This window comes from Beijerinckia indica subsp. indica ATCC 9039, assembly GCF_000019845.1.
Classification (GTDB): Bacteria; Pseudomonadota; Alphaproteobacteria; order Rhizobiales; family Beijerinckiaceae; genus Beijerinckia; species Beijerinckia indica.
Genome location: NC_010581.1, coordinates 1 through 57,501, shown reverse-complemented (window position 1 = coordinate 57,501; position 57,501 = coordinate 1). Strand labels below are relative to the sequence as shown.

Here is a 57,501-nt window from a genome sequence, read left to right as displayed (position 1 = left end):
CCGCTGAAATTGTTAACAAGCGGTGAGGCTGACAACACATTGGGGGAGGACGCTTGATGTCCGATAAAACCTATCCCGTGAGTGCCTATTGGAACGAACGCGCCTACATCAATGCCGCTAAATACAAGGATATGTATAAACGCTCGATCGAGGAGCCTGATCTTTTCTGGGGAGAAGAAGGTAAGCGGATCGATTGGATCAAACCTTACACCAAGGTCAAGAATACTTCCTTCGACCCGGCCAATGTCGATATCCGCTGGTTCGAGGATGGTATCACCAATGTCGCATATAATTGCATCGACCGGCATCTAGCGACGCGCGGCGACCAGACGGCCATTCTGTTCGAGGGGGACGACCCGGCCGATTCCCGCGCCATCACCTATAAAGAATTGCACGATTCCGTTTGCCGCCTGGCCAATGTCCTCAAGGCCCATGGCGTCGGCAAGGGTGATACGGTCTCGCTCTATCTGCCCATGATTCCGGAAGCCGCTTTCGCCATGCTGGCCTGCGCCCGGATCGGTGCCATTCATTCGGTGATTTTTGGCGGTTTCTCACCCGATTCTCTCGCCGGCCGCATCGAGGGCTGCCGCTCCAAAGTGCTCATCACTGCCGATGAAGGCCTGCGCGGCGGCCGCAAGGTTCCACTGAAAGCCAATGCGGATCTGGCCATCGCAAAAACCGGCGATATCGTTCAGACCATGATCGTCGTCACACGGACCGGTGGTGCGGTGGATTGGGTCGAGGGTCGCGATGTCCGCTACGAGGAAGCCATTGCCGCCGCCTCGCCCGAATGCCCCCTCACCGAGGTCGAGGCCGAACATCCGTTGTTCATCCTCTATACGTCTGGATCAACCGGCGCGCCCAAGGGCGTCGTGCATTGCACCGGCGGTTATCTCGTCTATGCGTCGATGACGCATCAATATGTTTTCGACTATCACGATGGCGACGTCTATTGGTGCACCGCCGATGTCGGCTGGGTGACCGGGCACAGCTATATCGTCTATGGCCCGCTTGCCAATGGCGCGACAACCCTGATGTTCGAGGGTGTGCCGAATTATCCGAGCGTCTCGCGTTTCTGGGAAGTCATCGACAAACACAAGGTCACGATCTTCTATACCGCGCCAACGGCGATCCGCGCCCTGATGGGTTCGGGCGAGGCTCCGGTCAAGAAGACCAGCCGCGCCTCGCTCCGTCTGCTCGGCTCGGTCGGCGAACCGATCAATCCGGAAGCCTGGGAGTGGTACCATCGCGTCGTGGGTGAGGAGCGCTGCCCCATCGTCGATACCTGGTGGCAGACCGAGACCGGCGGTATTCTCATCACGCCCCTGCCGGGCGCGACGCCCGAAAAGCCGGGTTCGGCAACCCTACCCTTTTTCGGCGTCAAGCCACAGGTCGTCGATGCCACCGGCGCTGTCCTCGAAGGCGTCTGCGAGGGCAATCTGGTCATCGCCGATTCCTGGCCCGGCCAGATGCGCACCATTTTTGGCGATCATGATCGCTTCGTGCAGAGCTATTTCTCGACCTATCCGGGCAAGTATTTCACCGGTGACGGCTGTCGCCGCGATGCCGATGGTTATTATTGGATCACTGGCCGTGTCGATGATGTCATCAATGTTTCGGGCCATAGGCTCGGCACCGCCGAGGTCGAAAGCTCGCTCGTCGCGCATGAACTCGTCTCGGAAGCCGCGGTCGTCGGCTATCCGCATGATATCAAGGGCCAGGGCATTTATGCCTATGTCACCTTGATGAATGGCATCGAGCCCAGCGACAGGCTCCGCACCGAACTGGTGACCTGGGTCCGCAAGGATATCGGCCCGATCGCCACCCCCGATGTGGTGCATTTCGCGACCGGCCTGCCAAAAACACGTTCCGGCAAGATCATGCGCCGCATTCTGCGCAAAATTGCCGAAAAGGAGTTTTCGGCGCTGGGCGATGTTTCGACATTGGCCGACCCAACCATTGTCGACGATCTGATCCGTAACCGCCTGGGATAATCGGGCCCTACGAAGTCAAAACCCACGGCATCACACCTTGAAGGAAAGCCCCCTTTCGGGCTGATGCTGTGGACATCGCGAACCCATTAAGAAAAAATTTATTTCTGACGGAACTGAGGCATGCTTGCCACAGTTTAACAACAATTGCAGCAAGGCCGCAGCTTTCTATGCTTGCGGCCTGCGGCCCCTGTTAGTCTGGCGCAGCCGCGAATCGCGCAGTTGCACATTCGTCCAGGTTTCGAGGGCGTCATGAATCAAAAACAAAAACATTGTCTGCGACTATTTTCGATCGCTTTGTCACTGTGTGGTCTCGTCCCGACCGGGTCCGCATCTCCAAGCGCACGGGAAATCGTCAAATTTTCGCCTGATTATCCAGCAGGCATGATCGTCATCAAACAGAGTGAACGCAAACTCTATTTGATCACGGGAGACGGCACCGCAATCCGCTATCCAATCGCGATCGGCAAGACCGGCAAGGCTTGGAAGGGAGAGGCCTTCGTGGCGGGCAAATTCGTGCAGCCCGCATGGTCCCCGCCAGAAGTCGTGCGGCACGATCATCCGAATTTCCCGGATGTGATCCCCGGTGGCGCACCGAACAATCCGATGGGGGCGGCCGCCATTACGTTGAACCTGTCCGAGGTCGCCATTCACGGCACAACGGATACGATGCGCAAGTCGGTCGGCACCGCAGCCTCCTATGGCTGTATCCGCATGTATAATGAAGATGTGCTCGACCTGTTCGAACGCGTGGATGTCGGCACGCGGGTCGTCGCGGTTCCCTGACCCCTTTTCGAGCACGATCCTTCCCCGCCTTTTTTACAGCATCAAACCAAAAGTGATGCTGTAACCGCCTCGATCTCAAGACCGTTTAAAACGGACGCAGCAAACGTTCGAGATAATCGGTTTCCTCACGCGGACGATGTGGATCACTCAGGCGGCGGCGTAATTCCTCCAGAACTTGCTGCGCCCGTTGCGCCGCCGGAACGCCGAGCGGATCGAATTTCGCGCCCGGATTGAAAACAGGATTACCCGCCGTGGGCCGTCCAAGCGGATCGGATGAGCCCCTTCGGCCCTGATTGCTGGGCCCCTCTTCTTCGCCCTCGGCCTGGCCTTCCGCTTCACCCTCTCCCGAGCCTTGTTCGCCTTGTCGCCGCTGCAGGCTTTCGGCGAGTTTTTCGGCGCCCTGCCGCATGGATTGGAGCGCGCGCCCCTGCGCATCGGCCGCATCCTCGCGCCCGTCCGGTCCTTGCCCCAGGGCGTCTTCCGCCTCCTTCATGGCCTGTTCGGCATCGTCGAGGCTCTTTTCGCCCTGGCCGGTCTGTTTCAACCGCTTCTGAACCTCATCCAGACGCTGGCGCAATTGCTGCTGGCGTCGTTGCAGTTCCTCTTCCCCGGCATTGCGCCCCTTTTTATTTTTTTCATCGAAATTTTCAAAATCTTGCAAGGACATCTCATCGTTGCCGCGATAAGTGTCATCGCGCAGATCCTGCTGCTCGCGGCTCATCTTATTGAGGGCATCGATCGACCGGTTGGCCTCGGCCGCATGGGGATCAGGCTTGGCTCGGCGTCCCATGCGTAAATTGTCGAGAATATTGCGTAAGCGATCGAGCATCTTTTGCGCCTCGGCCTGATCGCCGGAACGTGCCGCCTCGCGCATATGATCGAGCATGGCCTGCAAATCCTTCGGCGCGATCTTTTGCGCCCGTGGATCGACCTTGGCTTGCTGGCCCCCCTCCTCGCTTTGTTGGAGACGCGCGAGTTCACCAAGAAAGGTCTCCATCGCCCGCCGCAGAGCCTCCGTGCGTTTCTCGATCTCCTCAGGCGGGGCATGGCGCTCGAGCGCCTCGCGCAATTGCTGTTCAGCGGCACGCAGATCACGTTCCGCATCGTTGAGATCGCCATTCTCGATGCGCAAAGCCATTTCCCAGAGATAATCGGCGACCTCGAGAAGATCGGCATCGGTCCGCGCCCCTTGCAGCCAATCGATGGCCACCCGCAGCCCGAGATAGGGCGCGGGAGGCATGCCGAAGGCGTCCGGAGCGATCATCAGGGATTCGAGCGCCGTCATGACCTTGGCGCGCTCGGACGGCATGAGCACAAGGTCCCGACGCTGCTCGACAAGAGCAGCAGCCAGAGGATTGAGAAAAGGTTTTTGCGGCAGGATGAGTTCGAGCGGCGGGCTCTGGCCCTCGTTACCGCCTTCATCATGGGCTTTCAAAACCATTTTGACGCGCGCACCGGCCCAGGGATGATCGGAGAGATCACCTGTCGTCTCCGCATCGCCCAGGCCGCCAGGGGCCGTCGGCAGGAGCAGAGGCATTTTCGGCGGATCGACCAGGGAACGGATCGGGCCATGTTCGCCATCAAGGCGTGGCTCGGTAAATTCGGCTTCGGCGCTGGCAACGCCATAATCATCCGAGATCCTGTAGCCAAGCGTCAGAGAACCCCGTGCATTGACGCGCGGGACTTCGGCCAAAGTGATGCGCGGTGGCTTGTCCGGAAGGGCAATCAGCTGAAACGTGCCGCGCGACAGACCGCCATGCTGGAGCGAGAGCGTCGCATCCCCGTTCAGGGTAAAACGTTTCTCGCGCTCGTCGCCGGCTGAGGCCTCATGCGGCGCAAGTCTTTCTGTCTCACCGAGATTGGCCTTATCGGGTTCGCTCACCTCGACGGCAGCCCCCTTGAGTTCGAAGGCCGCCCCCCAACCGGCAGAACGGATGATGAGCGTGGAGCCGACCGGCACTTCGAGTTTTGGGCCTGGGCGCGGATCGCCCGCCGTCAACAGGATCGGCGCCCGGCCGGTATAGGGCGGAGGGTCGATCCAGGCATCGAGCCGGGAGGGAATAGCGCTCGGCGCGGCGAGGCCCCAATCGAAAGCCGCCGCGACACGGGCATATTTTTGCGGCCCTGCGATGAAGCCGGTCGCCACGAGACCGACCAGAACTAAAGCGCGCAAGGCATAGGGATCGCGCTCGACGAGCCGGGGCGCGGGCCAACCGGTTCGCATGGCCGCGATGGCCGTCGCGGCGCGGCGCCGGTGCAAGGCCCAGAGGACTTCTGTCGCCGGATCCTGGCCCGGATTGGCAAGCCGGTCCTCAAGAACGAGGGCTGGATGATGGTCGAGCCCAGAGACTTGTTCGATGCGCTCCAGCGCCTGCCGCCGCGTCGGCCAGCGCCATTTCAGCATGGGCAGGCAGGCGGAGAGAAAGATCAGCGCGAAGGCAATGCACCCGAGGAGACGGCCGCGCGGCGGGAGAACAAGCCAGACTCCCGCGAAGGAAACGAGGACAAAGGCGCCCAGGACCAGAAGCGGAGGCATGAAGCCCCGCCACACCAATTCCCAAACCAGATTGGCGCGGGCCCGCCGGACAAGCTCATCAAGGCGGGTTGTCGCCGCCGCCGTTTCGGCGGGTCGAGGATCTGTCCCAGGCGCTTGTGTTATTGCCATGCCGGTCCCCGAAAGAAGGACGAAAAGGAAGAATTTACTCCAACCACGCCGGAATTTTGTCGAGCCCGATCAATTCCTCGTAAGTTCCGCGCGGCCGCACAACCGCATAGGCCGCTCCCTTGACGAGCACTTCCGGGACCAGGAGCCGCGTATTATAGGTACAAGCCTGCACCGCACCATAGGCACCGGCGGAAAGAATGGCGAGATAATCGCCCGGGCGTGGCTCCGGCATGCGGCGCGCGAGGGCTAGATAATCGCCCGTCTCGCAGACGGGTCCGACAATATCGGCGACCACACCCGGCGCGTCCTGCAGCGGCGGCCGCAACGGTGCGATCTCGTGATGCGCTTCATAAAGCGTCGGCCGCACCAGATCATTCATCGCCGCATCGACGATGACGAATGTCTTGTTCTCGCCCTGTTTGACATAAAGGACACGGGTGACGAGAACCCCGGCATTGCCGACGATGAGCCGGCCGGGCTCCAGGACGAGTTTCAGCCCCAGGCCACCAAGCCGCTTTTTGATGATCCCGGCATAGAGATCAGGGTGATAGGTTTCCGGATCATCACCTGAATGGTAGGGAATGCCAAGGCCACCGCCAAGATCGACATGATCGATGGCATGGCCATCGGCACGCAACAGGGCCACGAATTCGGCCGCCCGCGCAAAAGCATGATCGAAAGGCGTGAGATCGGTGATCTGCGAGCCGATATGCAGATCGACGCCGGTGATCGCGATGCCGGGCAGGTTTTTCGCCATGCGATAGACTTCGCGCGCCCGCGAAATCGGAATGCCGAATTTATTCTCCGATTTGCCGGTCGCTATTTTCGCATGGGTTTTGGCATCGACATCCGGATTGACCCGCAAGGCGATATGCGCCGTTTTGTTTCTTGCGACGGCAAGCGCCGAAATGGCCGCAAGTTCCGGCTCCGATTCGACATTGAAGCAGAAAATGCCTTCATCGAGCGCGAGAGCGATCTCCCGCTCCGTCTTGCCGACGCCGGAAAACGTGACGCGATCGGCCGGCACGCCTGCCGCGCGGGCACGGCGCAATTCCCCTTCCGAGACGACATCCATGCCGGCCCCCAGACGGGCCAGGGTCTGCAGCACCGCCTGGTTGGAATTGGCCTTCATCGCATAGCAGACGAGGCTATCCTGGCCCGCGAAGGCCGCCTTGAACACCTCGTAATGGCGCGTGATCGTCGCCGTGGAATAGCAATAAAAAGGCGTGCCAATCGTTTCGGCGAGGCGTTCGAGATCGACGTCCTCGGCGTGCATGACGCCGTTCCGCAGTGCGAAATGATGCATTCTAGAATTCCGGAATTAACGCATCGGGCCCCAAAGGGGATAGAGACCCTCGTATCGAGAATCACGGATTCTCGATACGTCACTTTTTAAACCGTATCCACTTGCCCTCATTGAACCGCGACGAGGCGCGCTTCAATGAGGGTGGATACTAGGGAATCGATCCGATGATCTTCAATGGACCTATCGGACCCAATGCAGGTCGAGCGTCCAATCGATCAAAGCAAGGGATCGAGGAAGAAAGATTTTTTCGGCTTCCCTTGCGACTTGCTCTGGACGGGTTGATTCGGCTGATCCAAAGCCTGGCCAATGGCGGGACCGCCGACGCCACCGATCGTGGCCGAGCCGCCATCGGATTGTTCGACACCGCCATAGCGGGAGCCGGAATAGGGATTGGCTTCCTGCACTGCCTGTTCGCTCGGCGCGCTCAGCGCCCCCGGCGGCGGCTCGGGCGGCCCGCGCCGGCCGCAGCCCGCGACACCAAGGCCGAGGAGGCAAAGGCCGGCGAGCACCATCGCACGCCTCCCAGGCGCACGCCCGCCAAGCAAGGATGGCCATGCGCCCCTTGCCACCTCGCCAACACGTCGTTCGATCATCTTCATGAAGGCGCTGTTCCTCGACACTGTCACGCTTCCACCGTCGCCTTCAACGCCTATCCTTCAAAGCCCGCGAGGAAAAGCCGGTTTTTTGGAAAAACGCCGGACGGCACGAAACGTCCGAGCGGGCCTTACAATTCGTTGAAGGTGATCGGTGAGACATTGCGCATATTCTCATCGACACGCAGATGCCGCAAGGCTGGCGGTGCCGACCGTTGCGGACACGCTTGACGGTCGCACAGGCGGCAATTGACGCCAACCGGAGTCGCATCGACCGTTTCAAGATCATGACCCTTGGCATAGATTAGACGGCGCGCATATTTGATCTCACAGCCGAGCCCGATGGCGAAACGCGGCTCGATCGCGCCCCAGGGCGTCACGGAGCGGCGCACGGTCCGGGCAATCGAAAACCATTGCGAGCCGTCGGTCAGTTCGATGATCTGCGTCAGGATGCGGCCTGGATCGCTGAAGGCCGCGTGCACATTCCACAAGGGGCAAGTCCCACCGGAATGGGCGAAGGGAAAACGGCCCGAGGAAAAGCGCTTCGAGACATTGCCAGCCATATCGACGCGCACCATGAAAAAGGGAATGCCGCGCAGGGTCGGCCGCGACAAAGTGGTCAGGCGGTGAGCGACCTGCTCGATGCTGGCGCCGAAACGCGCCGCCAGAACGTCGATATCATAGCCAAGCAGTTCAGCCGCGTCATGAAAACGGCCATAGGGCATCATCAAGGCGCCCGCGAAATAATTGGCGAGCGTGACACGGAGCAGACGCCGGCTCGTCTCGTCGCTGGTTTCGAGCCGTCCGGCGATCTCGTCGAGCAGGCCGCCGAATTTGACAAGGCCGAGTTGATAGGCCGCCTGAAAGGTGCGGCCCGGCTGATCCATCACCTCGGAAATCATCAATTGACGGCGATGATGATCATACCAGCGCAACCGATCGCCCATGACTTCGAGCGGCAGCGGCCTGACCCTAATATTGTGATGGGCGCGCAAATATTCCGACAGACCGTAAAACAATTCATGACCGGTCAAGGCGAGATCGGCGGCAAAGGTTTCGGCGGCTGCCTCGATTTCGGGAAAATGATTGCGCGCCTCGTTCAGGATCGCCCGCACGCGGTCGATCGGATTATCCGTCAGCACGGGCTCGGCGCGGTCGGGATCGAGGCCCGTAAAGGCCCCCGCCTCGCCGGCCTCGCGCGCCGCCGAATAGGCGCGATACAGACGCACCAGGGCTGACAGCATGGCGGGCGCATGTTCGGCGGCGTCCTGCATTTCGGCGCGCGGGATCGGAACCTCGCGAAAGAGTGGATCGGCAAGAATCTGATCCATCTCCCCCAAGGATTGTTCAGCCTCGACAGAGAGAAAATCGCGCGGGTCAACACCATAGACATCGGTGAGACGGATCAGGACCTGGACGGTGATCGGGCGCTGATTGCGCTCCATAAGGTTCAGGTAGCTCGGCGAAACATTGAGCTCCTCGGCCATGCGGGCCTGGGTGATCTGGCGCTCACGGCGCAGCCGTTTCAGGCGAGGGCCCGCGAAAATCTTGCGTGACGCATCGGCTTGACCGGCTGAATGGGCAAGAGTCTGGCTCATAAGGACCTGCTAGTTAGTAACTTTCTTTACACACTGACAAATTAACAATGTACGAAAATTACACCACAACCTCATTCCTTTACAAGCCACTTGTCTATTGCGGCCAGCAAGGGCATCTATTGGTCATCACGAATGACCTGAACCAAACAATTTGTCAATTCATGTGAATTCTGTCTGTCAATAACCGGGCGTTCCCGAACGCCCGGGCGCCGCAAAAAAATCTCCGATTGATCGAGGACTATGCTGATGTCTTATCAAGACCAAATTACCGAGGTGAGCCAGCTCATCAAGAGCAAGAACGGCACATGGGACGGCATCAATGCCGAGGCCGTCGTCCGGATGCGCTTGCAGAACCGCTTCAAAACCGGTCTCGATATTGCCAAATATACGGCAGCCATCATGCGCCGGGACATGGCGGCCTATGACGCAGACACCACCAAATATACTCAGTCGCTCGGCTGCTGGCACGGTTTCATCGGCCAGCAGAAGGTGATTTCGATCAAAAAGCATTTCGGCACGACCGAACGCCGCTACCTTTACCTCTCCGGCTGGATGGTCGCCGCGCTGCGTTCCGAGTTCGGCCCGCTGCCCGACCAGTCGATGCATGAAAAGACCTCCGTCCCGGCGCTTATCGAGGAGCTTTACACCTTCCTCCGCCAGGCCGATGCACGTGAGCTCAACGATATTTTCCGCGCCATCGACGCCGCCCGCAAGGCGGGAGACAGCGCCAAGGCGAAAGAGCTTCTGACCCAGGCCGAAAATCACCAGACCCATGTCATTCCGATCATCGCCGATATTGACGCGGGCTTCGGCAACGCCGAAGCGACCTATCTTCTCGCCAAGAAGATGATCGAGGCGGGCGCCGGCGCCCTGCAAATCGAAAACCAGGTCTCGGATGAAAAGCAATGCGGCCACCAAGACGGCAAGGTCACCGTGCCGCACGAGGATTTCTTGGCCAAGGTGCGCGCCTGCCGCTATGCCTTCCTCGAACTCGGCGTTGATGATGGCATCGTTGTCACCCGCACCGACTCTCTTGGCGCCGGTCTCACCAAGCAGATCGCGGTCAGCCACAAGCCGGGCGATCTCGGTGACCAGTACAATTCCTTCCTCGACGTGGAGGAAGTTCCGGCTGGCGGCGGCGCCAATGGCGACGTCATCATCAACCGCGATGGCAAGCTGTTCCGGCCGAAGCGGCTCCCGAGCAACCTCTTCCAGTTCCGCAAGGGCACGGGTGAGGACCGCTGCGTGCTCGATTCGATCACCTCGCTGCAGAATGGCGCCGACCTTCTGTGGATCGAGACCGAAAAGCCGCATGTCGAGCAGATCGCCGGCATGATGGACCGCATCCGCGCCGTCATCCCGAACGCCAAGCTCGTCTACAATAATTCGCCCTCGTTCAACTGGACGATCAACTTCCGTCAGCAAGTCTATGATGCCTGGAAGGAAGCCGGCAAGGATGTTTCCGCCTATGACCGCGCTGGCCTGATGGATGTGAAATATGACGGCAGCGATCTTGCCGCCGAGGCTGACGAAAAAATCCGCACCTTCCAGGCCGACGCCTCGAAGCGGGCAGGCATTTTCCACCACCTCATCACCCTGCCGACCTATCACACGGCGGCGCTGTCGACCGATAACCTTGCCAAGGAATATTTCGGCGAACAGGGGATGCTCGGCTACGTGCTGAATGTCCAGCGGCAAGAAATCCGCCAGAAAATCGCCTGCGCGAAGCACCAGAACATGGCGGGTTCCGACATTGGCGACGATCACAAGGAATATTTCGCTGGCGAAGCCGCGTTGAAGGCGGGCGGCGCCGACAACACGATGAACCAGTTCGGCTGAGAACTTTTTTGGACGGCGGGGCTGGGCTTGGCTCTGCCTCGCCGGGGTCAGCGTTCTGTCTAAAGACTGTTTCAGGTTTTCTGACATTTGGAACTGTTTTAGGCTTTTGTTCTGTGCCTTAAAGGTGGCGGCGGGCCGGTCAAAGGCCGGTTTTGCCGTCTGTTTCTCTTGAATGTGGAAGATGAGGCCATGAGCATGGGTGAGTTCCGGCCGGTGCAGGAAACGACGGAGACAGAACAGCAAAAGGCGATTCGCCGCGTCGCCGACGCCGTGACCGTCGCCGTCACCGGCTCGACCTCGACGCTCGCCGAATCGACGGAAACCGCGCAGTTCAAGGCCGCCGAATAAGAGAGCCTTCGCGCTCTGGGCCTTTGCTCCTTGAGCGTGATTTCTGGAGCATGACTTTTGGCCCACTGGCGATCTATCGCCGAAGAGGCCACAAGGAACGCTCAATAAACACAATGGTGAAACGGCCCGGCCGTTTCACCACATTCTTTTTATTCCTTTAAATAAAAAGGAATCTCCTCGAAGAGGAATCTGCCGCAACGGATGTTCCGGAACGGCTCAGGAAAGGGCATGGTCATGACTCAAATTGCCAATACGGGTGAATTTCTTCCCCTGCACCATGATCAGTCGGAAACGGATCAGGAAAAGGCGCTGCGCCGCGTCGCCGATGCTGTCCACCGCGTCAATGAAGCGATTATCCGCGCGGTCAGCGCCGGCGTTTCGGTGGAACTGGTGCGCACCTCCCGCTTTCACGACGGCAGCGGCAATTGGGGTGACCAGATGATCCCGATGATCCGGGCGACCGCGACGGCGGAAGACAAACACTGAAGCATCTCCTTCGACGAAAGCCCTCGAGCGGATCATGTCGTTGAAGAGAGTCTATTCTTAATGCGTGAAGCAGGAGTCGGAGACATCCGGCTCCTCGGATATTGAAACTGCCTTGCGGAGAATCTTCCCAGGCGCAATGCATGAAGCCCGGCGACCTCTCGCCTTACAAAGCAAGCGAACCGGGATATCGACCTCGGGGAGCCGGCAACCGAAGCCGCGTGGATCACCCTCTCACAAGGCCGCACAGTCGAAGCCCCGCCGATCCACAAGCGAGATCCTCAAGGGATCGCTTGTTTACGCCAAAACATCATGCTATTGCGCTGCACGGCCACGCAAGGACCAAGGCATCCTATGGAGAGGTGGCTGAGTGGTTGAAAGCACCGCACTCGAAATGCGGCATAGGTGCAAGCCTATCGGGGGTTCGAATCCCCCCCTCTCCGCCACCTTGCTAATAGCGACCGGTGATGCGAACCGATTGCCGCCAAAAGCCCGATTTTTCCGCCGATTATGCTCCTTGATTGAATAGACTTCCACTATGGGTATTTAGGGCCGACTGTGGTCAGCAGACGTCATCCTCGTTTGATGGCAGGAGCTGATCTGAGAGATGGCGGCCGTTCCATCGACAGCGGACCGAACAATTTTTTAGCGCGCGGGGGCCGCGAGGCGGCGCAGGTTATTGTTCTCATGAACGTTGCAGCCGGGTGCTGCCTGTCCGATGAGCGTGACGATCGCATCGGCCACCGTATCTGCGGGGACAGCGCCGTAACGCGACAATGGGCCAACCAGTATTGGCGTGAGCACTGCGAAAATCCTTTGGCCGATTACTTCCCACACCGCCGCTCGCCGCGCGTGCCGAGCAGGAAGCCCGGGCGGATAATATCGACGCGCTTGAAGCCGAGAGCCGTGACTGCCTGTTCGATCTTGCCCTTGGTCTGAAGGTAGAATCCCGGTCCACCGGCCCCTGCCGCGGTCACGAGGATGAACTGGCGCGCGCCTAGCGCTCTCGCACCTTGAGCGACGGCGAGGACATAGTCATGATCAACGCGGAACATCGCCGCCTGCGAGCCGGCCGTGGCGATAGGTCGTCCCCAGGCAGGAGATAGCGATATCGACGCCGTCGGGTGCGATCGACTCCAATGGCCTGCAGGTTCCTGGCAAAGCCGCTCGAAATTGATGGCATGGCCGTACCCCGACGCCCCGTTTCGAACGAGGCGGATAAGATCAACCTCGGGTGTGCCAGCCAGTCGGGTGCCGACGAGGCCACCCACCAATCCGGTGCTGCCGGCAAGAAGAATGCGACGGGTCATCTGGCTGCACCTTTTCGAGGCGGATCGTAATCCTGACCTTCTTGCACTGCTTGGCCGCTTCAATGGAGACCGGCGGTTTCAAGTGCGCGGGGCCTGTTCATATTCGTCTCGCGCCAGCGGTTCGGCGGCATGCCTTCCCATTCCCGGAAAGCGCGGTAGAAGGACGTGGTGTCCTGATAGCCGAGCAGGCAGGCCACTTCATCGATGTCCGTGGCGGGGTCGGTCAGGAGATGGCGACCAAGATCCCGGCGAGCTTCCGACAGCAGATCACGAAAGGTCGATCCTTCCTCGGTGATACGCCGCTGGAGGGTTCGATCGCTCATGCCGAGTTGCTTTGCCACGTCGGAGAGGCCGGGCTGGCCGCTCGCCAAACTGCGTTTCACCACGATCTTCACCTGTTCGGCGATCGAACTCTGCGCCTCCAACTCACCGAGCGCCGCCCCGAGGGCCGGCGTCAGCATCTCCAGCATCTCGGGATTGTGTCCCGGGAACGGACGATCGAGATCGGCGGCGTCGAGCACCAAAAGGTTCCGCGGGGCCTTGGTACGGATCGGGCAGCCGAAATATTCCGCATGAATTGCGTCTATCGGTCCCGGCCGGGTCAGCTCCAACCGACGTGGCACGATGGTACGCCCGGTAGCGCGCCGTCCCAGTTCTACCAACGTGGCGAAAGTAATATCGACGGATATGCTGGGTTCGGCTGCCGCGGCGAAGGGCCATTCGGTGGAGATGGTGCAGTCGCCACCCGCCTCGACGACCTGCAACTGCTCTGGGGTGCACAGGCGCTTGAACCGTGCGAGCCGGGTCAGCCCGTCGCGATAGTCGCGGGCATAGAAGGCGGCGAGGCTCGACGGCGGATGGACCGCCGTATCGACGGATTGCACCATTCGGATGCCAAGCGCGGAGTCGCCGGACAGGTCCGCCATCGCCTGCATCAGCGAGAAATACTGCGCCGTGGTGACGAAGACTTGTGTGCCCAGATGAAGCGTTGCCGGCAGCCGCGCCTGCCGCAACAGCGCGGCCGACGGGATGTCGAACTGCTCAGCTGCCCGCCAGAACGCCTGCGGGATCTTGCACTTGTCGACCTGTGCCATCATCAGACTCCCACGATCGCCTTGGTCTCAAGATATTCTTCAAGACCCGCCAGCCCCCAGATGCGGCCGTTGCCTGACTGTTTGTAGCCACCGAACGGCGCCTGGAGGTCGGGCTGCGCGCCATTGAGAATCACCTGTCCCGCCCGCAGGCGGGATGCCACGTCCTGGACGGTCTTGTCGTCGCTACCGTCGACATAGGCGGCAAGGCCATAGGGCGTGTCATTGGCGATCTCGACCGCCTCGTCCACCGTGTCATAGGCGATCAGCGACATGACCGGCCCGAAGATTTCCTCGCGAGCAACCGTCATATCGTTGCGGACATCGGCAAAGACGGTCGGGCGCGCGAACCAGCCTTCGTCCGCCACCTCGGGATGACCGGGGCCGCCGGCAAGCAGCGTCGCGCCCTCGTCGATGCCCGACTGGATGTAACGCTGCACCGTGTGCCACTGGGCTTCGTTAGCGACCGGACCCATATCGACGTCGGTCAGCGGATCGCCGACCCGGATTGCCTCGGCCGCCGTGCGGATCATCGCCTCGAGTTCGGCCTTGTGGGCACGCGGAACCAAGGTGCGCGTGGGCGCGGCGCAGGTCTGGCCGGAGTTGCTCATGACCTTGGCGACGGCGCCCTTCGCGGCTGCTTCGAAATCGGCGTCCGGCAAAATGATGTGCGGTGACTTGCCGCCAAGCTCCAGGCTGACGCGCTTGACCGTCTCGGCGGCATCCTTCTGCACCTGGATTCCCACGCCGGTCGAACCGGTGAAGGCGATCATATCGACATCCGGGTGGCGGCTGAACGCCATGCCGATCACCGAACCCCGCCCGTTGACGAGGTTGAACACGCCTTTCGGCACGCCGGCCTCGTCGAGAATCTCGGCCAGGACCTGATTGGTGTAGGGCGTGCCCGGCTTCAGGATCATCGTGCAACCGGCGGCGAGCGCGGGTGCGATCTTTTCCGCCGATTGGAGCGAGGGATAGTTCCATGGCGGGATCAATCCGGCGACGCCGATCGGCTCTTTTACGATCCGGGTTCCTCCCTGAACGAGGGCAAAAGGATAATCGCCGATCGCCTTGGCAAGAAAGCGGAACTGTCCAGTGCCCGCACCGACGGTCATGCGGGCGAAGGCGATCGGCATGCCGATGTCCAGCGTCACCGCCTGCGCCATGTCCTCCGCGCGCGCCTCATGAACCTCGGCGATGCGGTTCAGCAGGGTCGCGCGTTCCTCCACGCTTGTCCGGGAATAGCCCGCGAACGCCTGCCGCGCGACAGCCACTGCACGCTTGACGTCCTCGGCCGTACTGAGCGCCATTCGGCCCGACACTTGGCCAGTGGCGGGATTGATGATGTCCCGCGTATCAACTCCAGCTGAAGCGACCCAGGCGCCATCAATGTAGTTCTTCAGGATATCGCGCATCGCAGAGACTCCGACTAAACCTTCTGGCCCTTCAAGGCTTTGGAGATGCCGGTCGCCGTCCGCATCATGCCGTCGAAGGCGCGGTCGGACAGGATGCCGCGCATGAAGATCATCGGCTTTGCCCCGAAACCGATCGCATAACGGGTCTTTGGCTTGGACGCAGTCACGGCCTTGGCGATCGTGTCCGCAATGATCTGCGGCGGTGACTGGCGCTTGACGCTGGCGTCGCCGATCATGGATTGCGCCATGGCATTGGCCTGCGCGGCATAGAGGCCGTGACCCGAAGTCTGGCGCAACTTGTCAGCGGCTATACCGGCCCACTCCGTCTTGATGCCACCCGGTTCGATTACGACGACGTCGATCCCGAAGGGCTGCACTTCCATGCGCAGGCAATCGCTGATCGCCTCCAGCGCGAATTTGGTGCCGTGATACCAGGCGCCGAGCGGGGTGTGGATCTTGCCGCCCATCGAGGTGATGTTGACGATCGTGCCCGAACGCTGCGCCCGCATATGCGGCAGGGCAAGCTGGATTAGCCGGACGGCGCCGAAGACGTTGACCTCGAACTGGGCGCGCGCCTCCTCTATCGGCACGTCCTCGACTGCGCCGTAGGAGCCGTATCCGGCATTGTTGACGAGCACATCGATCCGGCCCTCCTCGGCGATGATCTTGTCGATGCCAGCCTGCATCGAGGCGTCATCGGTGACGTCCATCGCCAAAATCCGGATATCGGACTTGGTCAGGTGTTGCATCCGGTCAACGCGGCGGGCCGCGCCATAGACCGTGCAGCCAAGCTCCTTAAGTTTGAGGGCGGTGGACTCGCCGATGCCCGATGAGGCGCCGGTAACGAGTGCGACTTTTGTGGTCATGGCGTAGTTCCTTTTGTTCGAACCGATTGCTTTTGCTGCCCTGGCACGGCGGCAATGTCTTCTGGACGATAAGTAGCTAAGCCAACACGCCATCACATTGGCTCTTTATGCCATAAAATTTGCACATTACGCCAACGCGTTGACGCAATGTGCCCGCTCCGAGTCCCTCGACAACGTACTTCGCAGCAAGTGATGCCCCCCATGAAGCTGTTACCGAGCGCAAGAAGGACGATGGCCTAGCCGGTCTTGCCGTCATCTGACGCCGCCAATGGGGCCGGAGCACTAAAAGGAGGACGGTGGACAATGCGATAGACGGCGGCAGGCGGGACGTTCTGCATTGTCTTGCCGACGAAGCTCGCCTTGAGGCCGAGCCGATCGGGGATGGGTCGTGGAACAGGGCAGCGCGGGCCGTAGGTGAACTGATAGAAAGAGCCTCCGGTCCGCAGATGCCAGAACGATCCCGCAAGGATTGCCACGGACGATTGCGCCCAAGCTTTCCACTTAACCAGACGAGCGGCATAAGCGGTCCGTGCGGCCGGCATGCCGTCGTGCAGTTTCGGCTTCCAGGTAAATGGCCTGCCGCCCCCAAGTTCGCCGTGGCGACGCGGGGGCGGCGTGGCTTCAAAAGCGGTGAAATTCCCGGGTCTGCCCCAGAAGAGAAATGCCGAGATAGCCTCTGAGCAACATCTTGTTGCCCTTCATTTCGACTTTGCACTTATAGGTGCTGCCGGACGAGGCGTCATAAAGCGAGCCCCCGGTCCATTCGCCGTTATCCCAATGCAGTCCGTGGATGAATACGATGTTCTCGAGGGAGTGGCTTCGTAGCGTAGGATCGGGGTTCTTGGTGTCTTTCTTGAACGTCGTATTGTCGGCTTCCATGATCTGATTGCCGAAGAGAAGATGAGCCCAAAACTCCGCTCCCGATTTGAACATCTCAAGCTTTACGCTGCCGTCATCTGCTGCCCATTTGCCAAGTATGGCGTCTTGCGATGTCTGTTGAGCGAACGCGGGGCCAGCTATGGCCAAGGTTGTCATGGCCAACGCCCCGAAAAGCAGCGATCGGCGGGATGCCGTCAATGTGTGCATGAAGTCGATCCTCGTTGTTTGGCCGCATGGCCCGGCTGTCTGTGATCGAGCGGCTCTTACAGCGTCGCTATGGTGTGCTGTTTGCCGTTGCCCTGAGCGGCGTTGGATTCGGCCTCCCATGCCTCCCAGGCGGAAAGCCGCGCTGAATAGGCCGCGCGTGCCACTGGCAGACCTTCCGTGCCGAGGAAAAAACGCAACGGCGGCGTTTCCACATCCACCAGCTTCAGGATGGCCGCAGCTGTCGCACGCGGATCGCCGAATTCCATCTTCGCTCCGGCTGTGAACGCTTGCTCCCGCAGTGGGGCATAAGCCTCAAGGCCTTCTGAAATCTTGAGGGAGGTGGCGCTGGCAAAATCTGTGGCATAAGCGCCGGGCTCGATCAGCGTCACCTTGATGCCAAAGCCTTCGACTTCCTGGGCAAGCGCCTCGTGCATCGCTTCGACTGCCCATTTCGACATGTTGTAGGCGCCTGCGATCGGATTGGCGACGATGCCTGCCACGCTAGAAACGCTGACGATGTGACCACTCCCCTGCGCCCGCAGATAGGGAAGAGAAGCCTGGATGACGCGGAGCATTCCGAACACATTGGTGTCCAGCTCGGCGCGAAGATCCTTCTCATCGACTTCCTCGATCGCGCCGACCAATGCATATCCTGCGTTGTTCAGGACAACGTCCAGCCGCCCGAAGTGCCGGTGCGCGTCTGCGACTGCTCGCCTGACGCCATCTGCATCGGTGACGTCAAGCTGAAGAGGCAACACCTTATCGCCGAAACGGCTGGCTAGCTCCGAAAGGCTTTCCGTATTGCGGGCTGTGGCGGCAACTTTGTCGCCACGTTCAAGCGCAGCTTCGGCCCAGATGCGGCCAAAGCCCCTCGATGCACCTGTGATGAACCAGATTTTTTCCGACATACTGTTGATCCTTGTTGCTACGAAGGCGAACAAGAATGGCAGGCGAAATATGCGGAAGCATTGGCGCAGGGCGCCACCGCTTTTGCTTGCGACGCCAATCGTGGTTTTGGCCCAGCCAGGCTCATGCCAATAGTGGCTCCGGGTGCCCAGGGCCGGAGATTGACTGATTGGCAGCAATGAGAAGGCTTAGCGGAAATGTCCCGTCGAACGTCCACTATGGCCGCCATCAGCTACCTAAATGCCGCTGAAAACCGCCAATTTCCGCATTACCATGAGTATCCACATAAATATCAGATGGTTATAACGATCTCATAGTTCTCGTCTTCATCGGGCGCTGCCCGCCATCTTGGCCGAAATGGCCCATTTTAAGAACGGCTTACCGCCGAACGCCCCCGGTTTCCTTCCATATCCCTTTCGATCAAGGGCGGAACTTCGTGCGGTGAACCAGCCGTCCGATAAAGTAGTCGTATATTACCCGGACATAATTGACGGTGATATTTCACCCGGGTATTAATAGCGCATGCATTCTGGCGAGCGCGATATGTCCGATTCCCTGACCAAACCCTGCACGGCTTTCACTGGCCGGCAATTGCTGTTTTCCGGTCCGCTGGCGGATGTGGCCATTGCGGTCGCGCGGTCCGCCGGGACGGCGGATGCGGTCCTCGTGTTCGACGATGCGACAGGCTGTGTCGTCGATCTCGATCTACGCGGCAGCGATGCGGAGATTCTCGAGCGGCTCTCCGAGCCTCCAAAACCGCATGCGGGTCGCTATCGTCCCAAAGCCGATGCGACCTCCGGCAATGGGGAACCAGAGGACGGGCAGAGGGGCCGCGGGCGGCCGAAACTGGGCGTTGTCGCCCGCGAAGTAACCTTGCTGCCGCGGCAATGGGAGTGGCTAGCGACCCAGCCGGGCGGCGCGTCGGCGACACTGCGGCGTCTCGTGGACGATGCCCGCAAGGCGCTGCATCCGCGCCAGCAAAGGCGGGCGGCGCAGGAGGCCGCGTATCGATTCATGCAGGCGATCGCCGGTGACCTGCACGGCTACGAGGAGGCGACGCGCGCCCTTTTCGCGGACAACCGCTCCGCGTTGGAGGAGCGGATCGCGGCTTGGCCGGAGGACATCCGGGCCTATGCCATGCGCCTCGCCTTCGGCTCTTCCACTCACCCGGATCAAGACCGAACGACAGGGGAAAAACGCCAATGAGCAGGTCCGAACCCCTTTCGTATATCGAGCCGACACAGGAAGCCGGCCGGCTGTTCATGCAGCGCGGCCTTACCGGTCCCATTGCGATGCTCAATCTGCTTAAGTTCAGGGATGCCGCCGACTATTCCGCCCATCCCGAACTGGCGCCCGCCATGCCGATCAGCGGCGCCGAGGCCTTCAACCGCTATGTCCGGCATACGCTGCCCTATTTGCGCGAAACTGGGGGCGATGTTCTGTTTCTCGGGGCGGGCGGAGGGTTCCTGATCGGTCCCGCCGACGAGCGGTGGGACATGGCGATGCTGGTCCGGCAGGCGAGCGTCGCGTCCTTCCTCTCCTTTGCTGGCAACGAGGGATATCTCGTCGGTCTTGGTCATCGCGCGGCAGCCATCGAGGATTCGCGTCTTCTGCCCCTCTCCGAATTGCGGCTCCCTCTCAGTCCGAATGGAACAAGTTCATGACCCGGACGAAAGCCAACGACATTGAACTGGCTTGGGACAGTTTCGGCAATTCCACAGATGAAACCATCCTTCTGATCTCCGGGCTTGGAGCACAGATGCTCCGGTGGACGGTGCCCTTTTGCGAAGCGCTCGCCGCAATGGGGTATCGCGTCATCCGCTTCGACAACCGGGATGCCGGCTGCTCCACGCATTTCAGTGCTTCGGCCCCGCCGGATTTCGGGGCGCTGGCCGTCGCGCTGATGGCGGGGCGACGGCCCGATGTTCCCTATACGCTTCACGACATGGCGGCCGATGCCACCGGTCTCCTCGACGCGCTCGGCATCGCGCGGGTCCATGCCGTTGGCCGGTCGATGGGCGGCATGATCGCGCAGGTCCTGGCGAGCGAACATGCCGACCGTGTCCTTTCGCTAACCTCGATCATGTCGAGCACGGGCAATCCGGCCCTGCCTCAGGCGGCCCCCGATATGATGGCGATGATGATGCGTCCCGCGCCCGATCCCGCTGTCGATCCGGACGGCTTTCTGGCGGTGCGTCTCGCCTTCGCGCGCAGGATTGCCGGAACGGCCTATCCGTTCGACGAGGACGTCCATCGTGCCCTTCTGCTGGAAGAAGCGGGACGCTGCTATGATCCGGCCGGGATCGCGCGGCAGATCGCGGCCATGGCGGTGGCGGGAGACCGGCGCGCGCGTCTGGCGACGATCACCGCGCCTGCGCTCGTCATTCATGGGACCGTCGATCCGCTGATCCCGCTAGCCTGCGGCCACGATACGGCGCTTTCAATCCCCAACGCGATCCATAGGCCGATCGAAGGCATGGGACACGACCTGCCACCCGAACTCGACCAGACGGTGATCAACGCGATCTGCGACGTGGCGAAGAAGGGATCGCATCATCCAGGAGCATGAAGCCCTCTATGGCGCGCCATAACCACCTATAGCCCGCCATGGCCGCCGAAACCCGCCGCTTGCCGCATGATTTGAGAGATAGGTATATTCGTCATAGGCTTATGGTGATTTCGTAGGGTTCATCTTCGTCGGGCGCTGCCCGCCAGCCCCGCCGATTTCCCTCTATGGCCCGATATTACCACCGACCATCGCATACCACCACGCGGGATAGGAACCACCGATTCCACGCTATAGCCCGATACGGCACCATCAAATCATATTTGAATCCAGCCGATATCGTCCCGTCGAACATCTGGAAAGTCGTCAGGGACAGCGCTCGGTAGCCGTTTTGACAGCCTGTGGCGACTGGTGCTGATCATCGCAGATGAGCCGTTGGCTGGTTGATGCTCGGTTAGGCTCGCGGCAGCACGCCCAACAGCGTCGAGGTGAAGGAAGCCCGCAGAGCATCACGCAATTCCATATGAAGCGCGCCAAGGGCGGGCTCGTCCGCGTAAGCGGCAAGGAGACTGGGTGGTGGCGGGACATAGGCTGACAGCGCGCCTGCCGAGAGAAGGCTCATCAGGCAGAACATTTGCGCGCCATCGCCAAGCTCCGGCACATGGTGTCGCACGAGTTCGGTCATGGTCGCGAGCCTGCCGAGCGAGGACCGCTTGTGCCTTTTGATCACTTCGACCGAGACATTGTGCTCCAGGACGCCGCCCTGCGCGCCGAAGAGGTCGCACAGCGCCGGTCGGTCCGCCAGCGAGGAACTGAGGATCTCGGCCAGCTGAGCTGCCCGTAGTTCCGGCGCCGCCTGCGCGTCGATACCTCCGGCCAGTTCGGCCGCCAGATCGACGAGCCAGCGTCCAAGGAAGTCATCCAGCAGTTCGAGCAGCACCGCCTCGCGCGATTCGAAATAGCGCAGGACGTTCGACTTGGCCAAGCCCACCCGCCGGCTGAGTTCGTTGAGGCTCACCTCGGCCAAAGGCATCTCGTCGAGCATTGCTACCGCTGTGTCCAGGATCAGCCGGCGACGGGCCTCCCGTTGCTCCTCGTTTCGTGCCCGCTGGAAAGTCACACCTTCGCCTTTGATTAAAGACCGACGGTCTCTTGACATCAGACCATCGGTCTTTAAATTCCCTTATTACAGACCGATGGTTCTATAGGAACGCACCATGAGTGGCAATTGGACCGAGCAGAACATCTCCGACCAGCACGGTCGGATCGCGATCGTCACCGGCGGCAACACTGGGCTGGGCTTCGAAACGGCACGGATGCTTGCCGCGCATGGAGCGAAAGTGGTCCTCGCGGTCCGCGATGTCGAGAAGGGCGGGCAGGCAGCCGCGCGCATCGCGGGTGACGTCGCCGTCCAAGCGCTCGATCTGACCTCGCTGGACTCGATCCGGTCGGCGGCGGCCGACCTGCGGGCCGCCTATCCGCGCATCGATCTGCTGATCAACAACGCCGGAGTGATGTACACCCCGAGGCAGACCACCTCGGACGGTTTCGAACTGCAGTTCGGCACCAACCACCTCGGCCACTTCGCGCTGACCGGTCTCCTGATCGACCGTCTCCTGCCCGTTCCCGGCTCCCGCGTCGTGACGGTCAGCAGCACCGGCCATCGTATTCAGGCCGCCATCCATTTCGACGATCTGCAGTGGGAGCGCTCGTACAGCCGCGCCGGCGCCTACGGCCAGTCCAAACTGGCCAACCTGATGTTCACCTACGAACTGCAGCGCCGGCTCGCACCCCACGGCGCCACAATCGCGGTGGCGGCCCATCCCGGCGTGTCCAACACGGAACTCATCCGAAACCTGCCGGCCGCGTTTCGCGGCCCCATCCGCTGGCTTGCACCACTGCTCACCCAGAAGCCCGAAATGGGCGCCTTGCCGACGCTGCGCGCCGCCACCGATCCGGCGGTTCTCGGCGGGCAATATTACGGCCCCGGCGGGTGGGGTGAAGTCCGCGGATATCCGAAGCTGGTCACCTCCAGCGCCGACTCCTACGACCAGGCCGTCCAACGGCGCCTGTGGACCGTCTCCGAAGAGCTCACCGGAGTGACGTTTCCGGTCAGGTGAAGCGGCGTCAAACACCGCCAATTGTCCGATATGGACGCCTCTTTCTCCATTTTAGCCGCCGAAACCCACCGATTGCCGCCGTTCTCCCTCTATGGCACGGCATGTTCGCGACGGCCGATGCGACGCAGATCGGCATTGTGGTGAATGTAACGTCCAGTTTCTTCGCGTCCGACGAGCCCGACGATCGCTTCCGCCACCGTCTCCGCGGGAATGGCGCCGTAGCGTGAGAGCGGGCCGAGTAAGACGGGGGTGAGCGCCGCGAAGAGCCGCTGGCCGATCGCCTCCCACACCCTCCGTTCGCTGCGGCTGCCCAGCAGGAATCCGGGCCGTATCAGGTCCACCCGATCAAAGCCCAGATCAATGACGGCGCGCTCAATCGCGCCCTTGGTCTGCAAATAAAAGCCGGGGCCACCGGCCCCTGCGGCGGTGACGAGGATGAACTGGCGCGCCCCCAATGCGCGGGCGCCCCTGGCGGCGGCGAGCACATAATCATGGTCGACACGGAACATGGCCGACTGCGATCCAGCCGTGCGGATGGTTGTGCCGAGGCAGGAGATAGCGACATCGATACCGTCGGACACGATGGGTTTCAGCATGGCCTCGGGCGCGTCGCACAGCCGCTCGAAATCAATCCCGCTGCCGGGGGCGGACGATCCCCGCCGGACGAGAGCGACGAGATCGATGTCGGAACGTGTCGCGAGCCGGGCACCGACGAGAGCGCCAACCAGACCGGTGCTGCCGGCGAGAAGGATGCGTTGCATCATGGACAGAAAACTCCGCTGGAAGGACGCGACACGCCGATCCGCGCGCCTGGACATAATGGGTTAGTAAAGGCCGATGACGGCCGCACCTTTGGGCAGATGCATCTCCCGCCAGCGGTTCGGCGGCATGCCCTCCCATTCCCGGAAGGCGCGATAGAAGGAGGTCGTGTCATGATAGCCTAGCAGGCAGGCCACCTCGTCGATGTCGGTCGCTGGATCGGTGAGCAGGCGGCGACCGAGATCGCGGCGTGCCTCGGCGAGGAGGCCCCGGAAGGTCGAGCCTTCCTCCGTGATGCGACGCTGCAGGGTGCGATCACTCATGCCGAGCTGCCTTGCGATATCGGACAGGCCGGGCTGGCCGCTCGCCAGGCAGCGTTTGAGCACGATCTTTACCTGTTCGGCGACCGAGCTTTGCGCCTCCAACTCGCCAAGCGCTGCGCTGAGTGCCGGGGTCAGCATCTCCAGCATTTCCGGATTGTGTCCGGGGAACGGCCGGTCGAGATCGGCCGCATCGAGCACCAGAAGGTCATGCGTACCGGTGCGTATCAGACAGCCGAAATAGTCCGCATGTGCCGTACTCGCAGGTCCCGGTCGCGCGAACTCCACCCGGCGCGGCATGATGGCCTTGCCTGTCGCCCGCCGCCCCAGTTCGACGAGCGAGGCGAAGGTGATGTCGACCGAAATGGCGGGCTCCGCCTCGGTAGCGAAGGGCCAGTCCACCGAGATCGTGCAGTTGCCGCCCGCCTCGACGATCTGCAATTGCTCTGGCATGCAGAGCCGCTTGAAGCGGGCGAGCCGGGCCAGCCCGTCGCGATAGTCGCGGGCATAAAAGGCTGCCAGGCTCGACGGCGGATGGACCGCCGTATCGACCTCGCGCACCATGCGGAGGCCGAGGGCCGGATCACCCGACAGTTCCTCCAATCCCCGCATCAGCGCGAAATACTGCGCCGTCGTCACGAAGGCTTGCCCGCCGAGATGCAGCGTCGCGGGCAACCGCGCCTGTCTTAGCAGTGCCACGGGCGGTACGCCGATATGCTCGACGGCGCGCCAGAAAGCCTGCGGCACCTTGCATCTGTCGACCTGAGCCATGCTCATTCCTTCTTAAATCACCTTCGAGATACCGGTCGCCGTCCGCATCATGCCGTCGAAGGCGCGGTCGGACAGGATGCCGCGCATGAAGATCATCGGCTTTGCCCCGAAACCGATCGCATAGCGGGTCTTTGGCTTGGACGCAGTCACCGCCTTGGCGATCGTGTCGGCAATGAGCTGCGGCGGCGACTGAAGCTTTACGCTCGCCTCGCCGACCATGGATTGCGCCATGGCATTGGCCTGCGCGGCATAGGGGCCATGGCCCGAAGTCTGGCGCAGCTTGTCGGCGGCGATGCCGGCCCATTCGGTCTTGATGCCGCCCGGCTCGATCACGACCACGTCGATCCCGAAGGGCTGGACTTCCATGCGCAGGCAATCGCTGATTGCCTCCAGCGCGAATTTGGTGCCGTGATACCAGGCGCCGAGCGGGGTGTGGATCTTGCCGCCCATCGAGGTAATGTTGACGATCGTGCCCGAGCGCTGCGCGCGCATGTGCGGCAGGGCGAGCTGGATTAGCCGGACGGCGCCGAAGACGTTGACCTCGAACTGGGCGCGCGCCTCCTCTATCGGCACGTCTTCGACAGCACCGTAGGAGCCGTATCCGGCATTGTTGACGAGCACGTCGATCCGGCCCTCCTCGGCAACGATCACGTCGATGCCAGCCTGCATGGAAGCATCGTTGGTAACGTCCATCGCCAGAATCTGGATGCCGCTCTTGGTGAGGTGTTGCATGCGGTCGACCCGGCGGGCGGCCCCGTAAACAGTATAGCCGAAGTCCTTCAGCTTGAGCGCGGTGGCCTCTCCGATGCCGGAGGAGGCGCCTGTGACGAGAGCGACTTTGTTGGACATGTGCGCTGTTCCGTTTCTTGAAGCGGGTGATCCGTTCGGCGCGGCAGCAGTGGGATGAGCCGCACTCATGAACGAACCCTAGCGGGAACGATGCGCCACCTCATTGGCGTTTTATGCCACAAAACTTGCTCATCACGCCATATCGGGTGACGAAATGCACCTTCTCCGTATTGGCGCCGGCGTGGTCGTTCCTGATGCTTCGTGCCGACGAAGCAGCCACAGCAGGCTGCGAGCGGGATCCACTGGACCGTCGAGAACATGGTGGAGATCCAGGAGCATCAGCGCCGCTATGACGAGAGGCGGGATTGATTCATCCGTCGGTTATCTTTCGGCATGAAGCCCGCGATCATGCGGCTCTCGAGGGCGCAGTTCAGGGTACGGCTCACGGAAATCGATCCGCCGATCGAAGGGGAGTCCCATAGCTTCGCAAGCCATCAGCGCGCGAAGTCCTTCCGACATAGCCCAACTCACGGCGTGCAGCAGCATCGTTGATGCTGAACTCCCGCCCGATCATGCGTATCATCGAGCGCGAGATCGGTGGATTGCCTTCTCTCCGCGTCATGGCCCAGATAGCGTCCAGCATTCGGCCAACAGCAGATGCGAGCCAGTAAGGCATCGACCGCAGCTTATCGATCGATAAACCTTGCAAGCTCGCGAGCGACGCGATGAACTGCCGGAAGGTCAGCCTTTCCTGATCGTTGATGAAGAAGGCACGACCGCCCTCTCCGCACTCAAGGGCGCATTGTACGGCTTCAACCACATTGTCCACATGGCAGGTTGCAAAGGCGTAGTCGCCGCGATCGATGAAGGCGAACTGCCCGGACTTTATTACACGGGGAAGCTCACGGCTGAAGGAATCACCAGGCCCCCATATTGCCGGTGGGCGAAGCGCGATCGTGCGAAAGCCAGGCTTGTTGGCCGCCAGCACCAACGGCTCGGCCCGTGCCTTGCTCGCCAGATAGGCAGAGAAGTGGTTCGGGAATATGGGGGCGCTTTCATCGGCACCGCGGATAGGCGTGCCGGCATCATCCATGATGATTCCCGCCGCACTGATATAGACGAAGGTCTGCGCCCCGGCTTTCTCGGTGGCCTTCAGAAGCGCGACGGTGCCGTCGACATTGGTGCGAAAAAAGGGCTCGCGTGGCCCCGCAAAGCGAAACAGGGCGGCTGCGTGCACAACGGCATCGATCGCTGGCAATGCCAGAGGCGCGCTGCTTTCCAGATCAGCGTCGACTGGAGATGCACCCAATGCCTTTAGTTTGTCGTGAGACGATGCGGAACGTGTGAGGGCGAATATTTGGTAACCGTCCTTCACGAGTCTCGGGATCAAGCGGCCGCCGAGAAGGCCAGTGCCTCCTGTGACGAGAATTTTCATTGCGATTGACCTTTTGATTCAATGTTCAGGATGGCTTGCATGGCGCTCTCGCGGATGTTTTCGACGACCGCAGAAGCGGGCGGCGCCGTCTTGCGGAGCTGAGCGGTTACGTACAGCAGAGATGCGGCATTCGCGGACGCCCATATGAGATCGGCGGCCACTTCGACCGCGAGAGCGAGCCGTCCCTTGGCGGCGATGGCCGCGATGCGCTCGATCAGAAGCGCAAAGGCCTGCTCGGCAGCAGGTATTTGAGCGCCCTCGAGAACGCGGCTCATCATCGCCGCGTAGAGCCGGGGACGCGCCGCCGCGAAGCGCACGTAATCGTCCCAGCCCTCGCAAAGGGCCATCACCGGGTCGGTGGACTGGACCGCCACCTTTTTGCTTTCGAGGAACTGCGTGAACGCCTCCGCGATGGCGGCGCTCAAAAGCCCGTCAGCGCTCCCATAATGATGGTAAAGTGTAGGCGCGGTCACATTCGCGATAGCGCAGACGCTGCGCGTCGAAAATTGTGCCTCGCCTTCTTCCTCAAGAACCTTCAGAGCCGCAATGAGCAGGGTAGCGCGCGTGTCCATATCAACAATATAGCACCGCTATACAGGCGAGTCTATAGCGGTGCTATATTGTTAACCCGGCAGCCCCATTGGTCCAGAAGCAGAACATTTATTCCCAGGGTTCCTTGTGCTTGCCGGAATGATCGAAATGAAGCGCAAAGAGGAAGGCACCTCGCCAAATGTCCGATATCGCCGCTGTTAGCCGCGCACGCCGAATGCCGCACGGCGCGTTCAGCCTCGATTTGTGACGACAGCCGCTTCGGATAGCGGTTAAAGAGTGATTGAGGGGAAATCCCTCAGTTCTGGTGGGCGGTCCTCATCGTCATTGAGCACGGCCCACCTATTTTGCCGGCAAGGATCGGACGAAGGCGAGAGCGGCATCCATCAGCTTTCGACGCAGCACATCATCGCCGAAGGCCGACGGTCCGGCTTGCACCCAACCTTGCATGCGCCGGCCGCCGGATTTCATCGGAACGATATCCGGCATCTCCAGTGCCCATCCGTCTCTCTCCTTGCCGAGCCTGGCCAGCATTCCGTCATCACGGGCGCAGCAGAGAAGGTTGCCATTCAGTAACCAGGCTCGCCCGCCGAACATGGTCTTTTCCGTTAATCCCGGCTCTGCCTGGAGGTCCTCCCGCAACAGCTCTTCCAGACCTTCGTCGCGCGCCAACTACACATCCCCTTCTGTCGAAACCATGATTGTAACGCCTCGCTTCGCCATCACGTCACAAAACAGACTCTCTTTTCAGAGTCTCGTTTGAAACTGAACCAGTGCTGCGAAGCGCTGTCATGAAGGGCGCCGCGCTATGGCAAAGCGGATTCAACAGGAATTTATACTTTATTTGCAAAATAACGTGTGCAATGGTCCCGCCCAAGACAAAGCAAACTGGCTCTATTCTTATCATGCCTTTGGCCCCGCACCGGCAATACCAATCTTTTCACGAATGCGGATATATCCATAACCACTTGAAACTCAATGGAATTACCTCTTCGAACCGTTAACCCGCCAGCTTAGAAAGCGACCTTTATTTGCACTCAATGGCTCTTTAAAAGCTCTATTCTGCATCATCAGTCTTATCGCCTGGACAAAATTGGCTTCAACGGTGGGAAATGGACCTTAAAAAATTCAATCTGTCCTTTTACAAGGTCACCGATCAATTTGATCAGCCGCTCGTCAGTATCATTATTTCAAACTATAATTACGCCAGTTATCTTGAGCGCTGCGTTGATTCCGTTCTGTCACAGACCTATGATCTGATTGAATGTATCATCGTTGATGATAAATCGACCGATGATAGCGCGAATACGCTGAACAGGATCCAAGCCGCGCATAAAAATATCACCATCATACGGCGCGCGGAAAATGGCGGTCAAAGCGCTGCGGCGCTTGACGGATTAAAACAGGCCTCTGGATCCTATGTTATTTTTCTCGATGCCGATGATGTTTTGCTTCCCCATGCGGTTGCCTGCCATGTGTACGCTCATGTCTCAATGCGTATCCCCGTAGGCTTCACTTGCGCAGACATGTTGCAGGTGGGAGGGAATATTTTGATGGGAACCTCTTCCCTCCCCTTGACCAACTTTATAACAACCCATGCGGATCGCAAATTTCAACAGCGATCTGCAACCAGCGAAATCATCCCCCTGCCTCCAGCGGTGCCCAGTGAACTGCTGGATCGTATTTATCTGGTCGAACCTTGGGATACCGGCTGGGTTTGGTCGGCGACTTCGGCAATGATGTTTCGGAGGGATGCTTTACGTTTCTGGGAAAACACACCAGATTTCGTTCATCTGCGGTACTCGATCGATGCTTTTTTCTGCTATGGCATCAATGCTATATGCGGCAGCGCGATCATTGATATGCCGCTTGCCGCCTATCGCATTCATGGCCACAACGGTTTTGCCGCCCGTATTCCCCTGAACCATGTCCGGTCCTATGAACTGAACAGTCAGGGTGAACGATCGATCGATGCTCTGAAACTGCTTCTCAAACAAGCGCAAGAACAGAAGAGCTATTATCGAGGCCTTTTTTGGTCAGAAAAGCAATATCATTCGCTTCTGAAGACCCTCAAGACGACGCTCACCATTATTCAAGAAGCCAATGAGACAGAGCCTCCTCAGAGCCTGTCTACATCTTGGATCATTTTCACGCAGAAACTCTATCAAGATTTCCGCAAATGGTGGCAGCGTTTCTGCTGAAGTTCGGTCATCCCATCACGGCAGGCTCGACAGCATCGCTTGTGACACTTGAGTGCGAAACAATGCTGCTTCTCGACCGCATAAGCGGACTGTTGTCATGATTGCTTGAACAATCGAGGGCTCTCACCATCAAGCCATCGTCAAAAGCATCAGCCTTCGCTCGATACGCTGCTTTTGCCTTCCTCAGTGAGCAAGGAGTCGAAATAAGCAATCGTATGCGTCAGCCCTTCCTCGAGTTCGACCGTCGGACGCCAGCCAAGGACATTTTTGGCGAGCGTGATATCGGGTTGTCTCTGGCGCGGATCATCGGACGGGAGCGGCTTTTCGATGATGCGCGATTTCGCTCCGGTCATGGCGATGACCTTTTCGGCTAATTCACGAATGGTGAATTCGTTCGGATTGCCGATATTGATGGGGCCGGTGACCTCAGGTGGCGAGTTCATCAAGCGGTCGAGGCCGTCGATCAGATCGCTGACATAGCAGAAAGATCGTGTCTGCGTTCCTTTGCCATAGACGGTGATATCCTGCCCCAGCAGGGCCTGACAGATGAAATTGGAGACGACGCGGCCATCGTCCGGCCGCATTGAAGGACCGTACGTGTTGAAGATACGCGCAACCTTGATGGAGAGCTTGTGCTGGCGATGATAATCAAAGAACAATGTCTCGGCGCAGCGTTTGCCTTCATCATAGCAGGACCGGCTGCCGACCGGGTTGACATGACCCCAATAGGTTTCGGTTTGCGGATGCTCGGTCGGGTCGCCATAGACTTCCGATGTGGATGATTGAAGGATCGGAATTTTGAGCCGTTTGGCGAGGCCCAGCATATTGATCGCGCCAACGACGCTGGTCTTGGTCGTCTGGACCGGGTCGAATTGATAATGGATGGGCGAAGCCGGACAGGCGAGATTATAGATCGCATCCACTTCGACGAAGAGGGGAAACGTCACATCGTGGCGCAACATCTCAAAACGGTCATGCCCCATCAGATCGGCGATGTTGCGCCGCCGGCCGGTGAAGAAATTATCCACACAGAGGACCTCATGGCCCTGGCCCAGAAGGCGTCTGCACAGATGGGAGCCGAGGAAACCTCCGCCGCCGGTGACGAGAATACGTTTACGTGCCGCGAACAAGCAGGATCGCTCCAAGGTTGAAGTGCCCAGGCGAGGCGGGAGGCAATGATCTAAAGGCGCCGTGGGGCAGCGAAAGGCGGGAAATTTGATGCAGCTGGTTAAAGAGAATTACATCACTTTACCCATCATTGGTAAAGGATTCAGGTCTGTTTTCCAATTAAATAGACGCAAAAAAGCTGTTTGATTCCGGCATTATTCCAGCCAAAGTGCGGCCGAGCACAATCTGCGATCCTGAGTTGTTTCCTTTTGAAAAGGACCTCATGAGAAGGCTTGGAGTAAAGGCGTCGGTTTTTCCGCTGCTGTGTCCAATGTCGGAAGGAAAATTTCCATCAAGGCCCGCCACTCTTCGTCTTTAGTGAAAACGGCCCACCATTTGCTGGTTTTCTGAGAGTGAATCCTTAACGATCGAGACGCTTGGCATGAAGGCCAAGACTGAACGATTTTCCAGCCAGGGTTCAATCCTCACTGGCATTGCTTGCGGCTTGGCTCTATAGACCGGCAAAGAATGGCCCCGGCCTTCAGGGCATGCGTGCGACGGCATGCGAGGATCGGACGCTGGACCGCCGTTGTGACGAAGAGGGTGAAGAGAATGAGCGAAGACCGTGAGGCCCTGGTCAAGCAAGCGCTGGCCGACCAGACGAGAAATCTGGAAAGATTGAGCGATACGATCGTTCGCGCCGCCGAAGGACGGCGGGATTTGCCGGCCTCCCTGGAAGAGGTCATCAAGCAGATCGCCACACTCACGACGGAATGCGGAGAGGCCGTCGAAGAGCACCTCGATGATGGTCTGAGCGAGGACACCTTCGAGCTTTTGCAAGGCGCGCTCGAAGCCATTCGCGGCGGCCTCGACAGCCTCTTGGTCTTCAAGGCGCTCGAAGGCTCTTCCTATGAGACCCGGACGGTCGCCAACGATTAAAGCATAGCCAAAAGCTGGACGCTTTTGGGACAGGATCAATCCGGAAGGCCCGGACATTCATCGTCCGGGCCTTTGACTGCGCCAGTGGATCTATTTCGTCGGGATCGCGAAGAACTTGCCGGCTTCCTTGCGGATCTTGCCCAATTGCTTCTCGATCGCCTGAACCTGATTTTCGATCTCTTCCAGGCTCTTGCAATTCATGGTTACGAGCGGCAATCCGCTCATCGGCGATTCGCCGACCGGATTGAGAACGATCCTCACCGTCGAACGCATCTCCCCTTCCGGCGGGACAAATTCAAGTTCCAGTTTCATCGCGGTTCCATCCTGTCGTACCAAAGGCCGTGAAGAATGGCCTTTGGTTCCTTTCTTGAATTTTCGCTTTTTCAAAGCGAGAGCGAAAATTCAAGAGCGGTCCAACGGTCATCGATCATGACCGTTGGTATCATGCCCTGGCAAAGCCAGAAAACCACCGGGCAAGGGCCGCGCCACACCCGTGGTGAGGGGGAAACTGATCGGCAGATCGGCTCTGCGGCGAACCGCGAGATAAGCGAAGGCCTGAGCTTCCATGGCCTCGACCGACCACCCGAAGGCCTCGGCACTCTCGACCGCGCAGCCAAGTTTTTGGCGCAAAACCTCCATCATCACGAGATTGCGCGCGCCACCGCCACAGACAATCGCGCGGGCAGGAGGTTTGGGAAGAAAAGGCAGAATGCTCGCAATGCCAGCGGCGGTAAAGGCGGTCAGCGTCGCCGCGGCATCTTCCGTTGAAAGATTTTCGATCGCCTGACTTGAAAAAGCGTTGCGATCGAGGGATTTCGGGGGCCGCGCGCGGAAGAAGGGATGGGCGAGCAGATCCGCCAAGATCCTTTCATCGACCACGCCCCGCGCGGCAAAGGCGCCTTGCGGGTCCATGGCGAGACCACATCTCGCGCGCATCAGATCATCGATCTGGGCATTGCCGGGACCGACATCACAGGCCATCAAAGGCTCGCCCGGCGCGACATAAGTTACATTGGCGACGCCGCCAATATTGACGATCAGTACAGGCCCCGCAAAACCCGAGGCTCGCGCCAAAGCCTGGTGAAAGATCGGCACCAGGGGTGCCCCCTCGCCGCCGGCCGCGACATCGGCGGCCCGAAAATCATAGGCAACAGGCAGGCCCAATGTGTCCGCGAGCGCCACACCGTCGCCGATTTGCATGGTCAGACCCTGTTCCGGCCGGTGCAGGACGGTCTGGCCGTGAAAGCCAATGAGATCGATCGGTTTATCCGCGAGATCATCCCGCTCGAGAAAGGCCGCGACGACCGCCGCATGCCGCTGGGTCACCATCGCCTCGGCCTCAGCCAGACAGCCCGGCCGTTCCTCGCGTTTGGACGAAGGTCCGATGAGCGCCGCCGCATCCGCCATGGCAGCGCGCAGGAGGGCGCGCTCAGCGTCCGAATAAGGGGCAAAATCGCTCGGACCACATTTCACCACATCCTGGCCATCGGTTTCGACATAAGCGATGTCGATCCCATCCATGGATGTGCCGCTCATCAGCCCGATCGCCTTGACCAGTGTGCCCCAGGCTTTTTCTCCCGGCTTTTCTCGGAGCCTTTCCCGTTGACCCTCTCGTAGCTCGGCGCTAAGGCTGCCCGCGTCCATTTTTCGCCTCAAACTTGCAGCCGATTGGCCATCCTGCCCGGATATAGGCCCCTACCATTTAACTTTGCTTTACGAGCCAGGAAAAGCCGTGTCCAAGGATATCCCCCCCGCATCCGATTTTCTCGCCATTCTGACGGAACGCGGCTTCCTGCACCAATGCTCGGACCCCGCTGGACTCGATGAAAAGGCGAAAAGCGGTGGGCTCATTGCCTATATCGGCTTTGATTGCACGGCGCCTTCGCTGCATGTCGGCTCACTGGTGCAAATCATGATGCTGCGCTGGCTGCAAAAGACCGGCGGCAAGCCGATCGTGCTGATGGGCGGCGGCACCACGCGGGTCGGTGATCCCTCCGGCAAGGACGAAAGTCGCAAAATCCTGACTTTGGAGGAAATCGAGGCCAATAAGCAGGGCATCAAGCAGGTCTTTTCCAAATTCGTGCATTTCGGCGAAGGGAAGACCGATGCGCTCATGGCCGATAATGCCGAATGGCTGACGGCCCTGCATTACATCGACTTCCTGCGCGATGTCGGCCGGCATTTTTCGGTCAACCGCATGCTGTCGATGGATTCCGTCAAACTGCGGCTCGAACGCGATCAGGAACTATCCTTCCTCGAATTCAACTATATGTGCTGCCAGGCCTATGATTTCGTCGAGCTGCACAAACGCTACGGCTGCCAATTGCAGATGGGCGGCTCGGATCAATGGGGCAATATCGTCACCGGCATCGATCTTGGCCGTCGCATGGGCACCGCCCAGCTCTATGCCCTGACCTCGCCTCTCCTCACCACCGCCTCGGGCGCCAAAATGGGCAAGACGGCCAAGGGCGCCGTCTGGCTCGATGAAGCCATGCTGCCGGTCTTCGATTATTGGCAGTTCTGGCGCAATTGCGAGGATCGCGACGTCGGCCGTTTTCTGAAGCTTTTCACCGAATTGCCGCTCGACGAGATTGCCCGTCTCGAGGCCCTTCAAGACGCCGAAATCAACGAAGCGAAGAAAATCCTGGCGACCGAGGCCACGGCCATGGTGCATGGACGCGAGGCAGCCGAGCGCGCCGCCGACACAGCGCGCCAGACCTTCGAGGAAGGCGTGGTCGCCGCGAGCCTGCCGAGCGTCATCTTGCAGACCAACGAGATTCCGGCCGAAGGGCTCGGCATATTGGCGGCTTTCGCGAAGGCGGGACTCGTAAATTCGACTAGTGAAGCGCGCCGCCAGATCAAAGGCGGTGGCCTGCGGCTGAACGATCAGCCGATTACCGATGAAAAGGCCGTCATCACCATTGAAGCCATAGAGGCCGGCGCGAAACTGTCACTCGGGCGCAAAAAGCATGTGTTGCTGCGCCTCGCCGATGGGTGAAAGCTCTCTCTCGATCGTCAAATTCATCCGAATGAGATTTCGGATGAGCCTGGCGAGGATTGCCCAACGTAGGCCTTTGCATGCCAGTTCTTATTTCCATTTTGGTGTTCCGTTTGGCCGTCATCTCCGTCACAATGAAGCTATGAAGCCTATCGCGCTCACTCAAGCTGAAAATGTATATATCCTCCAGGGTCGGCCACCCGTTGGATTGGAGCTTCCCACGCGCGCTAAGCTCTATCCTGATCTGCGTTACATGGGGTCAAAAACCCGCCTGCTGCCGTGGATTTTTGAGACCCTGAATCTCGTCGATTTCGAGAGTGCGCTAGATCCCTTCTCGGGTACCGGCTGTGTCTCTTACCTGATGAAAGCAATGGGTCGCCGCGTCGCCGCGTCGGATTTTCTGAACTTCACCAGTACCGTGGCGCGCGCCACCGTCGAGAACAATCATGTTCACCTCGATGACCGGGCGATCAAGCGCCTCCTTGATCGCTCTCCAGCCGCACATCGCTTCATTGAGCGCACCTTTGGCGGCGTTTTCTACACACCAGAGGATTTACGCTTTCTTGATCGAGTGTCCGGCAATATCCGTCAGCTCCAGAACCCCCACCAGCAAGCACTCGCCTTTGCCGCACTATTTCGGTCGTGCCTGAAGCGCCAACCACGCGGCGTTTTCACGATCTCGGGCGATCTTTCTCACTATGATGATGGCCGCCGCGACCTCCGCCTGTCAATCGAAGAGCATTTCCTGGAGCAGATAGAAGTTTATAACGCTGCCGTATTCGACAATGGCAGAAAAAATCAGGCTCTGCGTTCAGACGTATTTGAACTGCCGCGCCGCAAGGTCGATCTCGTTTATCTCGATCCCCCCTATGTTCCTCGTTCGGACGATAACTGCTACATCAAGCGCTATCATTTCCTTGAAGGGCTGTCCTGTTACTGGCAGGGCTTGCCTGTGGACACATCGACCAAAGTCCGGAAAATCGCCAAGAAATACACGCCCTTTAGTTATCGCCGAACGGCGGTTGATGCCTTCGACAAAATATTCAACCAGTTCAAGGCCAACAAAATTGCGCTGTCCTACAGCTCGAATGGCTATCCCGATCTCGACCAACTTGAAAGCCTGATGCGGAAATACAAGAGCACCGTACGCATCTTTGAGAAACCGCACCGCTATCACTTCGGTACGCATGGCGGCGTTGAACGGGCATCTGTAACTGAATATCTGATTGTTGGATCCTAATGCAGCAGAAAGATCAGACTCTCGATGAGGTCGTTGAAAGCCTGAGCCCGCTGACCGTCGATTGGATGGACGAGACGGCGGCCAACGCAATCGCACGTCTTACGGATCTTCCAAAGAAGGAAAGCTACAGCCACGATGACATGGCCGCTCTGCTCGATGGGAATTTCGATGAAGGGCTCCTATGCGCCCGGCTCTTCCTCGCACTGTCGAAAGACACCATGGAGGCCGAGCTAAAGCGTGAGCTGGGCACAGGTGGAACCGGCGTTAAACGCTATAAGGCGGAGCCGGACGCTTTTCTTGAAGCGCTGGAGCGGTTGCGGTTGCCGGAGGCCATGGCGACCGCGATCAACTACAAGCCGGTCTGGAGTGACATTCTCGTCGAGCGCTTGCGCTCTGGACGCGGGTCTGCGATCTCTGGTCAAAAGCGCGGCCGGGGTCTGGAAGATTTCGCTGAGGCGATGGTCAAGGAAGTCTTCGGCGATCATTACGAGACCCGTTGCACCTTCACGGGCGCCGACAACAAATCTGCGAAATGCGACGTGGCTGTGCCTGACCGGTATCGCCCCCGGATCGTCATCGAGGTGAAGGGCTATGGCGCGACCGGCTCGAAGATGACAGACATCATCGGTGACCTCGATGCCATCATCGCCGCGATGCGGCGGGATACCTGGCTACTCTTTGTCACGGACGGTATGACGTGGAAATCGCGCCTGTCGGACCTGAAGAAGATCGTTGAGCGCCAGAACCAAGGGAAAATCGCCCGCATTTACACGACCAAAATGCGGGAAGAGTTTTTGGCTGACCTCAAGAGCCTCAAGCAGATCATCGGCTAAGGCCGGCTACGTTTCCTAGATGTATGGTCCCATGAATTGATGGAGCGGTTGATGATGAATCTTTCTGGTTCTTTTATCCAGACTTTGCAGATGTATTCATAGTGTCAAACTCCGTTTGGTCCTGCCACCAAGGCCCATTAGACCCCCGTCGGTTCATCCCGTGAGATCTCTATCCCTTCGAGCAGCGTGACCAGCGCGGCCTCGGGTGCATCGGGGCCAACCTTTTCGGGAAGAAGCAACCCGTCGATCGTCAGCAGTGTCAACCCATGCACCTGTGCCCAGCAGGCGGCGGCCTGACTGCGCACCGGCCTTTTGCGAAAAACGCCTTCTCTTTGCCCGCGCTCGAGGAGGTCAATCAATAGGCCGAAGGCTGCGAGCGCCCTTTCGCCGAGATGCACATCTCCGGCGTGGCCAGCATCCGCGCTGAACATCAGCCGATAAAGCGCTGAGTGAGACACCCCAAACCGGAGATAGGCCTGCGCCACGGCGAAGAATTCGGCCTGTATGGAAGGACATGGAAGCGGCTTCGCCGCCGCCATGGCTTCGCGCAACTGGTCGAAGCCAAGCATAGCCAGTTCCGCCAGGAGGGCAGCCTTGTCGGCAAAATGCTTATAGGGAGCCGCATGGCTGACACCGGCGCGGCGTGCGACTTCCCGAAGCGTGAACTGCCAATTCTTTTCGTCATGCAACATGGCCATGGCTGTTTCGATGACCACGCGCCTCAAGTCGCCATGATGATAGGGACGATCGGTTTTGTCCTGCATGCTGCCTCGGAACCATCCACCAAACATATATGTTGACAGTGATAACTTTAAAGGGTTAAGCCAATTCTAAAGTTGCTGCCGTCAACATTCGAGGTGAGCCATGAACACCATCGCCGCCACCAAGACCAAAAGCCAGCCCAGCGAGATCCTTGCCCTCCAGCGCGCTGCCTTTCTGCGTGACGGTCCCCCGTCGCTCGACCAGCGCCGGGCTGATCTGAAAACGCTCAAAACCGCCATTCTCGCGCGGCGGAGCGAGATCGAGCGCGCGATTGAAAGCGACTTTGGCCATCGCCCCCGCCAAGAAACCGCGATCATGGAGATCATGACGCTTATTCAGGGCATTGATTATCTGTCTCGAAACCTGCGCCGCTTCATGCGGCCATTGCGGCGGCATGTGGCGCCGCAAATGCGGTTCGCGAGCGCACGCATCGAATACCAGCCGCTGGGCGTCATCGGCATTATGGCGCCCTGGAACTATCCTCTCTCGCTGGCCCTGATGCCGCTCGCAACGGCGATCGCCGCCGGCAACCGGGCGATGCTCAAACCGTCCGAATTCACACCAGCGATGAGCAGCCTTCTCGCGGCGATGCTGACGGACATCTTTCCCGAGGAACAGGTCGCCGTCGTGACAGGCGATGCCATTGTGGGAGCGGCCTTCTCGGCGCTTCCGTTCGATCATCTTGTGTTCACGGGTAGCACAAAGGTCGGACACGCCGTGATGCGGGCCGCCAGCGACAACCTCGTGCCCGTCACTCTGGAACTCGGCGGCAAATCTCCCGTCGTCGTCGGGAAAGACTATCCGCTCGACCAAGCAGCATCCGGCATCGCTTATGGCAAGCTCGCCAATGCCGGGCAAACCTGTATTGCCCCCGATTATGCGATGATGCCAGCCGACGCGATCGAGCCGTTCGTCACGGCCTATGACAAGGCCGTCACCGCGCTTTATCCGGAGGGGCCTGCCGGCAAGGACTATACATCCATCATCAACGAGCATCATTCCGCCCGGCTCAAGGGATTGCTTGAGGATGCTCGTGCAAAAGGGGCTCGTGTCATTGAAGTCGGAAAGCAACCGGACGAGGCCCACAACCGGCCTCATACGCTTGCGCCGACAGTCGTGCTCGGTGTCAACGACAGCATGCGGATCATGCAGGAAGAAATCTTCGGCCCCATCCTGCCAATCCTTTCCTATCATGACATCGACGACGTGATTGCCTCTATCAATGCACGACCGCGTCCGCTGGCGCTCTATTATTTCGGCGGCAATGATGAGGATCGCCGCAAAATGTTGATGCGCACCACATCCGGCAATGTCACGATCAACAATACGATGATGCATTATGCGCAGGATGATCTGCCCTTCGGTGGCATCGGCCCGAGCGGTATGGGCGCCTATCACGGAATCGAAGGCTTCCGGTCCCTAAGCCATGCCAAGGGCATTTTTGAACAGGGACGATGGAATGCCGCCAGCCTATTGCGGCCCCCTTTCGGAAAGCTTGCCGATACGATCCTCAAAGTGATGCTGGGGTGAAAGGGTCAGCGTCCCCCTGATCGGGACGCCTCACCTTTTCCTCAAAAGCGGAGCATCAGAACGCGCTTCCGAGAACACACTTTATGGCGCGGCCTTGGCCCTCGTCTCCGATCCCGCCGGCAAGCCTTTCGCGATCCGATCGATCATGAAGGGATAGAACGGGTTGGACGACATACGCAGGAGATTATCGAGGCTCACGATCAAGGCGCCCCTTTCGCCACGCGGCGGGATGGCGCCAAGATGCACGCCAAAATCCTCGCTATTATCCGGTTGCAGGCCGTAAAGCGCATCGGTCACCGGAAAGGGCAAGGCGACATGCGACAGCGAGAACACGCCCTGCGGAAACGAAAGGCCGAGCGGGATGGATTGCGTCTCGGTCGCGCCCGCTTCCGTTACCACGGCAGCCGCTTCACTACTGTCTGGATCGACATTGCTGATGACCACTGTGCGAAAGGGTCTTGGGGCGGGCGGCAGCAAACGCGTCAAAGCGGTTTCCGAAGCGGTGCTCAAAAGCTGGCCGAATTTGGCGTTGCGATTAATGTCGAACAGGACGAGTTCGCTGCCATTGGCAGGGAGCCGCGCGTAAAAGGACGAAATGATCGCTCGCGTCGAGACGGTGGAATCGACAATCGACTGAAAGGTCAGAACGGGGGCGAGGTCCGTGAGCCGTCCCTCGCTTGCCATGCGATCGATCTGCCGCTGAATGGCTTGCGTGAACTGGAAGGACTGGCGCGCTCCATTCACCGGGAAGGAATTATATTTGAACGGATTGAATTCCGGCACGATGCCGAGCCAGGCCGCCTTGGCAAAAGCCGGCAGCAGGGCCGGCCAGCCGGCCATGCCGGCGAAACGGGCAAAACGTGTGATGCCGATCATCGGCGTCAGCAGAACCAACCGGTCGGGCCGCCGGAGTTTCGGGTCCTCGATCGCATCGAGGGCATATTTCAAGGCCAGCGCGCCGCCATTCGAGAAACCGACAAGATGCAGCGGCTTTGAAGGCCCGACGCGGAGGTCGGCCTCGCGCACGGCCAGCCGCGTCGCGGCAAGCCAATCCGTCCAGGTGACATCGGTCAAAGCGGCGGGGACAGTGCCATGGGCGGGCAGACGGATCGCCACGGCGACGAATCCATGGTCTCGATAAAATCGCGCAATGTGGCGCAGGCTATAGGGTGAATCGGTCAGGCCGTGCAGGAGCACCACGGCGCCGAGGGGCGTGCCTTCGGGTTCAAGCACATAGGAGCGGTTCCAATCCGTCTGGAAATGCTCGGGAAAGACGGGGCTGTTTTCGAAATAACGGTTGAAGGGCACGCGGTCCCTCTCCGGCAGCGCCTCGGTGACATGATGCCGGATTTCGCCAAAAATCTTTTTCTCCGCGTCGAGATAAGCCGAGAAACTGGCATGATCCAAAGCGTCCGATGTCATCTCATGCGGGACGAATTCATGCCATGGCTCAAGAGGGTCCCCGCGCTGCGTGTCATAAATGCGCACACCGAGAAAGGTGACGAGGCTCACGCCAACGAGGATCAGGCTCCAGAGAGCCAGTTTCTTGAAAGGGGCGTACACACATCCTCCGTTTCGGATGGAAAAGAGGAAGCTCTACACCATCAAATCGAAACCAGGCATCCCTCTGGAAAAAATTAATGCATTTTCAAAGAAAAAGGCATCGGACAGGAAGATCCTCCTCTCCGATGCCGAATGTCTTGATGAGGCGATACCAAGTCTTTCTGATCACGACCTATCGCGATCAGAAAGGTTCGGCGGAAAGCCGCCGCCCCGCCGTCGCGGGGGCAGCTCTTGATGAGTCATGCTCATCAAGAGCTGGTATCAGTTTGACGCCTCAAACTCACGCGTCGCAATCACGCGTGATGGCTTTTCATGTTAGTGACCCTTTTTACCGAAATCGAACATTTCGAACAGATCGCCGATCGCCGGGCTATTGACCGGAACATAGGGGTTTTCGTCTTCAGCCACCGGATTGGGCAGATTATCGCGGCTGCGATGGGTGATCGGCTGAAGGCTCCAATTGCGTTCGATGAATTTCAGCAGCGAGGCATGGTCATAATAGGTATGCACCACATGACCGCCGGTGGAATAGGGCGAAACCACGATCAAGGGAATGCGGGGACCATCGCCGAAGAAATCGAGCGGCTGGACATAGCCTGAATCATAGTAACCGCCGCCTTCATCGACCGTGACGAAGATGGCCGTATCCGCCCACAGCTTCGGATTGTTTTGAACCGCAAGAATGATCTTCTTGGTGAAGGCCTCGAACAGATCGAACTTGGACGAAGTGGGGTGACCATCGAGCAGCCCACCGGGTTTGACATAGGAAACGGCCGGCAGTTCGCCGCTCGCAATATCGCTATAAAGATCCGTCGTGTCCTTCAGATTCTTTGCGCGAGCAGACGGGTTGGTCATGACCGCGGTTTGATAAAGGAACGGATTGCAGATGTTGCAATAAACACTCAAGGGGCTATTGGCGACGAATGAATTCCAACCCTCGCCATAATATTTCCACGAGATATCTTTCTCGTTAAGCCTGTTGGCGATGGTATGCACCGGCGACGGCGGAATGGTGAAGGGATTGCTCGTATGGAGAGAGCCGTCACCATTATAACCGGGATCATAATTATTCAGCAGATAATAGGCGCCCGGCGCGCAATTCGCCCTTGGCTTATGGGGCAACGACCGGAGATAGCTGATGATGGCGCCGACACCTGGCTGAGTCGGGTCGGAACAATTGCTGTAGGAGCCGCCGCTGTAGCCATCCTGCGTGTACCAATTATTGGTGCTTGGCGCGGGATCTGGATTTTCGATCTGATTGGCAGGCGGCGTCGCGACATGGCCTTGGCCATCCGTATAATAGATGGCATCGGCGGTGCCGAGCATGATGCTATTGGCACCGGTACCACCCGAGACCGGCTGGTGATAATTGTCGCTGAGCGCATAGGTCTGCGCGAGCGCGGTGAAATAGGGCATATCGCCATTATTCGTATTGTAGAATCCCAAGGCGCTAGCGCCTTCATGGGTCGTCTCGTCATTGAAACCAGTCGGCTGCGATTTGCCATTGCTGCCGGCGCCAATCGTGACTTCCACCCAGGCGAAGAGATCGCCGAGACAGCCGCTCGGATTCTTTTTCGTCGCATGGGCAATGCTGCAATCGAGCTGCTGCCAATTCTGATAGAAACGATGCACCGCGCCCGCGGCGTAAGCGTCATAGGGCAGGCTCGGGGTCAGTTGGAACGGCCCGCTCGGCAAATTAGTCGCATTGGCAATGCGTGTATCGACGACGCCTTTCGGCAAGCCGCTCGCGCCCGTGGTCAGAAGCTGGAGATCTTCCGGAAGCAGCGCAGCGGATTCGGCTTGGGTTGCGAGCGCCAGGGAGGCGAAGGGCGGCGGGTTGGCATCGCTGGGCGCCGTATGCGTTCCCCCCGTATTGGGCGCCGGCAGGACCTGATAAGGGGTCTTGGACGTCGGAACCAGGGAATATTTCGCGGGCGCCTGCAGGCTACCCTGATATTGCTTGGCGAGAGCGAAATTGGGGCCTGGCGTTCCATCGGCCTTGATAATGCCCTGCGAAAGCAGGTTATAGACCGTCTCGCCTTTTGGCGGCTGGTAGGCGCCGAAAACATGGTCAAAAGACCGGTTTTCGCCGACGATGATGATAACGTGCTTGATCGGTGTCACCGTGCCGGAAGGCGTAGGCCCCTCGGCGCTCAAGCTCGGAGATGAAAAGCCGGCCGACATCAACGCAATCGCCAAGGCGGTCGTGCTGGCGGTGATGCGTTTGCTTGCTGCAAGTATGCGTGTCATGAAAGACATGTCCCCCGTCACTCAGTTTGGACGGGCGGACCATAGTCAGGCACTATTACAGAAATGCGTAGGTTAGCTTAGCAAATACCTTTGGATTTGAAATAATCTGATCGGAATTCGGACAATTTTGCATTCAATACTAAAAATGATCACGGCTATATAGCTTATGGCTGACCGATGGCCGGCATCTGATCGCCGACACCGAACATCTGCCGCAGGAAGCCGGGCGCTATGGCGGAGAGCGGATTGACACTCAAGGTCGGGGCGCTGGCCGCGCCGCTGATACGGTAATTGATGCCGAACAGGCCTTCATTCGCGCCGCCGCCGAGCAGAATGCCGAACACCGGAATCTGCGAGAACAGATTATTCACCGCGAAGGCCGGCACGAATGTGCCATGCATGTCCACGCGATCATGGACATAATCCAGCCAGCCATCGACGGTCAGGCCGATCGCATCGCCATACATCGTCCCTTCCTGGAGATCGAGACGCGTGCCGGAGCGCTGGAAACGCACCTGGAGCTTGTGGAAGGAGACCGCATTCGCGTCGATATTGCGTTGATTGGCGCCCTTTTCCTGATCAACCGCCTCGCTCACGAGGCGGCGCATGGCGGGCTCGTCGCGCAGCAGGAAATTGTCGATCATCAAGGCACCGGCCAGCGTCTCGCCATTGAAACGTAAGGTCACGCCCAACCGGCCGCGCTCCATATGTTTGTAGAGATCGATGAAGGACAGGAGCGCACCGGCATTCTGGGTCGAGAGCGAAAGCTGCGGCGCGCCTGAACCAGGGTTGGCATTGCCGGGCGTGAGATTGCCGGCGATCGTATCGCGCCCAAACCGCCCGGCGCAGGAAAATTGCTTCAGGTCATCGCCCTGTTTGACGAGATGCAGATCAGCACCGCTCAACACCTGCTTGTTGTAGCCGGTCAAGACATCCGCCTTCAGATCGATATCGACCGTCTTGATTGATGCGCTCATGTCCTTGGCGGCATCGTGGGACAAAGAAGGGGCGGCCAGAGGACCGGATTCCGGGGGCGAGGAGACGATATTTTTCAAAAACGGCCGGGCGTCGAGCGTCGTTGCGCGCATGATCACCTTGAGTGTGTCGCCGGTCCGCAGCAATTCGGCCTTCATGTCATCACCCGGCGAGACCCGCAGGAGCCCGAACTTGCCGCCGATGAGGCCCATGTCGGCATTGAGGTCGATGCTCCCCTTCGCCTGCAAGGGACCGGCATCGACAACGATCTGATCGAGGGTGAGACCTTCGTCGTTGATGATGGCGAGAAGATTGATCTTCGCAGGCTTGCCGAGCGGTTTCGAGACACCGGGGAGGAGGCCATCGATGCCGGCTTTCGTGAGATCGAGTTCGACTTGGCCCTTCAGTTTTTCTCCATTGGCGAGCGTCGTGGCCAGATGCGCCCCGATAGTGCCCGTGAGGCCTTGCATGCTCATGCCCATCTTGGCACGCGCGGCTTCGTCAAGGGCGAGACTGGCATTGATTTCGGCTGGCTTGCCGGGGGCCCTCGTCATGTCGAGAGTCGCCTGAGCCCCAAAGAGATGGCCCTGGCCGGTGGCCTTGAGCCCCTCCGGCTCAACGATAACGGCGAGCGTGGCATTCTCGAGCTTTTCCTTGCCGAGCAGGCGGTCGACGGAGAAATTATTGACCATCGCATTGACGTGGAGGACGGTATCGCCCGGCCCGGTCTCCGGTCCGATCTTCATGTCGAGCTGCATCTTGCCGTCGATCTGGCCTCTGATCGTCGTCGGATCGAGCGGCAAAGTGGCATAGGCCTTGAGAGCCTCGCGCGACAGGAGGTCACCGACCACCTCGGCCGGACCCGAGATTTTGGCGGCGACCACCGCCGGGACAGGCTTGATGGCGAAATCCTCGACCTTGAAACTGCCATCACTGACGAGAAGACGCTGGCCGTTGGCCGTCTCGATGAAGCCACCGCCGAGCGTGATCAGCGCCGTGCGCCCGGTAATATGGCCGGTTCCCTCGATATTGCGCAGGGCGGGAACGCCCGGCAAAAATTCCATGGCGGCCTTGGTGATCGTGAAATCGAGCAAAGCCGCGCTGTCGGGAATGGGCTGTTCCGCCCGCAAGGCCTTCAGCGTGTCCGCGTCATAATCGAGTTGCATCGTCCCCGACTGCACGGTGCCTTCGGTCATATGGGCGAGAGACCAGGCACGGATCGGCGCCGTGATGAAGGACGGCCAGAGCCGCAAGGCCGTATGCACCGGCGTCGGGTTGATGGAAGCGCCGAGACGCAGATGGGGTCCATCGATCCAATCGAGGGTGCCGGCCATGGCGAGGCCACCATTGTTGGCGCTGTTGATGGCGAAACGATCGAGAATGAATTTCTTTTCTGACGGCATCAGCCGGCCGGTGAATTGCGCGTCGTCGAGGACGATCGGCTGTTCCTTCGGACGTTCAGGCCCGTAGATGACCGGTGCGAGATTTTTGAGAAAAAGCGTCCAGGGCTCGCTTTCGATGCGCGGCAAGGCCATGGCGCCACCGAACGAGAAATGCGAGGGGCCGGCATCAAGGCGCGCCTCGTCAATGAGCACGCGCCGTGTCGTCTGGTCCCAGTGAAAACGGCTATCGAGCCGGTCGACCAGCATGGGCTCGGCATCGGGATCATCGAGCCGCACGAAACCGGGGCTCAGATCGACATGGCCTGAGGCTTCGAGCAATTTATCATCGGCGCCGAGGGCAAGCGTAAAGCCCGCCGCAATTGGCGTATCGAAATCGGCGCCGATCAACCGCACGCCAGTGGCAAGGAGGATCTCGTCGAGAGACAGATGATCGAGTTGGAATTCGAGCCGGCGGGGCGCATTCGGCGTGCCGCTCGCCACGCCTCCCGCGCTCCAGCGCCCATTCGGCCCCTCGACCGAGAGTTCGAACGTGGTCTTTTCCCCCTTCTTGTTGAAGGCAAGGGTCACATTCTCGAAAGTCAGCGTCTGATTGCTCGTCCGGTCGTCAACGATCAGCCTTCCATTGGTGATGCCAACCTTGTCGATCGCCGCGATCGGGCTTTCCGGATTGGTCAATGTATCGACCAGAAGCCTGATGGCCGATCCCATTTGTTTGACGAGGACGGGACGCGCCGCCGCGCCGGCGGTTCCCGATTGCGGCGGAACATTCTTTACATCGGCGGTGGACGGGGGCGCCGTCGGAGTTATCACGACGGGGGCGTCCGGATGCGTCTCCGAGGCGAGAGCAAGCGTCCCTTCGGGTGTCACCGAAAGGTGCAGGACAACGTCGAAGATTTCGAGTCTTTTGGGAACGACCTTGCCGAGCAGCAATGGCCAGGAATCGATCGACACCTCGGCGCGCGGCGCGCTCAGAAGAAGATTGCCGGAGGTTTCCCGGCTCTCATCGTGCCCGTCCTCCTTATCGCCCGTGGCCTCGCGCAGGGAGAAACCGTCCAGGCTCAAGGTCGGCCGCAAACCATGCCGGGTCAAGGTCGTGGGACCGAGGAAGAATCGGTAGCCATGACCAAAACGATCGTCGAGGGCGCTGGCGATCCGCGGTCCCAGGCTTTCGATCAGAACGGGTCTTTGTCCGATCCGCAGATAGAATAGACCACCAACGAGTATAGTGATGAAGGCGAGACCCGTGAGAACGCCGCAGAGGGTCACGGCCCGGCGCGCCAAACCTCTGCGGCCGAATAAGCTTTTGCGCCCGAAGCGTCGTTTGCGTGCGCCATGGGCCGGGGGAACGGCATGGGTCAAGGGAACGGCCGGAGAAACGGCATCATGGCAAGGTTCCCGCGCGGCCTCCTGGTCGGACCCTGGAGAGGCCCCATGAAAAGGAAGCCCCTGGGACCTTTGGGCGATCTGACTCGCGTGCCGTTTTGGCATGTCCTCGAAATGATCGACCAAAAGGTGGTGACCCCTGCAACGAACAGAAACATTTTGAGAAAAGCTAGAGCATCATGGCCGAAAGGGGAAACGCCTTTCGCGATCAAATCGATGGGTTTTCAGAAATTGGAGCCTGACACCCGATTTCAGTTTGACAAACCATGCTCTAGGACAATTCTTCAACAAGAATAAGCTTCGAAGCGACGAATTTATGAACCTTTTCCTGATGCGCCGCCAGAAACGACAGATGGCGCGCCAAGCCGCCTCCAAAATGCGAAGCCCTGCTCAAACGAAGCGGCAACCTCCATCGAAGCCCTGGCGCAGTGATCTTTGAACATTGCTTCTTGAGCGGACGCCTGAGCAATATCATAAACCATTATAAATACTGCGCATTGAGCTAGGGCGGAACAGCTTCCTTCAGGCTTGATGCAGTAGACGTTCAATGAGACGAAAGGATGTTATCATGAGCAAAAAACTGGAAGCCGGTGACACGGCGCCAGAATTTCACCTGCCAGATGATCGTGGCGGGACCTTGTCCCTCGCCGATTTCGCGGGAAAAAAGCTCGTTCTCTATTTCTATCCCAAGGACGATACATCCGGCTGCACCAAGGAGGCGATCGATCTCAATGGCCTCAAGGGTGATTTCGACAAGGCAGGGACGAACATCCTCGGCGTCTCGCCTGATTCCGTCGCCAGCCACGTCAAGTTCAAGACCAAGCACAAGCTCGATCTCGCGCTCGGTTCCGACGAAACGAAAGCCATGCTCGAAACCTATGGCGTCTGGGTCGAGAAAAGCATGTATGGCCGCAAATATATGGGCGTCGAACGCACGACCTTCCTCATCGGCCCCGATGGCAAGATCGCCAAGATCTGGCGCAAGGTGAAAGTACCCGGCCATGCCGAGGCTGTCTTGGAGGCTGCGCGCGCCCTCGCGTGAAGTCCCCGGTTTCGGCACGAAACGGCCTAAAGAATTATGAGACAAAACGACGCCATGGGGCAGAGCGCAAGAGCGCTTCTGCGATGTGCTGAGACCCCATTTCCAGCTCAAAATTTCAGCTTAAGCGTCCGTTCAGGGAGATAAGTTGATCTTTCCGTTACCGGACCAGACCCGCCGCGTGGATTGTCTTGCCGCCTCGTCTCGCGCTAGAGGTTGCCGGCCCCAACGTGGCCCTTCCTCCGGCCTCCGTCCGATTCTGGGGGCGGCTAGAGCACGACGCGGACCATCCGTTCACACATCATGCTCTAGAGTGTTGGATGAATGAACAATTTCATGCACTCGGGTATTTCTACCCGAGTCATATTGCTCTAGCGACATGAGCCGATAGGAATATACCGATGATCAAAACTGTTTCTTTCTCCCTGGCTGCCTTTTTGAGCCTGGCCGGCGCCACCGCCGTGCTGGCCGCCGGCGATCCCGAAGCCGGTGAGAAGATCTTCACCACCAAATGCAAGGTCTGCCATCAGATCGGACCGGGCGCCAAGAATTTCGTCGGTCCGGAACTGAACGGGCTGATCGGCCGCAAGGCGGGTACGTCCGAGGGTTATACTTATTCGGATGCGATGAAGAATTCCGGTCTGACCTGGGATGAAGCGACCTTCAAGGACTATATCAAGAACCCCAAGGCCAAGCTCCCTGGCATCAAGATGATCTTCGCTGGCCTGCCGAAGGAAAGCGATCAGGACAATCTCACCGCTTATCTCGCGACCTTCGACGCCACCGGCGCCAAAAAGTAAGATCGAGCTTGTTTCTCACTCTCCCCGGCGCGCGAGCATGCCGCGCGCCGGATCATAGGCGAGGATCGCCCCGCCCATAAAGATAAGCGTCGCCCCCAGAACGACGGCCAGCGCCAGAGGCTCGAACTGCTCGTAAAAGGCGAAGCGGATCAATTCCACCGCATGGGTGAACGGATTGAGCGCACTGATAAACGCCAGTTTGGGGCTGCCTTCCTGAACACGCGCGAGCGGATACAGCGCGGTCGAGGCAAAAAACATCGGGAAAATGACGAAATTCATCACGCCGGCAAAATTTTCAAGCTGCTTGACGAGTGATGACAAAAGCATGCCGAGCGCGCCGAGCATCAGTCCCGAAAGAATCAAGGCCGGCAGGACGGCGACATAGCCCCAGACGTCGGGCGGTCCGATATCCCAGAAAAAGGCAATGGCCAGAAACGCATAGACCTGGAGCAGCGAGACCATGGTTCCGGCGAGGAGCTTCGCGCTGAGCAGGAACCAGCGCGGAAAGGGGCTCACCAGCAAGATCCGCATATTTCCCATCTCGCGATCATAGACCATTGAAAGCGAGGATTGCATGCCGTTGAAGAGCTGAATGACGGCCATCAGCCCCGGCGCAATATAGATCTCATAAGGGACAGGCCCCGCATAAGGGGGCATGGACGGGAGGCCAGCCCCGGCGCGAAACCCCGCCGCGAAAATGAACAGCCAGACAAGCGGGCGCACCAATGCGGATATGAAACGCTCGCGCTGATGCAGATAACGCAAGGTCTCGCGCCAGATAATCCCTTTGAGGCAGATCCAATATTGTCTGAGGCTGAAGCCATGCGCGGCCGTGGATCCGTTGCTCATCGGCCGCCGCTCCCGGTCAACCGGGTAAAGACTTCCGCTATATTTTGGATGCCGGAACGCATCGAGATCTCGCAGGCCTTGCCCTGATCAAGCACATGGCCTTGATGCAGGATCACGACATCATCGCCTGGGTCCACTTCATCAAGCAGATGCGTCGCCCATAAAACCGCAACACCGTCCTTGGCGACCAGGGCACGGACATGGCTGAGAATTTCGGCGCGCGCCTTGACGTCTAGCCCGACGGTGGGCTCGTCGAGCAGCAACAGACGTGGGTGATGCAGAAGCGCGCGGGCAATTTCGACGCGCCGCATTTGACCGCCCGACAGATCGCGCACTTTATCATCGGCCCGGTCGCCCATCGCAACTTGCCTCAGAACCTGAGCGGCGCGTTGTTTCGCCTCGTGCGGGGACAATCCATGCAAGGCGGCATGATAGGCGAGATTTTGCGCAACGCTCAGATCGAGATCGAGGGTACGGGCCTGAAACACGACGCCGAGTCGGCGCAAGGCTTCCCCAGGATCATGCGCAATATTGAAACCGAAAAGAGAAATCGCCCCGGATTGGGTGGCATAAAGCCTCGTGATCAGGGAAAAAAGCGTGCTCTTGCCCGCGCCATTGAGCCCCAGCAGCACAGTAAAATGGCCGGGCGCGACGGTGAAGGAGACCTCGTCAAGCGCGCGTCTTTTGCCATAAGCATGGCTGACCGCCTCGACCGCGAGCGCGGAGTCACGATGCATCGGCATGTGCACCGATGACGATTGCAACGCCGCGACATCGATCATCGAGACCATGGCCGTGCATTGGATCAAGACTCCCGAGAAGACTCCCGCGCGGCGGCTATGGCCTTAAGCGCGTCGAGCATGCCTTCTTCATTCGAGGTTGCGGCTACCTGCGTCGCGCAACCGGCATCTTTCAGCGGCACAGCCACATCCTCCGACATGCAGATATGCACGAATGTCGCCGGATCGAGTTCGGCCTTCCGCATCAGGCCAAGAAAAATCTCGGCGCTGCGCCGTGAATAATGCATGGCCGCGCCAACATCATTGCGCCTCAAGGACTCAAGGGCGATATCGCTCAATTGGTCAACCGCCTCCGCGGCGTAGATTTCCTGGGCTTCAACGGTCAGACCCGCCTTGCTCAATTTCTTTTCGAGATCGGGCTTGCGATCCTGGCCTGCGAGATAGATGAGGCGCGCTGGCGGCGAAAGGGCGGCGGTAATTTCCTGCGCTAGGAGTTTCGCATGGGGAGCTAATCGTACCGGACCGTCAAATCCCTTGCGGTGCGCCGCATCGCCCGTTCGATCTCCGACGAGCCATAGCGGCATCAGACGAAGCGCTTCCGGCAAGGGCCATTCAGGCCGCAGAACCAAAAGATCGAAAGCTTGGGCGCTGGTCGCGATCACGCCATCAACGACGCCCTCGGGCCAGGAGGCTCCCGTGGCGCGCATGGTGAGGACCGGCGACAAGAGCGCGGAATAGCCGGCTCCCTCGAGCTTGGCGGCGCTGCGCAGGGCTTCCTCGAAAGGCCTCGTGATCAGAACCAGCACGCTCTCTACTCCTTAGCGTTTTTTTGGGCATTTTCTTGGGCGCTCTCTTGGAAGAATCCTTCCGGCAACCGCGCCAGAATAGCGCGCGCTGCGGTTTCGCCTAATTCCCGCGCCGCCTCCAGGGAACCGCTTTCAAGGGGACCGCTTTCACAGGCCTCGAACCATTCCGATCCATCCGGCCGCAAGACGATGCCGCGCAAAGTGACTTGATCGTGTTCGACCGTGGCATGAGCACCGATCGGCGTTTTGCAGGACCCATCGAGCACGGTGAGGAAGCCGCGCTCGGCGGCGAGCGCCACATGAGTCGCCGGATCGAGAATCGGCGCGAGAAGCGCCAGGGTGGCCGCATCATCCCGCCGTGTCGTAATGCCGATCGCGCCCTGCCCGGCGGCGGGCAGAAAATCCTCGATCGCCAGCACTTGTGTCGCCTTGTCGGCAAGGCCGAGGCGACGGAGGCCAGCCAGTGCCAGTAAAGTCGCATCGACCTCCCCGGCGGCCAGTTTGGCGAGCCGCGTCTCGACATTGCCGCGCAATAATCTGACTTCGAGATCGGGGCGCAGCCGTTTCAAAAGTGCACCGCGCCGCAGCGAGGCCGTACCGACGACAGAGCCCGGCGGCAAATCGCGCGGATGGCCGGCCTTTGGGGAGATCCAGACATCGCGCACGTCCTCGCGCGGCAAATAGCCGGCGATGATGAGGTCTTCCGGCAGGATGGTCGGCAGGTCCTTGGCGGAATGGACGGCGAGATCGACCATGCCTTCGATCAAGGCCTGATCGAGTTCCTTGGTGAACAGGCCCTTGCCTCCCGCCAAGGAAAGGGGCCGGTCCTGAATCATGTCGCCGCTCGTGCGGATGATCGTGATGGCAACTGCTTCTTTCGCAAAGCCATGCGCGCGGGCAAGACGATCTGCCAGCTCATGCGCCTGGGCAAGCGCCAGCGGGCTGCCGCGCGTGCCGAGCCGCAGACGGGGAAGGGGTTGATCTATCGGCGGGTTAGCGATCGTGCTATTCCTCGACATAACTCATGCCAACATTCATTCTTGATGAGGATTGGCCTTGGTGATGATTGGGCGTTGCGCGGCGGCTTCCGCCTTTCCCAAACTTCACGGTCAAGGCCGGAAAATTCAAGATTTTAGGTCGCGAGATTCAGGTCGCGAGATTTTAGGTCGATAGCATGCTTGTCCTCGGTATTGAAACCACTTGTGATGAGACAGCCGCCGCCATCGTGCGGCTGACCCCCGAGGGGGCGGGAGAAATCCTGTCCAACGAAGTCATGAGCCAGATCGCCGAACATGCCGCCTATGGCGGCGTGGTGCCGGAAATCGCCGCCAGAGCCCATCTCGACGTGCTTGACCGCCTTGTTGAACGCGCGCTCGAGCGCGCGCATGTCTCGCTCAACGATCTCGACGGCATCGCCGCCGCCGCCGGTCCCGGCCTGATCGGCGGTGTCATGGTCGGTCTGACCTTCGGCAAGGCCTTGGCGCTGGCCGCCCGCAAGCCTTTCATCGCGGTCAATCACCTCGAAGCCCATGCATTGACCGCGCGGCTGACCGATCATATCGCCTTTCCCTATCTCCTGCTTCTGGTTTCCGGCGGCCATACGCAATTGATCGCGGTCCGAGGCGTCGGTGATTATTTGCGGCTCGGCTCGACGGTCGATGACGCGATCGGCGAGGCCTTCGACAAAGTGGCCAAAATGCTGGGCCTCCCCTATCCCGGCGGACCGCAGGTCGAAAAAATGGCTGAGGACGGCAATCCCACCCGATTCGATCTGCCGCGTCCCATGCTCGGGCGGGCCAAACCTGATTTCTCACTGTCCGGTCTGAAAACGGCGATCCGCATAGAGGCCGAACGCATCGCGCCCCTGACCAAGGCCGATGTTGCCGATCTTTGCGCTTCGTTCCAGGCGGCCATCGTCGATACGATCATCGATCGCAGCCGTGCGGGCCTGCGCCTCTTCCGTGAACAGGTTGGTGCTTCCAATGCGATGGTCGTGGCGGGTGGTGTTGCGGCCAATGGTGCGATTCGCCGCTCGCTGATGCGCTTTTGCGGAGAAACCGGCCTGCGCCTGGTCCTGCCGCCGCCAGCGCTGTGTACCGATAATGGCGCGATGATCGCCTGGGCCGGGGTCGAACGCCTGAATCTCGGCCTCGTCGACGACATGACCTTTGCCGCGAGACCACGCTGGCCGCTCGATGCAAATGCCGAAGCCGTGCATCACGGCAAGGCGTGAGCGCATCATCAGCCACCAGTGCCTGTAGATAAGCTACCGCGCCAATTCCTTCAGGCCGCGGCGAATCAAATCGGCGAGCGGCGCCGTTTCTCCCAAAGCTTCGAGCGATGTCGCGACAGCCGCCGCCGCTTGAGGCCGGCCATAGCCGAGATTAACGAGAGCGGTGATCGCGTCTTGCGCGGCGACAGGCGCCGTACCCTCTGCTTCGGCAATAGTGAGCTTTGCTGTCAGGGAATCGACCGGCCCGAGCGCCGGCATTTTATCCTTCAATTCCGTGATGAGGCGGGCGGCGAGTTTCGGGCCGACTCCAGGTGCACGGCCAAGAGAGGCTTTGTCCTGAAGGGCAATCGCCTGCGCAAGCTCGGTGGCACTGAGCAGGCCCTGCAAAGCGAGCGCAACCTTCGCACCGACGCCTTGCACCGATTGCAACAGGCGGAACCAGTCGCGCTCGACTTCCGAGGGAAAGCCAAAAAGTCTGATCGCATCCTCGCGCACCTGCATCTCGATGAGGAGCGCGGTCGACGCGCCGGGCTTCGGCAGGAGCCGCAAAGTCCGGCTCGAACAAAAGACGATGTAGCCGACGCCCTGCACGTCGAGGATCACATGATCCTCCCCTTGGCTATCCACGAGGCCGGTCAGCTTGCCGATCATCGCCCCTGACCAATCATAGCTTGGCTTTTGAGAGCAGCGGGATTGCGCCGCAATTGCGCATGGGTAATGGCGACCGCGAGCGCATCGACCGCATCAGCGCTGCCGGCATCGCTTTTGGGCAGCAGGATCTTGACCATCATGGCGACCTGTTGCTTTTCCGCATGGCCATTGCCCGTCACTGTTTTCTTGATGAGATTGGCGGCATATTCGGCGACCGCGAGATCGGCCAGTGCCGGCACCACCAGAGCGATTCCGCGTGCCTGCCCGAGCTTCAAGGTCGATTGCGGATCGCGATTGACGAACGTCTCCTCGATCGCGGCTTCATGCGGTGTATAGGCGTCGATGACACCGGCGAGCCCCACGTGCAAATCCTTCAAGCGATGGGCGAGTTCACCCTTGCCATCCGAATGCACGACGCCGCTTGCCACATAGGTGAGATTCGAACCCAGAAGTTCGACAATGCCCCAGCCCATATTGCGCAAGCCAGGGTCAATGCCGAGGATGCGCAGGCGCGGCGGCATCATGCGGATTTCCTCCCGCCAGATTGTCTTCCGCACGATCTGGAGGAGAAAGACGCGGCGGACTTTCTGGCGGGCATGAGTCTCTCACAAGCTGAAAGAATCTTTCTATTCCATCAGCATGCGTTTGAGCAATTCGAGCTCCTCGGACAAATGATTGTCGGTCGAGGCCAGGTTTTCAATCTTGCGCACTGCATGCAGCACTGTCGTGTGATCGCGTCCACCGAACCGGCGGCCGATTTCCGGCAGCGAGCGCAGGGTCATGATTTTTGAAAGATACATGGCGATCTGACGCGGCCGCACGACATTGGCCGTGCGGCGCGAGGAGAGAATATCGGCGCGGCTCACATTGAAATGGCTCGCGACGAGTTTCTGGATCTCCTCGATCTTAACCCGTTTCGGCTCCTTGGTGCGCACCAGATCCCTGATCGCGGTCTCGGCGATTTCAATGGTCAGCGGCACGCTGGTGAGCGAGGCATGGGCGAGCAGGCGATTGACCGCGCCATCGAGATCGCGGCCATTGGTCTGGATGACACTCGCGACATAGGCAATGACCGGTTGCGGCACATCGAAATAAGGATGGACGAGCTTGGCCGCGCCGATCCGGGTCTCGAGGATCTTGATCCGCAAAGCCTCGTCGAGCGCGCCCATTTCGACGCAAAGACCGCCAGCAAGACGCGAACGGACCCGTTCGTCGAGGCTTTCGAGATCGGCCGGCGGGCGATCGGCGGCAATGACGATCTGCCGGCCAGCATCGATCAAGGCATTGAGTGTATGGCAGAATTCCTGCTGGATCGATTTGCCTTGCAGGAACTGGACATCATCGATGACGAGAATGTCGATCGTCCGCAATTTTTCCTTGAAGGCGATCGCCGTCTGCGCCTTGAGCGCGGCCACGAAGCCATACATGAACTTTTCGGCCGTCAGATAAATGACGCGCCGCTTCATGATCATGGCATCATGGGCGATGGCTTGCAGAAGATGCGTCTTGCCGAGCCCCACCGAGGCGTGAAGATAGAGCGGATTCGATAAGAGCGGATCATTGGGATCAGCCGCGGCAATCCCCTTGGCCGCGGCAAAGGCCAATTGATTCGAGCGTCCGACGAGGAAATTGGCAAAGCTCAGGCGCCGGTCAAGCGGCGAACCATTGAGCGCTTCGGCATCACTTATCTCGCGAACTGTTTTCTTGTCCGGGCCCGTGAAGAATTTCACTTCCGCGCCAACGGGCGACCGCGCCGGCCGCGCGGCTGGTTCAGCATTCTCAGGAGAATTGTCGCGTTCGGCATCGGCGGGAAAGGAGCGCCCGACTCGGCTCGTGGGGCGCACGCCGATGGAAATGCGTTTGGCATTGCCAAATTCATCGGCAAGAATCGCCAGAATCTTGTCGGTATAATGCGACTGTATCCAGCTCTTCAGAAATTTCGTCGGCACGGAAAGAAAGGCCGTGCCATCGGCAACCTGATCGAGCTCGAGACGGCCGAACCAGGACGCAAAGACATCTTCACCGAGTTCGGCGCGCAGCCTGCGGCAGATTCGCTCCCAGGCTTCGTCTTTGTTCACCCCAAGGTTCACCCTACGTCCCGTCTCGTTGTCGTCTTCGATCTGTTGTGGCAGAGCCATAAGTCCACGCGCATCCGGCATTTTCATTCTTCTGTCGTAAAATTAGGAACAGAGGCGTCCAAACAGCTTTGCTTTCAGCCGCAGGCAGATTTCAACGTGGCGCATCGCCATCGCTTCTTCCCGAATCTCTTCGGCTCTTGCCTCGTCGCGCCTCTCGGTATTGCACGTTTCTTAGTCCTTTATTCCCATCGGCGATTGGGTCACGTGTCCCTCTAAGACCGGTTTGTAACCGATCCGTGAAGCGAGAACCGTTGACCAGGGGACATGGCGTCACACGTTGTATATTAGCCATATATCCTCCCTCCGCCTTTTTCGCGTTGAACACACCCAATAACCCGTACCTTCTGCAAGATCACGTTAAGATCCTGCAAAACAGAAACAGCCTTATTTTGCCATAAACAACGCAACACAACGTATACGCGAATAATAAGAAGGGAAATCTTTCAATAAAGAAACAGAATTGGCATATATCTTATGCCCAATTCATTTCTGAATAACAATAAACAACCCATGGCGAGAAAGATATTCTCCATTCTGACGCAGACTGGAGGCAAAAGGATTGCGAGCAAAGAATTGCATCTTTCGCCTTTTATGAAGGAAAAATCTTAGGAAATGCTTTCGCCCCTTGCCCGGGCGTCTCTGTCCGGGCCTCTCAAGCAAAGCATCTCGCCGGGTTCAGTCACATTATCATAGCAAAGGGGGGCCGCAAGCCGCGCCGAACATGAAAATGCAATGGCTGATAAGGATTCATAAACTCGAAATCGGCCGCTTTTTGCTTGACTCATCTAAGCGTTTGATTCCCCACCTCTCTAATGGACCCAAAAACGGCGGGGTTGGGCTGGGGACCAATGGTGAAGGTTACGGTTGGTCCAAATCGAATCGCGCCAGACCCCGAGTCAACCCAGCCCATTGATGAGGCACCCCCGTGCTTTCCATTCAACCCATTGATCAGACTTAATTTTATCTGAGCGGCGTAGCCGTGCGACGAAAAAAAATTCGGGCTCTTTTGCAGCGCTTCGGGCCCTTTTTCGACCGCCAATGCGGCGCTGTGAAAGGCTTCCATCCCCTCTTTGGCGACTCGAGAAATGGCGTCGATGAAGGGGATCCGATGCGTCATGCATCACCTTTTCAGCCTTGGGAATCGGGCAGTGCCGAGGCGTCGGGCCGGAAGGCCAAGAGCAAGAGGAACAAGAGCAAGAAAGACAATAAAAAAGCCCGGCGGAGCCGGGCTGGATCATGTTTTACCTGAGAACAACTTTCAGGCGAGGGCTTTCACCCTTTTGCTCAACCGCGAAACCTTGCGAGAAGCAGTATTCTTATGAACGATGCCTTTTTGCGCGGCCCGCATCACGAGGGGAGCGGCGCTCTGCAAAGCGGAAGTGGCAGCGGCGGCATCACCGGAAGCAATCGCCTCCTCGACCTTGCGGATATAAGTCCGCATCTGGCTGCGACGCGATTTATTGATCGCCGTGCGGCGTTCGATCTTACGGACAGCCTTTTTGGCCGAGGGAGTATTCGCCATCTGTTAA

General features: G+C 59.4%; 53 protein-coding genes and 1 tRNA gene. 19 read left to right on the top strand and 35 right to left on the bottom strand.

Features of this window, described 5'->3' with window-relative positions; genetic code table 11:
- Positions 1-56 precede the first annotated feature (56 nt).
- Together acs and BIND_RS00260 are read left to right on the top strand one after the other, a co-directional pair.
- Positions 57-1,994, top strand: coding sequence for an acetate--CoA ligase (gene acs / locus BIND_RS00265; protein ID WP_012383070.1), 1,938 nt, complete (start codon positions 57-59; stop codon positions 1,992-1,994).
- A 249-nt stretch (positions 1,995-2,243) separates the two neighbouring features.
- Entirely contained in the window at positions 2,244-2,777 is a 534-nt protein-coding gene (locus tag BIND_RS00260) for a L,D-transpeptidase (RefSeq protein WP_012383069.1), read from the top strand.
- Positions 2,778-2,862: 85 nt separating this feature from the next.
- Here the strand turns inward: BIND_RS00260 and BIND_RS00255 are convergent, their stop codons facing one another.
- From BIND_RS00255 to BIND_RS00240, 4 genes are all read right to left on the bottom strand, one after another.
- Positions 2,863-5,442 carry a TIGR02302 family protein gene (locus BIND_RS00255; RefSeq protein WP_012383068.1) on the bottom strand — a complete coding sequence of 860 codons (2,580 nt, stop codon included), beginning with the start codon at positions 5,440-5,442 and terminating at the stop codon, positions 2,863-2,865.
- Between the two features lie 34 nt (positions 5,443-5,476).
- Positions 5,477-6,748, bottom strand: a complete 1,272-nt coding sequence (gene lysA / locus BIND_RS00250) for a diaminopimelate decarboxylase (protein ID WP_012383067.1) — start codon at positions 6,746-6,748, stop codon at positions 5,477-5,479.
- A gap of 215 nt (positions 6,749-6,963) precedes the next feature.
- On the bottom strand, positions 6,964-7,347 hold the full coding sequence (locus tag BIND_RS00245) for a hypothetical protein (RefSeq protein ID WP_041777842.1): 384 nt from the start codon (positions 7,345-7,347) through the stop codon (positions 6,964-6,966).
- Positions 7,348-7,472: 125 nt separating this feature from the next.
- Positions 7,473-8,939 (bottom strand): helix-turn-helix domain-containing protein, encoded by a 1,467-nt coding sequence (locus tag BIND_RS00240; RefSeq protein WP_012383065.1) that lies wholly within the window; start codon positions 8,937-8,939, stop codon positions 7,473-7,475.
- A 246-nt stretch (positions 8,940-9,185) separates the two neighbouring features.
- Between BIND_RS00240 and BIND_RS00235 the strand changes: the two genes are divergently transcribed.
- The 4 genes from BIND_RS00235 (at position 9,186) to BIND_RS00225 (ending at position 12,055) form a co-directional block, all read left to right on the top strand.
- Positions 9,186-10,778 carry an isocitrate lyase gene (locus BIND_RS00235; protein WP_012383064.1) on the top strand — a complete coding sequence of 531 codons (1,593 nt, stop codon included), beginning with the start codon at positions 9,186-9,188 and terminating at the stop codon, positions 10,776-10,778.
- Between the two features lie 189 nt (positions 10,779-10,967).
- Positions 10,968-11,126 carry a hypothetical protein gene (locus BIND_RS21550; RefSeq protein WP_158304343.1) on the top strand — a complete coding sequence of 53 codons (159 nt, stop codon included), beginning with the start codon at positions 10,968-10,970 and terminating at the stop codon, positions 11,124-11,126.
- Positions 11,127-11,354: 228 nt separating this feature from the next.
- Positions 11,355-11,612, top strand: a complete 258-nt coding sequence (locus tag BIND_RS00230; protein WP_012383062.1) for a hypothetical protein — start codon at positions 11,355-11,357, stop codon at positions 11,610-11,612.
- Positions 11,613-11,965: 353 nt separating this feature from the next.
- Positions 11,966-12,055: transfer RNA gene (locus BIND_RS00225), tRNA-Ser, on the top strand.
- Positions 12,056-12,254: 199 nt separating this feature from the next.
- Here the strand turns inward: BIND_RS00225 and BIND_RS21815 are convergent.
- The 8 genes from BIND_RS21815 to BIND_RS00190 form a co-directional block, all read right to left on the bottom strand.
- Positions 12,255-12,413: a hypothetical protein gene (locus tag BIND_RS21815; RefSeq protein ID WP_012383061.1), complete on the bottom strand. Its 159-nt coding sequence runs from the start codon at positions 12,411-12,413 to the stop codon at positions 12,255-12,257.
- 20 nt (positions 12,414-12,433) lie between these two features.
- Complete coding sequence (locus tag BIND_RS19880) at positions 12,434-12,919, bottom strand: Rossmann-fold NAD(P)-binding domain-containing protein (protein ID WP_012383060.1); 486 nt, start codon at positions 12,917-12,919, stop codon at positions 12,434-12,436.
- 59 nt (positions 12,920-12,978) lie between these two features.
- Positions 12,979-14,013: an AraC family transcriptional regulator gene (locus BIND_RS00215; protein ID WP_012383059.1), complete on the bottom strand. Its 1,035-nt coding sequence runs from the start codon at positions 14,011-14,013 to the stop codon at positions 12,979-12,981.
- Positions 14,014-14,015: 2 nt separating this feature from the next.
- A complete protein-coding gene (locus BIND_RS00210) occupies positions 14,016-15,425 on the bottom strand; it encodes an aldehyde dehydrogenase family protein (protein ID WP_012383058.1) in 1,410 nt (469 codons plus the stop codon).
- A 14-nt stretch (positions 15,426-15,439) separates the two neighbouring features.
- A complete protein-coding gene (locus BIND_RS00205; RefSeq protein WP_012383057.1) occupies positions 15,440-16,291 on the bottom strand; it encodes an oxidoreductase in 852 nt (283 codons plus the stop codon).
- A 236-nt stretch (positions 16,292-16,527) separates the two neighbouring features.
- Positions 16,528-16,833 carry a hypothetical protein gene (locus BIND_RS00200; protein ID WP_012383056.1) on the bottom strand — a complete coding sequence of 102 codons (306 nt, stop codon included), beginning with the start codon at positions 16,831-16,833 and terminating at the stop codon, positions 16,528-16,530.
- A 79-nt stretch (positions 16,834-16,912) separates the two neighbouring features.
- Positions 16,913-17,326: a DUF2147 domain-containing protein gene (locus BIND_RS00195; RefSeq protein ID WP_050764080.1), complete on the bottom strand. Its 414-nt coding sequence runs from the start codon at positions 17,324-17,326 to the stop codon at positions 16,913-16,915.
- Between the two features lie 107 nt (positions 17,327-17,433).
- Complete coding sequence (locus BIND_RS00190; RefSeq protein WP_012383054.1) at positions 17,434-18,285, bottom strand: SDR family oxidoreductase; 852 nt, start codon at positions 18,283-18,285, stop codon at positions 17,434-17,436.
- A gap of 541 nt (positions 18,286-18,826) precedes the next feature.
- On the opposite strand from BIND_RS00190, the gene BIND_RS00185 reads away from it, so the two are divergent.
- The 3 genes from BIND_RS00185 to BIND_RS00175 are packed head-to-tail and all read left to right on the top strand — an operon-like array spanning position 18,827 to position 20,852.
- Entirely contained in the window at positions 18,827-19,489 is a 663-nt protein-coding gene (locus BIND_RS00185; protein ID WP_012383053.1) for a DUF2239 family protein, read from the top strand.
- A complete protein-coding gene (locus BIND_RS00180) occupies positions 19,486-19,947 on the top strand; it encodes a hypothetical protein (RefSeq protein ID WP_012383052.1) in 462 nt (153 codons plus the stop codon). The genes BIND_RS00185 and BIND_RS00180 overlap by 4 nt, the downstream gene beginning before the upstream one ends.
- A complete protein-coding gene (locus BIND_RS00175; protein WP_012383051.1) occupies positions 19,944-20,852 on the top strand; it encodes an alpha/beta fold hydrolase in 909 nt (302 codons plus the stop codon). Before BIND_RS00180 ends, BIND_RS00175 begins: the two co-directional genes overlap by 4 nt.
- Positions 20,853-21,243: 391 nt before the next feature.
- Here the strand turns inward: BIND_RS00175 and BIND_RS00170 are convergent, their stop codons facing one another.
- On the bottom strand, positions 21,244-21,948 hold the full coding sequence (locus BIND_RS00170) for a TetR/AcrR family transcriptional regulator (RefSeq protein ID WP_244395927.1): 705 nt from the start codon (positions 21,946-21,948) through the stop codon (positions 21,244-21,246).
- 58 nt (positions 21,949-22,006) lie between these two features.
- Here BIND_RS00170 and BIND_RS00165 point away from each other — a divergent pair, with 58 nt between their 5' ends.
- Entirely contained in the window at positions 22,007-22,909 is a 903-nt protein-coding gene (locus tag BIND_RS00165; protein WP_012383049.1) for an SDR family NAD(P)-dependent oxidoreductase, read from the top strand.
- Positions 22,910-22,998: 89 nt separating this feature from the next.
- On the opposite strand, the gene BIND_RS00160 is transcribed toward BIND_RS00165, so the two are convergent.
- From BIND_RS00160 to BIND_RS00135, 6 genes are all read right to left on the bottom strand, one after another.
- Positions 22,999-23,673 (bottom strand): Rossmann-fold NAD(P)-binding domain-containing protein, encoded by a 675-nt coding sequence (locus BIND_RS00160; protein ID WP_012383048.1) that lies wholly within the window; start codon positions 23,671-23,673, stop codon positions 22,999-23,001.
- Positions 23,674-23,733: 60 nt separating this feature from the next.
- Positions 23,734-24,759, bottom strand: coding sequence for an AraC family transcriptional regulator (locus BIND_RS00155; RefSeq protein WP_012383047.1), 1,026 nt, complete (start codon positions 24,757-24,759; stop codon positions 23,734-23,736).
- Between the two features lie 12 nt (positions 24,760-24,771).
- Positions 24,772-25,608: an oxidoreductase gene (locus tag BIND_RS00150; protein WP_012383046.1), complete on the bottom strand. Its 837-nt coding sequence runs from the start codon at positions 25,606-25,608 to the stop codon at positions 24,772-24,774.
- Positions 25,609-25,990: 382 nt separating this feature from the next.
- Positions 25,991-26,983, bottom strand: coding sequence for an NAD-dependent epimerase/dehydratase family protein (locus BIND_RS00145; RefSeq protein WP_012383045.1), 993 nt, complete (start codon positions 26,981-26,983; stop codon positions 25,991-25,993).
- Positions 26,980-27,555 carry a TetR/AcrR family transcriptional regulator gene (locus BIND_RS00140; RefSeq protein ID WP_012383044.1) on the bottom strand — a complete coding sequence of 192 codons (576 nt, stop codon included), beginning with the start codon at positions 27,553-27,555 and terminating at the stop codon, positions 26,980-26,982. The genes BIND_RS00145 and BIND_RS00140 overlap by 4 nt, the downstream gene beginning before the upstream one ends.
- A 319-nt stretch (positions 27,556-27,874) precedes the next feature.
- A complete protein-coding gene (locus tag BIND_RS00135; protein WP_012383043.1) occupies positions 27,875-28,204 on the bottom strand; it encodes a TfoX/Sxy family protein in 330 nt (109 codons plus the stop codon).
- 440 nt (positions 28,205-28,644) lie between these two features.
- Here BIND_RS00135 and BIND_RS19875 point away from each other — a divergent pair, with 440 nt between their 5' ends.
- A complete protein-coding gene (locus BIND_RS19875) occupies positions 28,645-29,733 on the top strand; it encodes a glycosyltransferase family 2 protein (RefSeq protein ID WP_012383042.1) in 1,089 nt (362 codons plus the stop codon).
- A gap of 149 nt (positions 29,734-29,882) precedes the next feature.
- Here the strand turns inward: BIND_RS19875 and BIND_RS00125 are convergent, their stop codons facing one another.
- Positions 29,883-30,863, bottom strand: a complete 981-nt coding sequence (locus tag BIND_RS00125; RefSeq protein WP_012383041.1) for a UDP-glucuronic acid decarboxylase family protein — start codon at positions 30,861-30,863, stop codon at positions 29,883-29,885.
- Positions 30,864-31,452: 589 nt separating this feature from the next.
- On the opposite strand from BIND_RS00125, the gene BIND_RS00120 reads away from it, so the two are divergent.
- Positions 31,453-31,779 carry a hypothetical protein gene (locus tag BIND_RS00120; RefSeq protein WP_012383040.1) on the top strand — a complete coding sequence of 109 codons (327 nt, stop codon included), beginning with the start codon at positions 31,453-31,455 and terminating at the stop codon, positions 31,777-31,779.
- 90 nt (positions 31,780-31,869) lie between these two features.
- Here BIND_RS00120 and BIND_RS00115 read toward each other — a convergent pair whose 3' ends face one another.
- A complete protein-coding gene (locus BIND_RS00115) occupies positions 31,870-32,091 on the bottom strand; it encodes a hypothetical protein (protein WP_012383039.1) in 222 nt (73 codons plus the stop codon).
- Positions 32,092-32,199: 108 nt separating this feature from the next.
- A complete protein-coding gene (locus BIND_RS00110) occupies positions 32,200-33,423 on the bottom strand; it encodes an anhydro-N-acetylmuramic acid kinase (protein WP_012383038.1) in 1,224 nt (407 codons plus the stop codon).
- Between the two features lie 88 nt (positions 33,424-33,511).
- Between BIND_RS00110 and tyrS the strand changes: the two genes are divergently transcribed.
- The 3 genes from tyrS (at position 33,512) to BIND_RS00095 (ending at position 36,850) form a co-directional block, all read left to right on the top strand.
- Positions 33,512-34,777, top strand: a complete 1,266-nt coding sequence (gene tyrS, locus BIND_RS00105) for a tyrosine--tRNA ligase (RefSeq protein WP_012383037.1) — start codon at positions 33,512-33,514, stop codon at positions 34,775-34,777.
- Between the two features lie 43 nt (positions 34,778-34,820).
- Entirely contained in the window at positions 34,821-36,017 is a 1,197-nt protein-coding gene (locus BIND_RS00100) for a DNA adenine methylase (protein ID WP_012383036.1), read from the top strand.
- Between the two features lie 65 nt (positions 36,018-36,082).
- Positions 36,083-36,850, top strand: coding sequence for a DpnII family type II restriction endonuclease (locus tag BIND_RS00095; protein ID WP_244395926.1), 768 nt, complete (start codon positions 36,083-36,085; stop codon positions 36,848-36,850).
- A 137-nt stretch (positions 36,851-36,987) separates the two neighbouring features.
- On the opposite strand, the gene BIND_RS00090 is transcribed toward BIND_RS00095, so the two are convergent.
- Positions 36,988-37,614: a TetR/AcrR family transcriptional regulator gene (locus tag BIND_RS00090; RefSeq protein ID WP_012383034.1), complete on the bottom strand. Its 627-nt coding sequence runs from the start codon at positions 37,612-37,614 to the stop codon at positions 36,988-36,990.
- Positions 37,615-37,714: 100 nt separating this feature from the next.
- On the opposite strand from BIND_RS00090, the gene BIND_RS00085 reads away from it, so the two are divergent.
- Positions 37,715-39,142 carry a coniferyl aldehyde dehydrogenase gene (locus tag BIND_RS00085; protein WP_012383033.1) on the top strand — a complete coding sequence of 476 codons (1,428 nt, stop codon included), beginning with the start codon at positions 37,715-37,717 and terminating at the stop codon, positions 39,140-39,142.
- Between the two features lie 81 nt (positions 39,143-39,223).
- Here the strand turns inward: BIND_RS00085 and BIND_RS00080 are convergent, their stop codons facing one another.
- The 3 genes from BIND_RS00080 to BIND_RS00070 form a co-directional block, all read right to left on the bottom strand.
- Positions 39,224-40,705 carry an alpha/beta hydrolase gene (locus BIND_RS00080; RefSeq protein ID WP_012383032.1) on the bottom strand — a complete coding sequence of 494 codons (1,482 nt, stop codon included), beginning with the start codon at positions 40,703-40,705 and terminating at the stop codon, positions 39,224-39,226.
- Positions 40,706-41,020: 315 nt separating this feature from the next.
- On the bottom strand, positions 41,021-42,964 hold the full coding sequence (locus BIND_RS00075) for an alkaline phosphatase family protein (RefSeq protein ID WP_012383031.1): 1,944 nt from the start codon (positions 42,962-42,964) through the stop codon (positions 41,021-41,023).
- A 155-nt stretch (positions 42,965-43,119) separates the two neighbouring features.
- The gene (locus tag BIND_RS00070) at positions 43,120-46,821 is read right to left on the bottom strand and encodes a DUF3971 domain-containing protein (RefSeq protein ID WP_148210520.1); all 3,702 of its coding nucleotides are present in this window, start codon (positions 46,819-46,821) and stop codon (positions 43,120-43,122) included.
- A 463-nt stretch (positions 46,822-47,284) separates the two neighbouring features.
- Here BIND_RS00070 and bcp point away from each other — a divergent pair, with 463 nt between their 5' ends.
- Positions 47,285-47,758, top strand: coding sequence for a thioredoxin-dependent thiol peroxidase (gene bcp / locus BIND_RS00065; RefSeq protein ID WP_012383029.1), 474 nt, complete (start codon positions 47,285-47,287; stop codon positions 47,756-47,758).
- A gap of 398 nt (positions 47,759-48,156) precedes the next feature.
- Complete coding sequence (locus BIND_RS00060; protein ID WP_012383028.1) at positions 48,157-48,555, top strand: c-type cytochrome; 399 nt, start codon at positions 48,157-48,159, stop codon at positions 48,553-48,555.
- 15 nt (positions 48,556-48,570) lie between these two features.
- On the opposite strand, the gene BIND_RS00055 is transcribed toward BIND_RS00060, so the two are convergent.
- Genes BIND_RS00055 through hemC form a run of 4 tightly spaced genes read right to left on the bottom strand, consistent with a single transcriptional unit; the run spans position 48,571 to position 51,969 of the window.
- Complete coding sequence (locus BIND_RS00055) at positions 48,571-49,404, bottom strand: ABC transporter permease (protein ID WP_012383027.1); 834 nt, start codon at positions 49,402-49,404, stop codon at positions 48,571-48,573.
- Positions 49,401-50,186, bottom strand: coding sequence for an ABC transporter ATP-binding protein (locus BIND_RS00050; protein ID WP_148210692.1), 786 nt, complete (start codon positions 50,184-50,186; stop codon positions 49,401-49,403). Before BIND_RS00050 ends, BIND_RS00055 begins: the two co-directional genes overlap by 4 nt.
- A gap of 23 nt (positions 50,187-50,209) precedes the next feature.
- Positions 50,210-50,950, bottom strand: coding sequence for a uroporphyrinogen-III synthase (locus BIND_RS00045; RefSeq protein ID WP_012383025.1), 741 nt, complete (start codon positions 50,948-50,950; stop codon positions 50,210-50,212).
- A 5-nt stretch (positions 50,951-50,955) separates the two neighbouring features.
- Entirely contained in the window at positions 50,956-51,969 is a 1,014-nt protein-coding gene (gene hemC, locus BIND_RS00040) for a hydroxymethylbilane synthase (RefSeq protein ID WP_012383024.1), read from the bottom strand.
- Positions 51,970-52,124: 155 nt separating this feature from the next.
- Between hemC and tsaD the strand changes: the two genes are divergently transcribed.
- Positions 52,125-53,183 carry a tRNA (adenosine(37)-N6)-threonylcarbamoyltransferase complex transferase subunit TsaD gene (gene tsaD, locus BIND_RS00035; protein ID WP_012383023.1) on the top strand — a complete coding sequence of 353 codons (1,059 nt, stop codon included), beginning with the start codon at positions 52,125-52,127 and terminating at the stop codon, positions 53,181-53,183.
- A 33-nt stretch (positions 53,184-53,216) separates the two neighbouring features.
- Here the strand turns inward: tsaD and ruvA are convergent, their stop codons facing one another.
- From ruvA to rpsT, 5 genes are all read right to left on the bottom strand, one after another.
- The gene (gene ruvA / locus BIND_RS00030) at positions 53,217-53,834 is read right to left on the bottom strand and encodes a Holliday junction branch migration protein RuvA (protein ID WP_012383022.1); all 618 of its coding nucleotides are present in this window, start codon (positions 53,832-53,834) and stop codon (positions 53,217-53,219) included.
- Positions 53,831-54,358 carry a crossover junction endodeoxyribonuclease RuvC gene (gene ruvC, locus BIND_RS00025; protein WP_012383021.1) on the bottom strand — a complete coding sequence of 176 codons (528 nt, stop codon included), beginning with the start codon at positions 54,356-54,358 and terminating at the stop codon, positions 53,831-53,833. The genes ruvA and ruvC overlap by 4 nt, the downstream gene beginning before the upstream one ends.
- A 102-nt stretch (positions 54,359-54,460) precedes the next feature.
- On the bottom strand, positions 54,461-55,993 hold the full coding sequence (gene dnaA / locus BIND_RS00020) for a chromosomal replication initiator protein DnaA (protein WP_012383020.1): 1,533 nt from the start codon (positions 55,991-55,993) through the stop codon (positions 54,461-54,463).
- Positions 55,994-56,753: 760 nt separating this feature from the next.
- Entirely contained in the window at positions 56,754-57,089 is a 336-nt protein-coding gene (locus tag BIND_RS00015) for a hypothetical protein (RefSeq protein WP_012383019.1), read from the bottom strand.
- Between the two features lie 141 nt (positions 57,090-57,230).
- Positions 57,231-57,494: a 30S ribosomal protein S20 gene (gene rpsT, locus BIND_RS00010; RefSeq protein WP_012383018.1), complete on the bottom strand. Its 264-nt coding sequence runs from the start codon at positions 57,492-57,494 to the stop codon at positions 57,231-57,233.
- Positions 57,495-57,501 lie beyond the last annotated feature (7 nt).

Coding starts and splice junctions, on each gene's coding strand:
- acs (WP_012383070.1), top strand. CDS start 57: ATGTCCGATAAAACCTATCCCGTGAGTGCCTATTGGAACGAACGCGCC.
- BIND_RS00260 (WP_012383069.1), top strand. CDS start 2,244: ATGAATCAAAAACAAAAACATTGTCTGCGACTATTTTCGATCGCTTTG.
- BIND_RS00255 (WP_012383068.1), bottom strand. CDS start 5,442: ATGGCAATAACACAAGCGCCTGGGACAGATCCTCGACCCGCCGAAACG.
- lysA (WP_012383067.1), bottom strand. CDS start 6,748: ATGCATCATTTCGCACTGCGGAACGGCGTCATGCACGCCGAGGACGTC.
- BIND_RS00245 (WP_041777842.1), bottom strand. CDS start 7,347: ATGAAGATGATCGAACGACGTGTTGGCGAGGTGGCAAGGGGCGCATGG.
- BIND_RS00240 (WP_012383065.1), bottom strand. CDS start 8,939: ATGAGCCAGACTCTTGCCCATTCAGCCGGTCAAGCCGATGCGTCACGC.
- BIND_RS00235 (WP_012383064.1), top strand. CDS start 9,186: ATGTCTTATCAAGACCAAATTACCGAGGTGAGCCAGCTCATCAAGAGC.
- BIND_RS21550 (WP_158304343.1), top strand. CDS start 10,968: ATGAGCATGGGTGAGTTCCGGCCGGTGCAGGAAACGACGGAGACAGAA.
- BIND_RS00230 (WP_012383062.1), top strand. CDS start 11,355: ATGGTCATGACTCAAATTGCCAATACGGGTGAATTTCTTCCCCTGCAC.
- BIND_RS19880 (WP_012383060.1), bottom strand. CDS start 12,919: ATGACCCGTCGCATTCTTCTTGCCGGCAGCACCGGATTGGTGGGTGGC.
- BIND_RS00215 (WP_012383059.1), bottom strand. CDS start 14,013: ATGGCACAGGTCGACAAGTGCAAGATCCCGCAGGCGTTCTGGCGGGCA.
- BIND_RS00210 (WP_012383058.1), bottom strand. CDS start 15,425: ATGCGCGATATCCTGAAGAACTACATTGATGGCGCCTGGGTCGCTTCA.
- BIND_RS00205 (WP_012383057.1), bottom strand. CDS start 16,291: ATGACCACAAAAGTCGCACTCGTTACCGGCGCCTCATCGGGCATCGGC.
- BIND_RS00200 (WP_012383056.1), bottom strand. CDS start 16,833: ATGCCGGCCGCACGGACCGCTTATGCCGCTCGTCTGGTTAAGTGGAAA.
- BIND_RS00195 (WP_050764080.1), bottom strand. CDS start 17,326: ATGACAACCTTGGCCATAGCTGGCCCCGCGTTCGCTCAACAGACATCG.
- BIND_RS00190 (WP_012383054.1), bottom strand. CDS start 18,285: ATGTCGGAAAAAATCTGGTTCATCACAGGTGCATCGAGGGGCTTTGGC.
- BIND_RS00185 (WP_012383053.1), top strand. CDS start 18,827: ATGTCCGATTCCCTGACCAAACCCTGCACGGCTTTCACTGGCCGGCAA.
- BIND_RS00180 (WP_012383052.1), top strand. CDS start 19,486: ATGAGCAGGTCCGAACCCCTTTCGTATATCGAGCCGACACAGGAAGCC.
- BIND_RS00175 (WP_012383051.1), top strand. CDS start 19,944: ATGACCCGGACGAAAGCCAACGACATTGAACTGGCTTGGGACAGTTTC.
- BIND_RS00170 (WP_244395927.1), bottom strand. CDS start 21,948: ATGTCAAGAGACCGTCGGTCTTTAATCAAAGGCGAAGGTGTGACTTTC.
- BIND_RS00165 (WP_012383049.1), top strand. CDS start 22,007: ATGAGTGGCAATTGGACCGAGCAGAACATCTCCGACCAGCACGGTCGG.
- BIND_RS00160 (WP_012383048.1), bottom strand. CDS start 23,673: ATGATGCAACGCATCCTTCTCGCCGGCAGCACCGGTCTGGTTGGCGCT.
- BIND_RS00155 (WP_012383047.1), bottom strand. CDS start 24,759: ATGGCTCAGGTCGACAGATGCAAGGTGCCGCAGGCTTTCTGGCGCGCC.
- BIND_RS00150 (WP_012383046.1), bottom strand. CDS start 25,608: ATGTCCAACAAAGTCGCTCTCGTCACAGGCGCCTCCTCCGGCATCGGA.
- BIND_RS00145 (WP_012383045.1), bottom strand. CDS start 26,983: ATGAAAATTCTCGTCACAGGAGGCACTGGCCTTCTCGGCGGCCGCTTG.
- BIND_RS00140 (WP_012383044.1), bottom strand. CDS start 27,555: ATGGACACGCGCGCTACCCTGCTCATTGCGGCTCTGAAGGTTCTTGAG.
- BIND_RS19875 (WP_012383042.1), top strand. CDS start 28,645: ATGGACCTTAAAAAATTCAATCTGTCCTTTTACAAGGTCACCGATCAA.
- BIND_RS00120 (WP_012383040.1), top strand. CDS start 31,453: ATGAGCGAAGACCGTGAGGCCCTGGTCAAGCAAGCGCTGGCCGACCAG.
- BIND_RS00115 (WP_012383039.1), bottom strand. CDS start 32,091: ATGAAACTGGAACTTGAATTTGTCCCGCCGGAAGGGGAGATGCGTTCG.
- BIND_RS00110 (WP_012383038.1), bottom strand. CDS start 33,423: ATGGACGCGGGCAGCCTTAGCGCCGAGCTACGAGAGGGTCAACGGGAA.
- BIND_RS00100 (WP_012383036.1), top strand. CDS start 34,821: ATGAGCCTGGCGAGGATTGCCCAACGTAGGCCTTTGCATGCCAGTTCT.
- BIND_RS00095 (WP_244395926.1), top strand. CDS start 36,083: ATGGACGAGACGGCGGCCAACGCAATCGCACGTCTTACGGATCTTCCA.
- BIND_RS00090 (WP_012383034.1), bottom strand. CDS start 37,614: ATGCAGGACAAAACCGATCGTCCCTATCATCATGGCGACTTGAGGCGC.
- BIND_RS00085 (WP_012383033.1), top strand. CDS start 37,715: ATGAACACCATCGCCGCCACCAAGACCAAAAGCCAGCCCAGCGAGATC.
- BIND_RS00075 (WP_012383031.1), bottom strand. CDS start 42,964: ATGTCTTTCATGACACGCATACTTGCAGCAAGCAAACGCATCACCGCC.
- BIND_RS00070 (WP_148210520.1), bottom strand. CDS start 46,821: ATGCCAAAACGGCACGCGAGTCAGATCGCCCAAAGGTCCCAGGGGCTT.
- bcp (WP_012383029.1), top strand. CDS start 47,285: ATGAGCAAAAAACTGGAAGCCGGTGACACGGCGCCAGAATTTCACCTG.
- BIND_RS00060 (WP_012383028.1), top strand. CDS start 48,157: ATGATCAAAACTGTTTCTTTCTCCCTGGCTGCCTTTTTGAGCCTGGCC.
- BIND_RS00055 (WP_012383027.1), bottom strand. CDS start 49,404: ATGAGCAACGGATCCACGGCCGCGCATGGCTTCAGCCTCAGACAATAT.
- BIND_RS00050 (WP_148210692.1), bottom strand. CDS start 50,186: ATGATCGATGTCGCGGCGTTGCAATCGTCATCGGTGCACATGCCGATG.
- hemC (WP_012383024.1), bottom strand. CDS start 51,969: ATGTCGAGGAATAGCACGATCGCTAACCCGCCGATAGATCAACCCCTT.
- tsaD (WP_012383023.1), top strand. CDS start 52,125: ATGCTTGTCCTCGGTATTGAAACCACTTGTGATGAGACAGCCGCCGCC.
- ruvA (WP_012383022.1), bottom strand. CDS start 53,834: ATGATCGGCAAGCTGACCGGCCTCGTGGATAGCCAAGGGGAGGATCAT.
- ruvC (WP_012383021.1), bottom strand. CDS start 54,358: ATGATGCCGCCGCGCCTGCGCATCCTCGGCATTGACCCTGGCTTGCGC.
- dnaA (WP_012383020.1), bottom strand. CDS start 55,993: ATGCCGGATGCGCGTGGACTTATGGCTCTGCCACAACAGATCGAAGAC.
- BIND_RS00015 (WP_012383019.1), bottom strand. CDS start 57,089: ATGACGCATCGGATCCCCTTCATCGACGCCATTTCTCGAGTCGCCAAA.
- rpsT (WP_012383018.1), bottom strand. CDS start 57,494: ATGGCGAATACTCCCTCGGCCAAAAAGGCTGTCCGTAAGATCGAACGC.